General features: G+C 67.0%; 59 protein-coding genes, 1 tRNA gene and 1 pseudogene (1 of these 61 cut by a window edge). 31 read left to right on the forward strand and 30 right to left on the reverse strand.

What is annotated here, in order from left to right; all coding sequences use genetic code 11:
* Window positions 1–321 precede the first annotated feature (321 nt).
* Window positions 322–1,104: a creatininase family protein gene (locus GWG54_RS08505; RefSeq protein WP_167937376.1), complete on the reverse strand. Its 783-nt coding sequence runs from the start codon at window positions 1,102–1,104 to the stop codon at window positions 322–324.
* A 133-nt stretch (window positions 1,105–1,237) separates the two neighbouring features.
* Between GWG54_RS08505 and GWG54_RS08510 the strand changes: the two genes are divergently transcribed.
* The 4 genes from GWG54_RS08510 (at window position 1,238) to GWG54_RS08525 (ending at window position 3,836) form a co-directional block, all read left to right on the forward strand.
* Window positions 1,238–1,675: a CopG family ribbon-helix-helix protein gene (locus tag GWG54_RS08510; RefSeq protein WP_008426249.1), complete on the forward strand. Its 438-nt coding sequence runs from the start codon at window positions 1,238–1,240 to the stop codon at window positions 1,673–1,675.
* A 61-nt stretch (window positions 1,676–1,736) separates the two neighbouring features.
* Window positions 1,737–2,114 carry a cupin domain-containing protein gene (locus tag GWG54_RS08515; protein WP_167937377.1) on the forward strand — a complete coding sequence of 126 codons (378 nt, stop codon included), beginning with the start codon at window positions 1,737–1,739 and terminating at the stop codon, window positions 2,112–2,114.
* Between the two features lie 45 nt (window positions 2,115–2,159).
* Entirely contained in the window at window positions 2,160–2,630 is a 471-nt protein-coding gene (locus GWG54_RS08520; RefSeq protein ID WP_245242769.1) for a hypothetical protein, read from the forward strand.
* A 54-nt stretch (window positions 2,631–2,684) separates the two neighbouring features.
* Complete coding sequence (locus tag GWG54_RS08525) at window positions 2,685–3,836, forward strand: acyl-CoA dehydrogenase family protein (protein ID WP_167937378.1); 1,152 nt, start codon at window positions 2,685–2,687, stop codon at window positions 3,834–3,836.
* Here the strand turns inward: GWG54_RS08525 and GWG54_RS08530 are convergent.
* On the reverse strand, window positions 3,824–4,012 hold the full coding sequence (locus tag GWG54_RS08530) for a HalX domain-containing protein (protein ID WP_167937473.1): 189 nt from the start codon (window positions 4,010–4,012) through the stop codon (window positions 3,824–3,826). The genes GWG54_RS08525 and GWG54_RS08530 overlap by 13 nt on opposite strands.
* 43 nt (window positions 4,013–4,055) lie before the next feature.
* Window positions 4,056–6,032 carry a 3-hydroxyacyl-CoA dehydrogenase/enoyl-CoA hydratase family protein gene (locus GWG54_RS08535; protein WP_167937379.1) on the reverse strand — a complete coding sequence of 659 codons (1,977 nt, stop codon included), beginning with the start codon at window positions 6,030–6,032 and terminating at the stop codon, window positions 4,056–4,058.
* Window positions 6,033–6,147: 115 nt separating this feature from the next.
* On the opposite strand from GWG54_RS08535, the gene GWG54_RS08540 reads away from it, so the two are divergent.
* Together GWG54_RS08540 and GWG54_RS08545 are read left to right on the forward strand one after the other, a co-directional pair.
* Window positions 6,148–7,299 carry an acyl-CoA dehydrogenase family protein gene (locus GWG54_RS08540; protein WP_167937380.1) on the forward strand — a complete coding sequence of 384 codons (1,152 nt, stop codon included), beginning with the start codon at window positions 6,148–6,150 and terminating at the stop codon, window positions 7,297–7,299.
* 87 nt (window positions 7,300–7,386) lie between these two features.
* On the forward strand, window positions 7,387–8,712 hold the full coding sequence (locus GWG54_RS08545; protein ID WP_167937381.1) for a lactate racemase domain-containing protein: 1,326 nt from the start codon (window positions 7,387–7,389) through the stop codon (window positions 8,710–8,712).
* A gap of 39 nt (window positions 8,713–8,751) precedes the next feature.
* On the opposite strand, the gene GWG54_RS08550 is transcribed toward GWG54_RS08545, so the two are convergent.
* Window positions 8,752–9,162: a hypothetical protein gene (locus GWG54_RS08550; RefSeq protein WP_312854264.1), complete on the reverse strand. Its 411-nt coding sequence runs from the start codon at window positions 9,160–9,162 to the stop codon at window positions 8,752–8,754.
* A 148-nt stretch (window positions 9,163–9,310) separates the two neighbouring features.
* Here GWG54_RS08550 and GWG54_RS08555 point away from each other — a divergent pair, with 148 nt between their 5' ends.
* Together GWG54_RS08555 and GWG54_RS08560 are read left to right on the forward strand one after the other, a co-directional pair.
* Window positions 9,311–9,901 carry a DNA-3-methyladenine glycosylase gene (locus GWG54_RS08555; protein ID WP_167937383.1) on the forward strand — a complete coding sequence of 197 codons (591 nt, stop codon included), beginning with the start codon at window positions 9,311–9,313 and terminating at the stop codon, window positions 9,899–9,901.
* A gap of 47 nt (window positions 9,902–9,948) precedes the next feature.
* Window positions 9,949–11,196, forward strand: coding sequence for a hypothetical protein (locus tag GWG54_RS08560; protein ID WP_167937384.1), 1,248 nt, complete (start codon window positions 9,949–9,951; stop codon window positions 11,194–11,196).
* 36 nt (window positions 11,197–11,232) lie between these two features.
* Here GWG54_RS08560 and katG read toward each other — a convergent pair whose 3' ends face one another.
* The 4 genes from katG to GWG54_RS08580 form a co-directional block, all read right to left on the reverse strand.
* The gene (katG, locus tag GWG54_RS08565) at window positions 11,233–13,416 is read right to left on the reverse strand and encodes a catalase/peroxidase HPI (RefSeq protein WP_167937385.1); all 2,184 of its coding nucleotides are present in this window, start codon (window positions 13,414–13,416) and stop codon (window positions 11,233–11,235) included.
* A 222-nt stretch (window positions 13,417–13,638) separates the two neighbouring features.
* A complete protein-coding gene (locus GWG54_RS08570; protein ID WP_167937386.1) occupies window positions 13,639–14,982 on the reverse strand; it encodes a RimK family alpha-L-glutamate ligase in 1,344 nt (447 codons plus the stop codon).
* A gap of 71 nt (window positions 14,983–15,053) precedes the next feature.
* Window positions 15,054–16,523 carry a polysaccharide biosynthesis C-terminal domain-containing protein gene (locus GWG54_RS08575; protein ID WP_167937387.1) on the reverse strand — a complete coding sequence of 490 codons (1,470 nt, stop codon included), beginning with the start codon at window positions 16,521–16,523 and terminating at the stop codon, window positions 15,054–15,056.
* 240 nt (window positions 16,524–16,763) lie between these two features.
* Window positions 16,764–17,516 (reverse strand): GNAT family N-acetyltransferase, encoded by a 753-nt coding sequence (locus GWG54_RS08580; RefSeq protein WP_167937388.1) that lies wholly within the window; start codon window positions 17,514–17,516, stop codon window positions 16,764–16,766.
* Window positions 17,517–17,659: 143 nt separating this feature from the next.
* On the opposite strand from GWG54_RS08580, the gene GWG54_RS08585 reads away from it, so the two are divergent.
* The 7 genes from GWG54_RS08585 to GWG54_RS08615 all read left to right on the forward strand — a co-directional run bounded on the left by GWG54_RS08585 (window position 17,660) and on the right by GWG54_RS08615 (window position 24,016).
* The gene (locus GWG54_RS08585) at window positions 17,660–18,760 is read left to right on the forward strand and encodes a succinylglutamate desuccinylase/aspartoacylase family protein (protein ID WP_167937389.1); all 1,101 of its coding nucleotides are present in this window, start codon (window positions 17,660–17,662) and stop codon (window positions 18,758–18,760) included.
* Between the two features lie 102 nt (window positions 18,761–18,862).
* The gene (sdhC, locus tag GWG54_RS08590) at window positions 18,863–19,291 is read left to right on the forward strand and encodes a succinate dehydrogenase, cytochrome b556 subunit (protein ID WP_008426267.1); all 429 of its coding nucleotides are present in this window, start codon (window positions 18,863–18,865) and stop codon (window positions 19,289–19,291) included.
* Entirely contained in the window at window positions 19,291–19,656 is a 366-nt protein-coding gene (locus GWG54_RS08595; protein WP_008426269.1) for a succinate dehydrogenase subunit D, read from the forward strand. The genes sdhC and GWG54_RS08595 overlap by 1 nt, the downstream gene beginning before the upstream one ends.
* 1 nt (window position 19,657) lies before the next feature.
* A complete protein-coding gene (locus GWG54_RS08600) occupies window positions 19,658–20,545 on the forward strand; it encodes a succinate dehydrogenase/fumarate reductase iron-sulfur subunit (protein ID WP_167937390.1) in 888 nt (295 codons plus the stop codon).
* Between the two features lies 1 nt (window position 20,546).
* On the forward strand, window positions 20,547–22,382 hold the full coding sequence (locus GWG54_RS08605; protein ID WP_167937391.1) for an FAD-binding protein: 1,836 nt from the start codon (window positions 20,547–20,549) through the stop codon (window positions 22,380–22,382).
* A 71-nt stretch (window positions 22,383–22,453) separates the two neighbouring features.
* A complete protein-coding gene (locus GWG54_RS08610; protein ID WP_167937392.1) occupies window positions 22,454–22,642 on the forward strand; it encodes a hypothetical protein in 189 nt (62 codons plus the stop codon).
* 69 nt (window positions 22,643–22,711) lie between these two features.
* The gene (locus GWG54_RS08615) at window positions 22,712–24,016 is read left to right on the forward strand and encodes a 5'-deoxyadenosine deaminase (protein WP_167937393.1); all 1,305 of its coding nucleotides are present in this window, start codon (window positions 22,712–22,714) and stop codon (window positions 24,014–24,016) included.
* Window positions 24,017–24,040: 24 nt separating this feature from the next.
* Here GWG54_RS08615 and GWG54_RS08620 read toward each other — a convergent pair whose 3' ends face one another.
* Entirely contained in the window at window positions 24,041–24,235 is a 195-nt protein-coding gene (locus GWG54_RS08620) for a XapX domain-containing protein (RefSeq protein ID WP_167937394.1), read from the reverse strand.
* A gap of 114 nt (window positions 24,236–24,349) precedes the next feature.
* Here GWG54_RS08620 and GWG54_RS08625 point away from each other — a divergent pair, with 114 nt between their 5' ends.
* Entirely contained in the window at window positions 24,350–24,568 is a 219-nt protein-coding gene (locus GWG54_RS08625; protein ID WP_008426277.1) for a hypothetical protein, read from the forward strand.
* 5 nt (window positions 24,569–24,573) lie between these two features.
* Here the strand turns inward: GWG54_RS08625 and GWG54_RS08630 are convergent, their stop codons facing one another.
* The 3 genes from GWG54_RS08630 to GWG54_RS08640 form a co-directional block, all read right to left on the reverse strand.
* Window positions 24,574–25,389, reverse strand: coding sequence for an HD domain-containing protein (locus tag GWG54_RS08630; protein WP_167937395.1), 816 nt, complete (start codon window positions 25,387–25,389; stop codon window positions 24,574–24,576).
* Between the two features lie 42 nt (window positions 25,390–25,431).
* Window positions 25,432–25,911, reverse strand: a complete 480-nt coding sequence (locus GWG54_RS08635; protein ID WP_167937396.1) for a redoxin domain-containing protein — start codon at window positions 25,909–25,911, stop codon at window positions 25,432–25,434.
* 103 nt (window positions 25,912–26,014) lie between these two features.
* Window positions 26,015–26,230, reverse strand: coding sequence for a hypothetical protein (locus GWG54_RS08640; RefSeq protein ID WP_312854265.1), 216 nt, complete (start codon window positions 26,228–26,230; stop codon window positions 26,015–26,017).
* A gap of 364 nt (window positions 26,231–26,594) precedes the next feature.
* Between GWG54_RS08640 and tatA the strand changes: the two genes are divergently transcribed.
* From tatA to GWG54_RS08680, 8 genes and pseudogenes are all read left to right on the forward strand, one after another.
* Window positions 26,595–26,900 carry a twin-arginine translocase TatA/TatE family subunit gene (gene tatA, locus GWG54_RS08645; protein ID WP_167937398.1) on the forward strand — a complete coding sequence of 102 codons (306 nt, stop codon included), beginning with the start codon at window positions 26,595–26,597 and terminating at the stop codon, window positions 26,898–26,900.
* Window positions 26,901–26,915: 15 nt separating this feature from the next.
* A tRNA-Arg gene (locus tag GWG54_RS08650) sits at window positions 26,916–26,988 on the forward strand.
* Between the two features lie 598 nt (window positions 26,989–27,586).
* Window positions 27,587–29,628: pseudogene (locus tag GWG54_RS08655) on the forward strand (type II/IV secretion system ATPase subunit).
* Complete coding sequence (locus GWG54_RS08660) at window positions 29,625–31,622, forward strand: type II secretion system F family protein (protein WP_167937399.1); 1,998 nt, start codon at window positions 29,625–29,627, stop codon at window positions 31,620–31,622. The pseudogene GWG54_RS08655 and the gene GWG54_RS08660 overlap by 4 nt, the downstream one beginning before the upstream one ends.
* Window position 31,623: 1 nt before the next feature.
* Entirely contained in the window at window positions 31,624–32,088 is a 465-nt protein-coding gene (locus tag GWG54_RS08665; RefSeq protein WP_167937400.1) for a hypothetical protein, read from the forward strand.
* Complete coding sequence (locus GWG54_RS08670; RefSeq protein ID WP_167937401.1) at window positions 32,085–32,726, forward strand: hypothetical protein; 642 nt, start codon at window positions 32,085–32,087, stop codon at window positions 32,724–32,726. The genes GWG54_RS08665 and GWG54_RS08670 overlap by 4 nt, the downstream gene beginning before the upstream one ends.
* A complete protein-coding gene (locus GWG54_RS08675; protein ID WP_167937402.1) occupies window positions 32,720–33,289 on the forward strand; it encodes a hypothetical protein in 570 nt (189 codons plus the stop codon). Before GWG54_RS08670 ends, GWG54_RS08675 begins: the two co-directional genes overlap by 7 nt.
* On the forward strand, window positions 33,286–33,999 hold the full coding sequence (locus GWG54_RS08680) for a hypothetical protein (RefSeq protein ID WP_167937403.1): 714 nt from the start codon (window positions 33,286–33,288) through the stop codon (window positions 33,997–33,999). The genes GWG54_RS08675 and GWG54_RS08680 overlap by 4 nt, the downstream gene beginning before the upstream one ends.
* A 25-nt stretch (window positions 34,000–34,024) precedes the next feature.
* Here GWG54_RS08680 and GWG54_RS08685 read toward each other — a convergent pair whose 3' ends face one another.
* From GWG54_RS08685 to GWG54_RS08700, 4 genes are all read right to left on the reverse strand, one after another.
* Window positions 34,025–34,798: a DUF5803 family protein gene (locus GWG54_RS08685; RefSeq protein WP_167937404.1), complete on the reverse strand. Its 774-nt coding sequence runs from the start codon at window positions 34,796–34,798 to the stop codon at window positions 34,025–34,027.
* Window position 34,799: 1 nt separating this feature from the next.
* The gene (locus GWG54_RS08690) at window positions 34,800–35,471 is read right to left on the reverse strand and encodes a DUF2110 family protein (RefSeq protein ID WP_167937405.1); all 672 of its coding nucleotides are present in this window, start codon (window positions 35,469–35,471) and stop codon (window positions 34,800–34,802) included.
* Entirely contained in the window at window positions 35,471–35,995 is a 525-nt protein-coding gene (locus GWG54_RS08695) for a transcription factor TFIIE subunit alpha (RefSeq protein WP_008426300.1), read from the reverse strand. Before GWG54_RS08695 ends, GWG54_RS08690 begins: the two co-directional genes overlap by 1 nt.
* A 365-nt stretch (window positions 35,996–36,360) precedes the next feature.
* Window positions 36,361–36,909, reverse strand: a complete 549-nt coding sequence (locus GWG54_RS08700) for a tRNA (cytidine(56)-2'-O)-methyltransferase (RefSeq protein ID WP_167937406.1) — start codon at window positions 36,907–36,909, stop codon at window positions 36,361–36,363.
* A 133-nt stretch (window positions 36,910–37,042) separates the two neighbouring features.
* Here GWG54_RS08700 and GWG54_RS08705 point away from each other — a divergent pair, with 133 nt between their 5' ends.
* A complete protein-coding gene (locus GWG54_RS08705) occupies window positions 37,043–37,270 on the forward strand; it encodes a hypothetical protein (RefSeq protein ID WP_167937407.1) in 228 nt (75 codons plus the stop codon).
* A gap of 44 nt (window positions 37,271–37,314) precedes the next feature.
* Here the strand turns inward: GWG54_RS08705 and GWG54_RS08710 are convergent, their stop codons facing one another.
* From GWG54_RS08710 to GWG54_RS08755, 10 genes are all read right to left on the reverse strand, one after another.
* Window positions 37,315–37,539, reverse strand: coding sequence for a hypothetical protein (locus GWG54_RS08710; RefSeq protein ID WP_008426309.1), 225 nt, complete (start codon window positions 37,537–37,539; stop codon window positions 37,315–37,317).
* 83 nt (window positions 37,540–37,622) lie between these two features.
* Window positions 37,623–38,084, reverse strand: coding sequence for a universal stress protein (locus GWG54_RS08715; RefSeq protein WP_167937408.1), 462 nt, complete (start codon window positions 38,082–38,084; stop codon window positions 37,623–37,625).
* Between the two features lie 3 nt (window positions 38,085–38,087).
* Entirely contained in the window at window positions 38,088–39,827 is a 1,740-nt protein-coding gene (locus GWG54_RS08720) for a cation acetate symporter (protein ID WP_167937409.1), read from the reverse strand.
* Window positions 39,824–40,273: a DUF4212 domain-containing protein gene (locus GWG54_RS08725; protein ID WP_167937410.1), complete on the reverse strand. Its 450-nt coding sequence runs from the start codon at window positions 40,271–40,273 to the stop codon at window positions 39,824–39,826. Before GWG54_RS08725 ends, GWG54_RS08720 begins: the two co-directional genes overlap by 4 nt.
* Before the next feature lie 67 nt (window positions 40,274–40,340).
* Window positions 40,341–42,314 (reverse strand): acetate--CoA ligase, encoded by a 1,974-nt coding sequence (gene acs / locus GWG54_RS08730; protein ID WP_167937411.1) that lies wholly within the window; start codon window positions 42,312–42,314, stop codon window positions 40,341–40,343.
* Window positions 42,315–42,570: 256 nt separating this feature from the next.
* Window positions 42,571–44,802 carry a bacterio-opsin activator domain-containing protein gene (locus GWG54_RS08735; protein WP_167937412.1) on the reverse strand — a complete coding sequence of 744 codons (2,232 nt, stop codon included), beginning with the start codon at window positions 44,800–44,802 and terminating at the stop codon, window positions 42,571–42,573.
* A 125-nt stretch (window positions 44,803–44,927) separates the two neighbouring features.
* Complete coding sequence (gene acs, locus GWG54_RS08740) at window positions 44,928–46,901, reverse strand: acetate--CoA ligase (protein ID WP_167937413.1); 1,974 nt, start codon at window positions 46,899–46,901, stop codon at window positions 44,928–44,930.
* A gap of 63 nt (window positions 46,902–46,964) precedes the next feature.
* A complete protein-coding gene (locus GWG54_RS08745; RefSeq protein WP_167937414.1) occupies window positions 46,965–47,453 on the reverse strand; it encodes a universal stress protein in 489 nt (162 codons plus the stop codon).
* 127 nt (window positions 47,454–47,580) lie between these two features.
* On the reverse strand, window positions 47,581–48,042 hold the full coding sequence (locus GWG54_RS08750; protein ID WP_008426322.1) for a MaoC/PaaZ C-terminal domain-containing protein: 462 nt from the start codon (window positions 48,040–48,042) through the stop codon (window positions 47,581–47,583).
* Window positions 48,043–48,108: 66 nt separating this feature from the next.
* Window positions 48,109–48,747 (reverse strand): helix-turn-helix domain-containing protein, encoded by a 639-nt coding sequence (locus tag GWG54_RS08755; RefSeq protein WP_167937415.1) that lies wholly within the window; start codon window positions 48,745–48,747, stop codon window positions 48,109–48,111.
* 95 nt (window positions 48,748–48,842) lie between these two features.
* On the opposite strand from GWG54_RS08755, the gene paaA reads away from it, so the two are divergent.
* The 6 genes from paaA to GWG54_RS08785 all read left to right on the forward strand — a co-directional run bounded on the left by paaA (window position 48,843) and on the right by GWG54_RS08785 (window position 52,117).
* Window positions 48,843–49,784 (forward strand): 1,2-phenylacetyl-CoA epoxidase subunit PaaA, encoded by a 942-nt coding sequence (gene paaA, locus GWG54_RS08760; RefSeq protein WP_167937416.1) that lies wholly within the window; start codon window positions 48,843–48,845, stop codon window positions 49,782–49,784.
* 2 nt (window positions 49,785–49,786) lie between these two features.
* Entirely contained in the window at window positions 49,787–50,107 is a 321-nt protein-coding gene (gene paaB, locus GWG54_RS08765) for a 1,2-phenylacetyl-CoA epoxidase subunit PaaB (RefSeq protein ID WP_167937417.1), read from the forward strand.
* Window positions 50,104–50,958 (forward strand): 1,2-phenylacetyl-CoA epoxidase subunit PaaC, encoded by an 855-nt coding sequence (gene paaC, locus GWG54_RS08770; RefSeq protein ID WP_167937418.1) that lies wholly within the window; start codon window positions 50,104–50,106, stop codon window positions 50,956–50,958. The genes paaB and paaC overlap by 4 nt, the downstream gene beginning before the upstream one ends.
* Window positions 50,955–51,374 carry a 1,2-phenylacetyl-CoA epoxidase subunit PaaD gene (paaD, locus tag GWG54_RS08775; RefSeq protein ID WP_167937419.1) on the forward strand — a complete coding sequence of 140 codons (420 nt, stop codon included), beginning with the start codon at window positions 50,955–50,957 and terminating at the stop codon, window positions 51,372–51,374. The genes paaC and paaD overlap by 4 nt, the downstream gene beginning before the upstream one ends.
* Entirely contained in the window at window positions 51,371–51,541 is a 171-nt protein-coding gene (gene paaE / locus GWG54_RS08780; protein ID WP_167937420.1) for a 1,2-phenylacetyl-CoA epoxidase subunit PaaE, read from the forward strand. Before paaD ends, paaE begins: the two co-directional genes overlap by 4 nt.
* Window positions 51,542–51,733: 192 nt before the next feature.
* Window positions 51,734–52,117: a PaaI family thioesterase gene (locus GWG54_RS08785; RefSeq protein ID WP_167937421.1), complete on the forward strand. Its 384-nt coding sequence runs from the start codon at window positions 51,734–51,736 to the stop codon at window positions 52,115–52,117.
* A 42-nt stretch (window positions 52,118–52,159) separates the two neighbouring features.
* Here GWG54_RS08785 and gfo6 read toward each other — a convergent pair whose 3' ends face one another.
* The 4 genes in view from gfo6 to GWG54_RS08805 are tightly spaced (at most 51 nt apart) and all read right to left on the reverse strand, a layout consistent with a single transcriptional unit that may run on beyond the window.
* Window positions 52,160–53,230: a D-xylose 1-dehydrogenase Gfo6 gene (gene gfo6, locus GWG54_RS08790; RefSeq protein ID WP_167937422.1), complete on the reverse strand. Its 1,071-nt coding sequence runs from the start codon at window positions 53,228–53,230 to the stop codon at window positions 52,160–52,162.
* Window positions 53,231–53,265: 35 nt separating this feature from the next.
* On the reverse strand, window positions 53,266–53,694 hold the full coding sequence (locus tag GWG54_RS08795) for a universal stress protein (protein ID WP_167937423.1): 429 nt from the start codon (window positions 53,692–53,694) through the stop codon (window positions 53,266–53,268).
* Between the two features lie 51 nt (window positions 53,695–53,745).
* Window positions 53,746–54,663, reverse strand: a complete 918-nt coding sequence (locus tag GWG54_RS08800; RefSeq protein WP_167937424.1) for a hypothetical protein — start codon at window positions 54,661–54,663, stop codon at window positions 53,746–53,748.
* 30 nt (window positions 54,664–54,693) lie between these two features.
* A protein-coding gene (locus GWG54_RS08805) for a hypothetical protein (RefSeq protein WP_167937425.1) crosses the window boundary here: on the reverse strand, window positions 54,694–54,985 show its 3' portion. Its footprint extends 500 nt past the window's final position; 292 of the gene's 792 nt are visible here — the last part of the coding sequence; its start codon lies beyond the right edge, outside the window; its stop codon occupies window positions 54,694–54,696.

Consider the following 54,985-nt stretch of genomic DNA (forward strand, 5'->3'; position numbering starts at 1 on the left):
GGGTCCACGTTCGGATCGACCACGATCGCGGACCGATCGGGCGTCACCGAACTACCAAGGCTCACATCAGACCTCATCTTGCGGCGGACCGCAGGGGTGAAGTCCTCATCTTCTGCGTATTATATCAGAGTCCCCGGTTACTACATAAGGCCTTCGAACCCGACCCTCGCCGACAGGCACTCACAAACACGTCGCAGTCGTGCGGTCGTCCTGTGAACTGAGTTGTAGTTTTCCAATGCCCGTCGGATTTAAAATGATCTTCGCGCCTGCACTGACGACGTCCACATCGTCCCTCCACGATCGACGCGAGTCGCGTCTCAACTACGTCGACCGTGGATCGACGTGGGGGGACGCGACGAGGTCCGAAAACGGCTGGTCGTCGAGCCACTCGAGCAGGGCAACGAGTTGTTCGGTCGCGGCCTCGAACAGTCGCTCGCCGATCTCGGGGGTCGCGTCCGTCTGGTCGCCGAAGACGCCGTTCGGACTGTTCTCGATGGCGTCGTAAAAGATCCGGGCGCCGTGAACGAGTTCGGCCTCGTAGTCGAAGATCGCGCCGCCGTCGCGGGCGTCCTCGAGTCGGTCCTCGCGGACGAGTTCCGCAGCGATGTGCATGATCATCGCCGTCTCCTTGGGGCCGCCGTGCGGACCCGGCGTCTCGAAGACCTCCTCGATGAGCCCGGGGATCGATTCGTCCCACATCCACTCGATAGCGAAGGCGGTCTCGTCCTCGTGCAGTCGGCGGCCGACCTCACGAAGGTGCTGGACGTTTCCGCCGTGGGCGTTGACGTAGACGATGCGATCGATCCCGTGGTACGTGAGGTTTCGCGAGAGGCTCTCCACGTAGTCTCGAAAGACCGGCGGGTCGACCCACATGGTACCGTGGAACTGTCGGTGGTGAGAGCTCACGCCGACCGGGATCGGCGGGGTACAGAGGTAGCCCGTCCGATCGGTCGCCGCTCGAGCGAGCGCCTCCGCGATCAGGTAGTCGGTTCCTTCGGGGAGGTGCGGACCGTGCTGTTCGGTCGAGCCCAGCGGGACGACCGCGAGCGACTCGTCGGCGACGTAGTCGGCGAGATCGGGCCAGGACTGGTGAGGAAGGAACATACTGTCCCCTCACGCTGAGCCGTCAAAACGTTGTGTTACTCCGTCCGATCCTGAGGACGGAACGGGTTCGCTTCGCGAACGCGAGGACGAAACGATAGCAAACCTTAATAGTAAATGGGCTTCGGATTAATATATGGCAGTCGTCAGCGTCTCGATGCCGGACGAGCTTCTCGAGCGACTCGACCAGTTCGCGGACGAGCACGGGTACACCGGTCGGAGCGAGGTCGTCAGGGAAGCCTCCCGCAACCTCCTGGGAGAGTTCGAGGATACCCGCCTCGAGGACCGAGAGCTGATGGGGATCGTCACCGTCCTGTTCGACTACGAGACGACGACCGTCGAGGAACGGATGATGCAGCTCAGACACGAACACGAGGGCCTCGTCGCCTCGAACTTCCACAGCCACGTCGGCGATCATTACTGTATGGAGCTGTTCGTTCTCGAGGGGCAACTCGAGGATATCTCGACGTTCGTCGGCAAGATCCGGGCGACGAAGGACGCGCTGACCGTCGACTACTCGGTGACTCCGGTCGACAGCTTCGATCCGATCTCCCAGAACGGACACGGAAAGTGAGACGGGGATCGTCCGGGCGAGGAACGCGTAGTTTTACTGGGATCCCGTTGTACTGGGAGCTATGTCCTATCGGAAGGTGAACTACGAGGACGTCGATCAGGTCTCGAGCGCGATGCACTTTCTCAGCGATCCGCTCGAAACCGAGCAGGTCGGCGTCACGGTCGCGCGCTGCGATCCGGGATGGAAGAGTCGGCCGCACGACCACGCCGACAACGAACACGAGGAGGTGTACGTCCTCATCGAGGGACGAGCGACGGTCGTCGTCGACGACGATCCCGTGGAGATGGAAACCGGCGACGCGCTGTGGATCCCGCCGGAGTCGACCCGCCAGATCCGAAACGGCGACGCTGAGAGCGCGTTCGTTCTCGTCAGCGCGCCCGGAATTGCCGACGAGGACGGCGAGAACGGCGAGTGGTTGCTCTCGGGATTCGCCGGCTAACGGCGAGAGGTTTAGTGGCTCGACGACGTTCTCCGCCGTGGGTGAGTGCCCATCTATTCGATCCACCACGCGATCGTTTCGTTCGTCGTTGCCGGGATCGTCGCCGTCGCCGTCGGACCGGTCGAACTCGCCGGAGCGGTCGTTCCCGCGACCGCGGTCGTCGGCTACGGAACCGTCCTCGGCGTCGCTATCGATCTCGATCACTTCGTCATCGCCCGGTACAGAACCGGAACGTGGGATTCGTTTCGGTTTTGTCTCTCGCATCCACTGGCCGCGTTCGCGGAGCAGGATCGGATCTTCGAAGGGGGCGACGTGGGCGCGCTCTCGCGCCTGTTGAGCCACCTGTTGCTCGCCGGAATCGCAGTTATCGGTCTGGCGCTCGTGGCCGTTCCGCTCGCCGTCGTCACGGCGGCCGTCCTCTACGCCCACGTCGTTGCCGACGTCGCCTGGGACATCCGGCGGTTGGGACGACGAACGGACGTTTCGGTCGACGAAACCATCCCGTCGCGGCGGTGAACCCAGCCTCCACCGGCCGTCGGTTATTTGGGGACACCCACCAAGAACCGTATCGTGAATCTCCTCGATCCCAGCATCGTTCCGGAGCACGCACGCGACATCAAGACCGAAGCTCGCGAGTTCGCCAGCGAGCACATCGAACCCAACGCCCAGGAGTTCTTCCAGTCGGGCGAGTACCCTCACGAGATCCTCGAGGCGGGCCAGGAGGCCGGCCTCGTCGCCCAGGATATTCCGGAGGAGTGGGGCGGACGCGGGCTCGACCTCCCGCAGCTGCTCGCGCTCACCGAGGAGTTCTACCGGGCCGACGCGGGGATCGCGCTGACGCTCCAACTCGCCAGCTTCGGCTGCGAGATCACCTACGAGTACGGCTCCGACGAGCAGTGCGAGGAGTACGTTCGTCCGGTCGCGGAGGGCAACCAGATCTCCGGACTCGCCGTCTCGGAGCCCGAGACCGGGAGCGACCTGGCGGGAATGCAGACGCGAGCCGAAAGGGAGGGTGACGAGTACGTCCTCGACGGCGAGAAGTACTGGATCGGCAACGGCGTCGAGGCCGACTGGGTCACGGTGTACGCACGGACCGGCGACGACGAGGACAACAAGTACGGCAACCACTCGATGTTCATCGTGCCGACCAACGCCGAGGGGTACGAGGCCGAACACATCCCCGAGAAGATGGCGATGCGCGCCTCCAAGCAGGCCCACATCACCTTCGACGACTGCCGGATTCCCGAGGAGAACCTGATCGGCCACGAGGGGGCCGGGTTCATGATGCTCGCCGACTTCTTTAACCACGGCCGCGTGATGGTCGCCGGACACGGTCTCGGGATCGCCGCCGCCGCAATCGAGGAGGCCTGGGAGTTCAGCCACGACCGCGAGGAGTTCGGTCGCACGATCAACGAGTTCCAGGCGGTCCAGCACGGCCTCGCGGACATGCTCATCGGGTTCGAGAGCGCGCGGGCGCTCACCTGGCGCGCGTGCGAGAAGGTCGCGAACAACGACCGCGCGGGCTACTGGGCGGCATTAGCCAAGACCGCGGCGACCGAAACGGCCGTCGACGTCTCCGAGCAGGGGATGCAGTTCCACGGCGGGCGATCGATCCTCGACGAGCGACGGATCGCCCGGGTCTACCGGGACGCTCGAGTCCCGGTCATCTACGAGGGCGCGAACGAGGTCCAGCGGAACCTGATCTACGGTCAGGCGCCGTAACTCGAACCGTTCGGCGAGCGCGCCGTTGCGGGCGGGAACGCGCTGTTTCGTCGGTCTCCCGTCTCCTCGAGGCTCGCCTCGAGTTCGTCGATCCGATCGCGGAGTTCGCGGTATTCGTCGCTGTCCGCGCGCTCGGCTTCGTCCCGTTCCGCCGCCAGAGGCGGCCGGAACTCGATTCGACGACCCGGAGGACGACGAAGACGACGCTCCGGAGTCGTCTCACTTCCCCTCGAACTCCGGCTCGTCGTCGCCCATGAACGCCGTGATCCCCTCCATCAGGTCGTCGGTCGCCATCAGCTGGCCGAACGCCGACGCCTCGTACTCGAGGCCGGCGTCGGTGTCGTCGCGGCCCGCCAGCATCGCTCGCTTGGCGTACCGGTGGGCGATCGGCGGCCCGCCGGCGAGGTCGGCCGCGAGCTCGAGCGCGCGGTCTTCGAGCTCCTCGCCGTCGACGACCTCGTTGACGAACCCGTACGACTCCAGGGTCTCGGCGTCGAAGCGGTCGGCGGTGAGGATAATTTCCTTCGCGCGACCCTCGCCGACGATCGCGGAGAGTCGCTGAGTGCCGCCCCATCCGGGGATGAGTCCGAGGTCGAGTTCGGGCTGTCCGAACTCCGAGCCGGCGCTGGCGACCCGGAGGTCGGCGCACATCGACAGCTCCATCCCGCCGCCGAGACAGTAGCCGTCGATGCCCGCGACGACGGGCATCTCGCAGGCCTCGAGCGTGCCGAATACCTCCTGGCCCCGCTTCGAGAGCTCGGTCGTCTCGATCGGGTCCGCACCGCCGGCGGCCATGCTCTGGATGTCCGCGCCCGCGGAGAACGCCCGGTCGCCCTCGCCGGTGAGGAGGATCGACCGAACCTCGTCGTCGTCCTCGAGGACCTCGATCGCGTCCTCGAGTTCGTCGAGCAGCTCCTCGCTGATGGTGTTCATGCGGTGGGGGCGGTCGAGGACGACGTGGCCGACCATCTCGCCGGGGTACTCGACGCGGATCGCATCGAACGCGATGTCGCCGTCCTCGTCCGACGCTCGGTCGTAGAACCCACCCTCGTTCGCGCGCTCCGCGAGGTAGTCGGCGGGCGCGTAGCGCTCGTGGCCCGTCTCCTCGTAGGCCGCTTCGAGGGCCTCGAGGGCGTTCTCGAGGCCGAACTCGTCGGCCAGCTTGACGGGGCCGTCGGGGAAGCCCGCGCCGAGTTTCGTCGCCTCGTCGATCGACTCGGGCGGGGCGACGTCGCCGCCGATCAGCTTGGCGGCCTCGTTTGCCATCGTGGCGACGAGCCGTTCCTCGACGAGCTCGGAGACCTCGTCGGTCGGGATGTCGACGCCGTCGCCGTCCTCGTAGTCGTAGAAGCCCTTCCCGGTCTTCTTGCCGAGCTCCTCGTTTTCGACCTTGCGCTCGAGCAGCGGGCAGGGCTCGTAGGCCTCGCCGAGGACGTCGTGCATGTACTCCAGCACGTGGTAGCTGACGTCGTTGCCGACCTGATCGCCGAGTTCGAAGCTCCCCATCGGCAGCCCCATCTCGTATTTCGTCGTCGAATCGACCTCGGCGATGGTCGCCTCGCCCTCCTCGACGAGCCAGCAGGCCTCGTTCATCAAGGGAACGAGGATGCGGTTGACGATGAACCCGGGCGAGTCCTTGTGGACGCGCACGGGCGACTTCTCGAAGTCCTCGGCCAGGGCCTCGACGACCTCGAGGGTCTCCTCGTCGCTCTCGGCGCCCGAGATCACTTCGACCAGCGGCATCCGGACCGGGGGATTGAAGAAGTGCATCCCGCAGAACCGCCCCGGACGCTCGGTCACCTCGGCGAGTTCGGTGATCGAGAGGCTGGAGGTGTTCGTCGCGAAGATCGCCCGATCGGGCGCGACCTCCTCGAGCTCCGAGTAGACGTCCTTCTTGATCTCCATCTTCTCGGGGACGGCCTCGATGACGATATCGGCGTTCCCGCAGGCCTCCTCCATGTCGACGAGCGGCGTCACCCGCTCGAGGGCGGCGTCGGCTTCCTCCCGAGAGAGCTGGTCGTTCTCGGCGAGTTTGTTCAGCGACCACTCGATCTGGTCGTAGCCGTTCTGGACGAACTCCTCGTTGATATCGCGCATGGCGACGTCGTAGCCGGCCATCGCGGCGACCTCCGCGATACCGTGTCCCATGTTGCCCGCTCCAAGAACTGCGACGGTGTTGATATCGTCGATCTCCATGGTATCGTATGCAATGCGGACCCGTTTGAACGTTTCCCTCTTTCGTAAATGAAACTACAGTTCCGTTTACTTCCGGTTACAAACATCTTTACCGAATCATAGATAACTATCGTCCATGGAATTCGGACTCTCCGAAGAGCAACAACAGATCCGCGACGAAGTCGCTCGGTTCGCGGAAAACGAGATCGTTCCCGTCGCCGGCGAGTACGACGAGGAAGAGAAGTACCCCCACGACGTCGTCGACCAGGCGGCCGAGATGGGCCTGACCGGGACCTACATCCCGATGGAGTACGGCGGTGCCGGCTACTCCATCCTCGACACCGCGATCATCACCGAGGAGCTGTTCTCGTACGATCCCGGGATCGGGCTCTCGATCGTCTCGACCTCTTTCGGCTGCGAGGCGATCATGAACTTCGGGACCGAGGATCAGAAGGAGCGGTTCTTAGAGCCCGTCGCGCTCGGCGAGAAGATCTCGGGCGCGGCGATCTCCGAGCCCGACACCGGCTCCGACGTCTCCTCGGTTTCGACGCGAGCCGAGAAAGACGGCGACGAGTGGGTGGTAAACGGCAACAAGATGTGGATCACCAACGGCACCGTCGGCGACTTCTTCGTCGTCCTCTGTGAGACCGACCCCGAGGCCGAGGGCCGGTACAACGGCTTCAGCCAGATCATCGTGGAGTCCGACCGCGACGGCTTTTCGGCCGAGAAGATCACCGGCAAGCTCGGCATTCGAGCGTCGGACACCGCCGAACTGGTCTTCGACGACGTTCGGGTCCCCGAGGAGAACCTCGTCGGGACCAGAGACGCCGCCTTCATGCAACAGATGCAGTTCTTCGACGAGACCCGCACCGCCGTCGCCGCCCAGGGCGTCGGCATCGCGAAGGGGGCGACCCGCGCGGCCCTCGAGTACGCCCAGGACCGCGAGCAGTTCGGCAAGTCGATCTCGGAGTTCCAGGCGATCCAGCACAAGCTCGCCGAGATGGCGACCGACACCGAGGCCGCGCGCAACCTGACCTACAAGGCGGCCTGGAAGGTCGATCAGGGCGAGGACATCACCAAACTCGCCTCGATGGCCAAGGAGTACGCCTCCCGGGTCGCCGTCGACGTCGCCGACGAGGCCGTCCAGATCCACGGCGGGGCCGGCTACGTCAACGACTTCCCCGTCGAGCGGTTCTACCGCGACGCCAAGATCACCCAGATCTACGAGGGAACCAGCGAGATCCAGAAGAACGTCATCGCCCGCGAGATGCTCGGCAAGGGCTTCTAACCGCTCCGAGAACGCGGTCGACCTTCCGAGCGCCAGTCGACCCGACCCCTCGGTACGCTTTTCTCCCTCTCCCCGCACTGTTCGTGCATGATCGACGATCTCACGGTGTCGGAGTCGACCGTCCGAACCGCCTGCGGAGACGTCGCGCTCCCGAAGCTGGGCGTCCTCGAGCAGCGCTGGGAAACCGACCCAATCCCGCCGGAATCGGTCGCCGCCGAGGCGGCCGCGGCGGTCGGGGACCTCGAGCTCGAGGACGTCCCCGCGGGCGGCGAGGTCGCCGTCGGCGCCGGCAGCCGCGGCATCGCCAACCTTCCCGAAATCGTCGGCGGGGTCGTCGCCGGATTGCAGGAGCGAGGATACGAGCCGTTCGTCTTCCCGGCGATGGGGAGCCACGGCGGGGCGACCGCGGAAGGGCAACGCGAGAAGCTCGCGACGCTGGGCGTCACCGAGGAGGCGATCGGCTGCGAGATCCGAGCGACGATGGACGTCGTCACGGTCGGCGAGACGCCCGAGCGGGGAGTCCCGGTGTACGCCGACGCACACGCCGTCGAGGCCGACGCCATCGTCCCGGTCAACCGGATCAAACCACACACCGACTTCAGCGGGGACGTCGAGAGCGGACTCTCGAAGATGCTCGTCATCGGGATGGGAAAACAACGCGGCGCAAAGATGGCCCACGACTGGGCCGTCGACTGGAGCCTGCGCAACATGCTCCCCGAGATCACCGGTCAGCTCCTCGAGGCGCTGCCCGTCGCCGGCGGCGTCGCGATCGTCGAGGATCAACTCGACGAGACGACCCACCTCGAGGGCGTGCCGCCGTCGGGCTTTCTCGAGCGCGAAGCGGAGCTACTCGAGGAGGCCTGGGAGCTCATGCCGAAACTCCCCTTCGAGGAGCTGGACGTCCTCGTCGTCGATCGATTGGGCAAGGACGTCAGCGGGCAGGGGATGGACACCAACGTGACGGGGCGGCGCCACTTCACGATCGACGAGCCCGAGCCGGAGACCGCCGACGTAAAGCGGATCTTCGCCCGCGGGTTCACCGAGAAGACGAAGGGCAACGCGATGGGAATGGGCCAGGCCGACTTCACACATCGCGGCGTGCTAGCGGGACTGGACTGGTCGAAGTCGCTGATCAACGCGATCACCGCGAGCACGGTTCGGGGCGTACGGCTCCCGCCGGTGGTCGAGACCGATCGGGCGGGACTGATCGCGAGCCTCGGCACGATCGGCCCCGTCCCGAGCGAGGAGGCCCGCGTCCTCAGGGTGACCGACACGATGCGCCTGAAGCGGTGTTACGCCTCGGCGCCGCTGGTCGAGGCCGCACGGGACCGCGAGGACCTTCGCGTCGTACGCGAGCCGGCGCCGATCGAGTTCGACGAGAACGGGGACTTCGCTGCCTCCTCGCCGGAGTGAATCGAACGACCCCTTCCGAACGCGATCCGCCGGGATCGTTCATCCGTCGCTATCGGTGTCCGTGTCGCCGTCGTCGCTATCGGAGTCCGTATCGCCGTCGTCGCTGTCGGAATCCGTATCGCCGTCGAACGCCGCGGCGCGGCCGTCGGCCCGCCGCTCGTCGACGAGGGCCGGGCCGGTCGATCGCCGATCGGGCTCGCGACCGCGACCAACGGGTCCCGGCGTCTCGAGCGAGTCCGTTCCCGCCTCGGGAGCCGGCGCCGCGTCGTCCGCGCGGACGTAGAGGACCACGGGCGGAAGCACGTAGGAGGCGATCGCGAGGATCGCGAACGCGCCGTCGACGAAGACGAGTATCCCGAAGATCGCCAGCGCCGCGGCCGCGGCCGCGTGGACGCCGGTTTTCGTGTACGCGAGGTAGAACTGCCACAGGCCGCGAAACCACGTAATCACGTCGAGGTCACGACACCACTTACGCGGACGATCGGGAACCATTTTTCGCCCGTAGTCGCACGTCGCCGGCTCCCTCGAGGCGCGGCCCGTCGGGCGCGAAAGCGAGACGCATATGCGTTCCCGGCCCCCTACTCCGTATCCCACCGGTATGATAGAAGAGGCAGCCCCAGTTCTCCGTCAGGATCCCGTGATGGCCGAGCTCGTCGATCGACACGACCCGTACGTCGAACCCGACTGGACCGAGTACGAGCGACTCTGCATCTCGATCATCAACCAGCAGGTCTCGACCGCGAGCGCGGCCGCCATCCGTGGACGGGTGTTCGACGTGCTCGGCGGGGAGGTGACGCCGGAGACCGTTCTGGCCGCCGACGAGGAGGCGCTCTACGAGGCCGGGCTCTCCCGCAGCAAGATCGAGTACGTCCGAAACGCCGCCCGGGCGTTTCGGGACGGCGACTACACGCGGGCGGGACTCGCGGAGTACTCGAACGAGGAGGTGATCGATCGGCTCACCGAGATCAGAGGAGTCGGCGACTGGACCGCGCGGATGTACCTCCTGTTCGTCCTCGAGCGCCCCGACGTGCTCCCGCTTGGCGATCTGGCGGTTCGACGTGGGATCGAGAACCTGTACGGAAACGGCGACGAGCTCACCCGAGCGGAGATGCGCGAGATCGCAGAGGACTGGCGTCCCTACCGCAGCGTCGCGACGCGGTACATCTGGGCGGAGTACGAATCGGAGTAGCAGACGCCGGCGACGGACTGAAGCGTCGGCCGGGCGCCAACGTCGATATGGTAGACGAAACGATCTCCGGCGGGAGCGAGCGACGCCGGATGACGACCGACCCCGACCGGATCCGCGAGTGGGCGGAGTCACGCGACGCCGTCCCGGTATCGACCCACGGAGGCGAGGGACACGGCTACTCGTTCACCCGGCGGGAGGAACTCGACGCGGACGCGGACGCGTCGGACGCCTGGGCCGAGTTCGACGAGCACCTCCGGGACGACGAACTGGTCTTTCTCTACCGCGGCGGGTCGACCGGTGACCCCGGAGAACTCGGGGAGTTCGAGCTTCTCGAGCGCGAGGCGGCCCTCGAGCGGGCCTCGGGGGAGCGGTCCGAACTCGAGGATGCCCTTCGGCGGGGCGAGACGGTAACGACCGAGGTCGTCGAGAGCGACGTCGAGGGCGAGAGCCGGGTCGTCGAACGCGACACGGTCGAAAGCGAAGTCGTCGACCGGGGGATCGTCGACCGCGAGCTGCTCGAGTCCGAACTCCTCGAGCGGACGGTCGTCGGCACCGAGTTCGTCGGCGACGACGTCGTCGCGGTGACGACGGATGAATCCCGCATCGAGACGATCGAGGAGGTCGAACGCTACGCCGTCGAGAGCGAGGGCGTCGGCGTCGACGTCGCCCGCGAGGAGCCACGGGCCGAACCGGACGCGGATGTCGATCCGGAGAGCGTCCGACGATCCGTCCTCGAGGACGTGGCGCGGTCGGACGCCGCCGCCGAGTCGGTCGATCGGGAGCTCCGGAACGAGGCCGTCGACGGAGCGGGCGATCTCGTCCGAAGCGAGCTGTTCGAGCGTCGGACCGTCGAGGAGCGGGTCGAGGAGCGCGTCCGCAGGCGGTTCGCGCTCGAGGACACCGAGGTGCTCGATTCGGAGGTCCTCGACAGCGACGTGCTGGAGGGCGAGCTCGTCGACTCCGAGGAGTGCGGAACGGCCGAGCCGAGAGCAGAGGGCGCCGAGACGACGGCGACCGCCGAACCGATCCCCGGAACCGAGCCGATCGTCCGCGAACTCGAGGACGACGACGCGGGGAAAGCCGTCGTCGACGACGCCGGCGAACGGATCGGGATCGTCACCGCCGTCGAGGGCGATACCGCCTACGTCGACCCGGAGCCCGGGCTGGCGGATCGCATCAAGGCGCGGCTGGGCTGGCTCGAGCGCGACGACGACGATCGTCCCGTCCGGCGGTCGCAGGTCGGCAAGATCACCGACGACGAGCTGGTGCTTCGGCGGGAGCTCGAGGACGGGTAGTCGGCGAAAAATACCGGCGACTCGAGGCCGGAGCGGTTACTCGAGGTCGAAGCGGTCGAGCTGCATGACCTTGCTCCAGGCGTCGACGAAGTCCCGAACGAACTTCTCCTCGCTATCCTCGGACGCGTAGACGTCCGCAACGGCGCGAAGCCGGGAGTTCGACCCGAAGACGAGGTCCGCGCGGGTCGCCGCCCACTCGACCTCGCCCGTCTCGCGGTCGCGCAGGTCGAACACCTCGTCGGTGTCGGACTCCGCGGTCGCCTCCCAGCCCATGATGTCCTGGGAGCCGTCGGACGCTTCCCACTCGTAGTCCATGTCGAGCAGGTTCACGAAGAAGTCGTTGGTCAGCGTCTCCGGACGGTCGGTGAGGACGCCGAGGTCGGTATCCTGGTAGGTGGCGCCCAGCGCGCGCAGGCCGCCGACGAGCACCGCCGTCTCGGGCGCCGTCAGGTTCAGGAGGTCCGCCCTGTCGATCAGCAGCTCCTCCTGGGACTGGTCAGCTTCGTCGCTGTAGTAGTTGCGGAACCCGTCCGCGACGGGTTTGAGCGCCTCGAAGGAGTCGACGTCGGTCTGTTCCTGGGAGGCGTCGGTCCGGCCCGGCTCGAACGGGACCTCGACGTCGTAGCCGGCGTCGGCCGCCGCCTGCTCGACGGCCGCGTTGCCGCCCAGCACGATCAGGTCCGCAAGCGAGACCCGCACGTCGTCGGATCGCGAGCCGTTGAACTCCTCTTTGATCTCCTCGAGGGTCGATAGCACCGTCTCGAGCTGGTCGGGTTCGTTGACCTCCCAGCTGCGCTGGGGCTCGAGGCGGATGCGGGCGCCGTTGGCGCCGCCGCGCTTGTCGCCGTAGCGGTACGTCGAGGCCGACGCCCAGGCGGTCTTGACCAGCTGAGAGACCGACAGGTCCGTCTCGAGGATCTCCGCTTTGAGGTCGGCGGCTTCGTCCTCGCCGATCAGCTCGTAGTCGGCGTCGGGGATCGGGTCCTGCCAGATCAGCTCCTCCTCCGGAACTTCCGGACCGACGTACCGCTCTTTCGGACCCATGTCGCGGTGGATCAGCTTGAACCAAGCCCGCGCGAACGCCTCCCGGAACTCGTTGGGGTTGTCCTGGAAGCGCTCGAGGATCTCCCGGTAGTCGGGGTCGCGCTTGAGCGCGACGTCCGTCGTCAGCATCATCACGTCCTCCTTCTCCGCCGGCTCCTCGGCGCCCGGGGCGGCCTCGTCGAGTTCGCCGTTCTGGGTGGTCCACTGCCAGGCGCCGCCGGGACCTCGCTCGGGCCACCACTTGTACTCGAGGAGGTTCTCGATGTAGCCCATGTCCCACTGGGTCGGCGTGGTGTTCCAGGGACCCTCGATGCCGCTAGTGATCGTGTCGGCGCCCTTCCCGGAGCCGTGGCTGCTCTCCCAGCCCAGCCCCTGCTGGTCGATGGAAGCCGCCTCGGGCTCGGGACCGACGTGCTCGTCGGGGTTCTCGGCGCCGTGAACCTTCCCGAAGGTGTGTCCGCCGGCGATGAGCGCGGCCGTCTCCTCGTCGCTCATCGCCATCTGGCCGAACGACTCCCGGATCCGTTCCGCAGACTTCTCTGGGTCCGGCTCACTGTCGGGCCCCTCGGGGTTCACGTAGATGAGCCCCATCACGGTGGCGGCGAGGTTACCCTCGAGTTCGCCGCCCTCGTCGAAGCGCTCGGACGCTTCCCACTCGTCCTCCGGGCCCCAGTCGACGGCCTCGTCGGGTCGGTACTCGTCCTCGCGCCCGGCGCCGAAGCCGTACGTCTCGAACCCCATCGACTCGAGGGCGACGTTTCCGGCCAGGACGATCAGGTCGCCCCACGAGAGCTTGCGGCCGTACTTCTGCTTGACCGGCCAGAGCAGGCGGCGAGCCTTGTCGAGGTTCGCGTTGTCGGGCCAGCTGTTCAGCGGCGCGAAGCGCTGTCGACCGCCCGAGGCGCCGCCGCGACCGTCGCTGATGCGGTACGTGCCGGCGCTGTGCCAGGCCATCCGGATGAACAGTGGGCCGTAGTGGCCGTAGTCGGCCGGCCACCACTCCTGGGAGTCGGTCATGACGTCCTCGATGTCCGACTTCAGCTCCTCGTAGTCGAGTTCCTCGAACGCCTCGGCGTAGTCGAAGTCCTCGTCCGTCGGCCCGACGTCGCAGGCGTTCTGGTCGAGGATCTCCACGTTCAACCGGTTCGGCCACCAGTCTTGGTTGGACCTCGTCATCGTAGTTCGATTGTGGCTTTCGCGTATTAAGATTGTCTAATCCGATAAGGAACTATTCGCTATCGCCCAATCGATCTTTCTCATTCACGAAGTTTTATCCGTGACGGGACCGCGCCGCTCGCGATGAGGATCTCTGGCGACGGCCCGAATGGGGTCGATCGGACCCGTCGTGGGGGTTGTGGCTGTCCGTCGTCGGACCTCGAGCCCCGCGTTTGCGGCCGATTACTCCTCCTCTTCGGGCCTGTCCTGTGCGTCGCGGTCGATCCGCCGACTGACGTCGACCTGGTAGTTCTCGAGGATATCACGGCCGAGCAAAACGGGGTAGTCCATGTGGCTGCGGTCCTCGACGCTCGCGGTGACGGTGTGTTGGTTGCCGCCGACGCCGACGACGACGTCGACGACGGGGCGGCTCTTCGAGGTCTTGCTGCTGCCGGATTTGACCCGCGTGATCGACTTGATCGGACCGGCGCCAATGTCGGCTGCCAGCGACGTGTCGATGCTCGTCCGGGTCGCGCCGGTGTCGGACTTCGCGAGAACCGTCTTCGAGCCGCTGGTCCCCGAGAGAACGACCTCCTCGGTGTAGCCGATCACCGCCGTCTCCCCGTCGAACGCCGACGCGTCGGACGGCTGGGCCGACGGCCGCGAGTCGTCGAGCACCGCCGATAGCTCCGCGACGCGGTCGTCGTCGACCTCGCCGCCCGCCTGCTCGATCGCGAGCTTGGCGATGTAGGGGGCGGGGCTGATCCGGGTCGCCTCGTACAGCCCCTTGAACCCCGCGGTCGGGTTGACCTCGAGGACGAACCAGCCCTCCTCGCCCTCGACGAGGTCGACGCCGGCGTAGTCGAGCCCGACGGCGTCGCTGGCCCGTCGGGCCATTTCGCGGGCCGTCTCGGGGAGGTCGTCGGTCGCGTCCTCGACGCTCCCGCCGAGCGCGACGTTGGTCCGCCAGTCGTTGTCGGGCGCGTAGCGGTACATCGCCCCGATGATCTCGCCGTCGACGACGTAGACGCGGACGTCGCGGTGGCGCGCGTCCTCGAGGTCGACGAGCTCCTGGAGGAACGCGTACCGGTTGCCGACCTTCGCGTTGATCGGGTCGTCTGGACCGACCTTCCAGGTCCCGCCGCCGTGGGTTCCGATCGCCGTCTTGTAGACGGCCTCCTCGCCGTACCGGGACCGCGCCTCGGCGAGTTTCTGGTTGCCGAGTGCCAGCGTCACGTCGGGAACCCTGACGTCGGCCGCCGCCAGCGCCGTCGCCGTCGACAGCTTATGAATCGCCGTCAGCACCGACTTCGGCTCGTTGAGCATCGGCACCAGTCCCGAGACGGTGTTCGCCAGGCCGAGCTCCTCGCAGGGCTGTTCCGTGTTCGACAGTAGCATCCGGTTGGCGATGACGTCGACGGCGGGCTCGAGGGTGGCGCTCCCGTCGGCGACGCTGACGGCGGTGTTCTCGGCGCGGAGCCACTCGGTGTCGTGGCCCAGCTCTTCGACCGCGTTGAGGATCGCCTTCGTCTCCTTGCTGGTGTGGAGGCTCAGTACGCCGACGGTGACGGAATCGGAAACAGCCATACAGTATAGTGAGCGACGGCATTGATAAGCGTTCGTGAGCGATAGCAAGTGTCGGAAGGCGCGGGGTCGAGTCAGGAGATAACCGACCGAACCTGCTGGGCGTCGATCATCCCCGTCGTCACCGCGAGCACCCCCCAGGTGGCCGCCCCGAGCGCGATCGCGACGAACAACATTACGACGTTCGATATCAGCGGCGTCACGAGCGAGACGGCGACGGCCATCACGCCGGTGATCCCGCAGACGCGGACGACGGTCCGACCGAGCCGCTCGAGCCGCAGCGAGAGCTCACTGTGGACGATGTAGAGGTTGACGGCGACGTAGACGGAGTGGGTCGCGACCGTCGCCGCCGCGGCGCCGACGACGCCGAAGGTCGGAATGAGCGCGAGGTTCAGCCCGAAGTTCGCGACCGACGTCGCGCCCTTCGCGATCGCCCGGGAACGGGCCCGTCCGAGGTAGTCCAGGCTGTCGCTGGTCAGGTTCGTGATCGCCTGCAGGACGATAAACCCTGCGAGGACCTGCAGGACGGGCACCGCGCCCGCGTAGTCGGCGCCGAACACCATCGTGACGAACGGGTCGGCGACGATGACGAGCCCGACCGCCGCGGGGACGTACAGCAGGAGCACGTTCGTCAGCGACGTCTCGTAGATCCGCCGGGCGGACTCGAGCTGTCCGGTCGCCTTCTGCTCGCCGAAGTTCGGCGAGATCGTAAACCCCAGCGCCTCCGCGGGCGCGAGCGCGAAGTCCGTGATCTGTTTGCCCAGCTGGTAGAACGCGACCGCGGCGGGGGTCAGGAAGACCCCCACGAGGACGATGTCGATGCGCTTGTCGATTACGTTCGCGCTCCTGGTCGCGGTGAGGGGGACGCTGTACTCGGCCAGACGCCGCGCGAGCCCGGGTTCGTAGGTCTCGGCGGGCTCGTACCGGGTGTAGTACTCGAGGTACAGGATCGTCAGCCCCACCGCGGCCGAGATCGAGTACCCGACGACGTAGCCGAACAGCGCGCCCAGCGCCCCCGTTCCGAGGACGACGAACGCGACCGCGAACACCAGGCGGCCGGCGCCGCTGATCGCCTGGATCGCCGCGCTGTACCCCAGGCGATTGAACCCCTGCAGCGCGATCTGGGAGGTCGTGCTGAACGAGAAGGCGACGATGTACAGCGTCCCCGCCGCGAGAAACGGCGCGGCGCCGGGATCGCCCAGCGCCGCGGCGAGGTGCTCGTGAAACGCCAGGAGCGCCGTCGTGACGATAGCGAGCAGCGCGAGCTTCAGCGCCAGCGTCGTCCGGATCAGGTGCGGGATCTGGCCCGGGTCTCGCTCACGGTACTCCGAGAAGTACCGCGCGGCGGACTTGCCGAGGCCGAGGTCCGCGACGAGCTGGAGCACCGCCAGGACGCCGATCGCCCAGTACAGCGCGCCGTAGCCGTCCGGGTCGAGGAGAAACCGCGCCAGCACGAGCATCAACAGCGCGCTCGAGACCATGTATATCGCCCGCGAGACCAGCGTCGCCTTGAACCCGCGAACGATGTGATCCTGTCTGTTCATACTGGAGGTGGGGCCGCCGAACGCCGTGCTACGAGGTCGGACGCGAACCGCGACTCGAGGGAGACGACCAGCGGAGACCCAATTGTAATGCGGAGACAACTCCGGGAGGACGGCCGCAGCGACGCGCTCGAAGTCCACGCTGACGGCCCGCGACCGTCGGTATCGACGGGTAGGCGGAGCCTACAGGCGCAACGAGACGAACGTCACGAACGAGGGAGACGTGTCGGGGCTACCGCTTCGCTACAGGTAGGAGGCGTCCCACCGCGTCGCCTTGCGGCGGTTCCCGCAGGCGTTGCACTCGATGCGCCCCATCGTGTCCATCGCGTTGTCGATCGAGTCGCAGTTCCCGCAGAGCCAGCCGTAGCGCTCGGACTGGTCCTCGCTCTCGTAGGCGCCGTAAAACGGCGCCTTCGAGCCCCGATTGGCCTCGCCGTAGCTGACGTAGACGGTCTCCCCGTCGAGCTCGAGTTCGTCGACTGCGGTCCAGTCGTCGCCGCTTTCGATCTCGCTTTCGACGTAGACGTTCTCGGTGAACGTCTCGGACCCGATCTCGACCTCGCGCTGGTCGGCCTGTTCGAAGCCGTGGTCGGCGTAGAACTCGTTGCCGCCCTCGTTGTCCTCGAGGACGAAACACTGGACTTGCTCGGCACCGTCCTCGAGCAGCTTCTCGCGGGTGCGAACGAGCAGCCGAACGCCGATTCCGTCGCCGCGGGCGTCGGGATCGATGTGGAGCCACAGCAGCCGACCGTTGCTGTACTGCTGGCCGACCAGCTCGCTGTGGGAGAATCCGACCAGCTCGCCGTCGCGCTCGACGACCAGGATCAGCGAGTGGTCGTCCGCGATGTCCTCGGCGAACTCCTCGCCGTACCACTGTTCGATGGCGGCCTTGATCGTCTCCGCTCCGAGGAAGTCCGTGTAGGTCGAGGAAAGCGAGCGGTCTGCGATCGAGCGGATCGTCTCGACGTCGGCGTCTGTCGCTTCGCGAATCTCCATGCCTGTACCGTACCGTTCGGGCATACAAAATCTATGCCCTGAATTTCAACTGTCTTACGTACTTTTCTCGCCACGTTTCCGAATCGCGGGCGCGTCGAGACCGTGAACAAAGATTCACGAGGGTGCCGATCCAGTGGGCACCTATGGGCGGTAACGACGCGGCGGACGACGACTCGAGCGAGTCGTCGGGTTCGCCGCCGATCGACGACGACGTCTTTACGTACGACGGCGGCCGGGTCGATCCCGGCGAGTCGGCGAACATTCGGTACGGAATCAGCGAGACGTACCTCGGCGATCCCGTGCGGATCCCGGTTACGATCATCAACGGGACCCACCCCGGTCCGACGGCGTTCCTCTCGGCGGCGGCACACGGCGACGAGCTCAACGGGATCGAGGTCGTGCGCGAGGTCGCCCACGACTGGAATCACGCCGAGCTTCACGGCACGCTCGTCTGTCTGCCGGTGATGAACGTCCCCGGCTTTCTGGCCCAGGAGCGGTACCTGCCGATCTACGATCGGGATCTCAACCGGTCGTTCCCCGGCCGGGAGGGGTCGACCAGCGCCAGGCGGATGGCCCACCGGATCTTCACGAACTTCATCGAGCCCTGCGACCTGGGGATCGACTTCCACACCTCGACGCGAGGACGGACGAACATGCTCCACGCGCGGGCGAACATGGACGATTCCGACGCCGCGCGAGTCGCCTGCGCGTTCAGCTCCCACGTCATCATCGCGGGTCAGGGGCCCTCCGGTACCCTTCGCCGCGAGGCGACCGACGCCGGCATTCCGACCGTCACGATCGAGATGGGCGAGGCACACCGCTTCCAGCGACGGCTGATCGACCGCGCGCTCACCGGTGTCGCCAGCGTGTTCGCGGAGTTCGGGCTCCACCCGGGTGCGGCCGTCCACTGGCCCGGCTGGCGGACCGTCATCGACACCGACGACGAGAAGACCTGGCTCCGGGCCGACGCCGGCGGGATCGTCGACATGAAACACGGACGGGGATCGCTCGTCGAGGAGGGGGACGTGATCTGTACCATCACGAACCCGTTCAAGGAGAAAGACGACATCGTCACCGTCGAGGCACCCTTTACCGGACTGATCGTCGGCGTCCTCGAGAACCCGGTCGTCTACCCGGGGAACCCGCTCTGTCACCTGGTCGGGCTTGAGTCCGACACGCGGACGGCCCTGGAAAACGACCGAACGAAGACGAGAACCGGGTCGCAGTCCCAGCTTCCGATGTGAGCGATCGGCGACGGCGCCTCGGGGACCGACCTTCGGAACCCGGTAAACCGGCCGATAAAGGTAACTTCTATACCTCCCCGGTCAAACCGTCCACATGAGTGTATGAGTCAGTCTTACAATCGCGGTCTCATCGAGGACTTCGGGCGCTGGAAGGAGTTCTCGGCCGGAATGTGGGCGTGGATTTTCCACAAGTTTACCGGGTGGATGCTGATCGGCTACCTGTTTACCCACATCGCCGTGCTGAGTACGGCCATCGGTGCAGCCAGCGGTGACGTGGCACTGATCCAGCAGGAAACGGACGTCTACACCCAGACTATCCAGGGACTCGAGTCGCTGTTTATTATCCGCATACTCGAGGTCGGGCTGCTGGCGGTGGCCGTCTTCCACATCCTGAACGGGATTCGACTGCTGATGGTCGACCTCGGCGTCGGCCTCACCGCACAGGACAAGAGCTTCTACGCCTCGCTGGTGTTGACCGGGATCATCACCGTCGCGAGCGTGCCGACGTTCTTGGACGGGGTGGCGCTCTGATGGCGGAGCGATACTCCTCGTTTACCCGTGGCGGCACCGGCTGGCTGCTCCAGCGGATCACCGCGGCGTTTCTGGTCGTCGTGCTGGCGTTTCACTTCTTCCAGCTGCACTTCGTTAACCACGCCGCAGAAGTTACGTTCGCCGGGACACAAGAGCGGATGAGCACCATCGGGTACTTCGTGACGATGGTGTTGTTCCTGGTCGCCGGCGCGTTCCACGGCGTCAACGGCGTCTACAACGCGCTGGTCAATCAGGGACTCGAGGGAACACCGAAAAAACTCGTGCTCGCCGTGCTCTCGCTGGCTGGAATCGCGCTCGTCGCACAGGGCGTCTGGGTCGCGGTCGCCATGGCGGGGTGGACCTAACATGAGTACGCAACAGGAACAACCGAAAGAACCCGAATCGCAGGAAGCACCGGAAGACCCCGAGATGCGGGGCGCCGAGTCGCCACAGCAGGAGCGACTCAAGCAGAAAGAACAGGGGCTCGCTCAGGACGAGGCCGTCGACGAGTCAGACGTCGAGGGGGAGACGGTACACCTCAAGGTGTTCCGCTACGACCCCGAAGTCGAGGGCAAACAGGAGCCCCGGTTCGACGACTTCTACGTCCCCTTCGAGAAGGGGATGACTGTCCTCGACGCGGTGATGTACGCCCGCGACGAGTTCGACTCCTCGCTCACCTTCCGACACTCCTGTCGGCAGGCCGTCTGTGGCTCCGACGCCTTCTTCGTCAACGGCCGACAGCGCCTGGGTTGTAAGACCCAGATCTCCGAACTCGAGCAGCCGGTCCGGGTCGAGCCGCTGCCCCACCAGGAGGTCGTCAAGGACCTGGTCGTCGACATGGACCACTTCTACGACCAGATGCACGCCGTCGAGCCGTACTTCCAGGACGAGGACACCCCGGCCACGAGCGACCTCGAGGAACAGCGTCAGAGCCCCGAGAACCGCGAGAAGATCAAGATGTCCTCGCGGTGTATCTGGTGTGGCGCCTGCATGTCCAGCTGTAACATCGCGGCCGGCGACAACCAGTACCTGGGGCCGGCGGCGATCAACAAGGCCTACAAGTTCGCGATGGACGACCGCGAGGGCGCGGAGATCAAGGAGCACCGACTCCGCATCTTGGAGCAGGAACACGGCGTCTGGCGGTGCCAGACCCAGTTCTCCTGTACCGAGGTGTGTCCGAAGGACATCCCCCTGACCGAGCACATTCAGGAGCTCAAGCGGGAGGCAGTCAAGAAGAACCTGAAGTTCTGGTAAGATGTACGAACACGACGTTATCGTGGTCGGCGCCGGCGGCGCCGGCCTCCGGGCCGCAATCGCAGCGCACGAGGCGGGCGCCGACACGGCGATCGTCTCGAAACTCCACCCGGTCCGCAGCCACACCGGCGCGGCCGAGGGCGGGATCAACGCCGCCCTCCAGGAGGGCGACGACTGGGAACTCCACGCCTACGACACGATGAAGGGGTCGGACTACCTGGCCGACGCCCCCGCCGTCGAGACCCTGGCCCAGGACGCTCCCGAGGAGACGATCCAGCTCGAGCACTGGGGGATGCCCTTCTCGCGCGAGGAGGACGGACGGGTCTCCCAGCGTCCGTTCGGCGGCCTCTCCTACCCCCGGACGACCTACGCCGGGGCCGAAACCGGCCACCACCTGCTGCATACGATGTACGAGCAGGTCGTCAAACGGGGGATTCAGGTGTACGACGAGTGGTACGTGATGAACCTCGTCACCGACGACGCCGCCGACCCCAACGACCGCTCCTGTCACGGCGTCGTCGCCTACGACGTCCAGTCGGGCAACGTCCAGGGATTCAAGGCCAACAGCGGGGTCGTCCTCGCGACCGGCGGTCCCGGCCAGGCGTTCGATCACACCACGAACGCCGTCTCGTGTACCGGCGACGGCCACGCCATGGCCTACCGCGCCGGCGCGCCGCTCGAGGACATGGAGTTCATCCAGTTCCACCCCACGTCGCTGCCGTCGACGGGCGTTCTGATCTCCGAAGGGGTCCGCGGCGAGGGCGGGATCCTCTATAACGCCAAGGGCGAACGGTTCATGTTCGAGCACGGCTACGCGAACAACTCCGGCGAACTCGCCTCCCGCGACGTCGTCGCCCGCGCCGAGCTCACCGAGGTCGGCGAGGGACGGGGCGTCGACGACGAGTACGTCCACCTCGACATGCGCCACCTCGGCGAGGAGCGTATCCTAGATCGCCTCGAGAACATTCTGCACCTCGCGGAGGACTTCGAGGGCGTCGACGGGCTCGTCGAGCCGATGCCGGTCAAGCCCGGCCAGCACTACGCGATGGGCGGGATCGACGTCGACGAGAACGGTCAGACCAACATCAACGGCCTCTACGCGGCCGGCGAGTGTGCCTGCGTCTCCGTCCACGGCGGCAACCGGCTAGGCGGGAACGCCCTGCCCGAACTGATCGTCTTCGGCAAGCGCGCGGGTCGCCACGCCGCGGGCGAGGACCTGGGCGAGGCCAAGATCCGAACGGGGTACGGCGACGACGTCGAGGACGAGGACGCCGACCTCCCGGTGACGCCCGGGAGCGCCGGCATCGACACCACGAGCGGCGTCGCCGCCGACGGTGGAGTCGCGGCCGAGGCCGACGGCCTCCTCGAGCGCGCCGTCGAGCGCGAGCGGGCCCGCGTCGATCACCTGATGGACAAAGATGACGGCGTCCAGCACGCCCAGATCCGCGCGAAGCTCCAGCAGGCGATGACCGACTACGTCAACGTCTTCCGCACCAGGGACGGAATCGAGAAGGCGCTGCGCGTGATCCGGGAGTGTCGCCAGGAGTACCAGGACGTCTACGTCGACGACCCCTCCCGCACCTTCAACACCGATCTCCAGCAGACCTACGAGACGCGAAACCTGATCGACGTCGCCGAGACGATCGCGCTCGGCGCCCTGGTGCGCAACGAGTTCCGCGGCGCCCACTGGCGCCAGGAAAACCAGGAGCGACGCGACGACGAGTGGCTCAAGCACACGCTGATCTCGTGGGACGACGGCGAGCCGTCGATCTTCTACCGGCCCGTCATCCTCGAGGGCCAGGACAAAACCTACGAGCCCAAAGAGCGCAGCTACTGACCGAACCGTCCGTTTTCGCTTCGAATCGAGACCAGCAGGGCTATACGTTCGCTCGTCCGTTGGTTCAGGTAATGGGACTCGAGCGATTCGTCCGATTGCACCTCGTTCTCGTTCCGGCGCTGGTCCTCGCGGGCTACCTGTTCGCCGACTCCCTGCCGGTAATCGTGGTACCGTTCGGCGTCGCCTACATCACGTTCACCGGGCTGATCTGCTTCGCGTGGGTGTTCTCGAGGGCTTCGATGCGGTTGCGATCCTCCTGAGCGACGAGAGCGCCCGCGCGGCGAAACATCCACAGAGATAAGCCGCTGGATCGGTTACCGAGAGAGGGAATGTTGCTGTCGGGAACCGTCGTCGCCGACGCCGACACCGTTATCGAGGACGGTGCAGTCGTCGTCGAGGACGACGAGATCGTCGACGTCGGGGAACGGGAGCGGTGTCTCGAGACGTATCCGGACCACGAGCGCCACTCGTGTGACGTGCTCATGCCCGGAACGGTCGGCGCCCACGTCCACTCGGTCCAGAGTCTCGGGCGCGGGATCGCCGACGACACCGAGTTGCTGGACTGGCTGTTCGAGTACGTGCTGCCGATGGAGGCCGAACTCTCGGCCGAGGAGATGCGCGCAGCCGCCGAGTTGGGCTACCTCGAGTTGATCGAGAGCGGGACGACGACCTGCATCGATCACCTCTCGGTCGCCCACGCCGACGAAGCGTTCGAGGCCGCCTGCGAACTCGGCGTCCGCGGTCGACTCGGGAAGGTGTTGATGGACAAGGAGGCGCCCGCGGGACTGCTCGAGGACACCGACGACGCCTTAGCCGAAAGCGAACGGCTGATCGACCGGTACCACGGCGCGGCGGACGGACGGCTCCGCTACGCGGTGACGCCCCGCTTCGCCGTGAGCTGTACCGAGGCCTGTCTGCGGGGCAGTCGAGAGCTCGCCGATGCCCACGACGGCGTCCGCATCCACACACACGCCAGCGAGAACCGCGGCGAGATCGAGACCGTCGAGAGAGAAACCGGTCGCCGGAACGTCCACTGGCTCGACGAGGTCGGCCTCACCGGCGAGGACGTCGTGCTGGCCCACTGCGTCTGGACCGACGAGAGCGAGCGGAAGGTACTCGCCGAGACGGGCACGAACGTGACCTACTGCCCGTCCTCGAACATGAAACTCGCCAGCGGCGTCGCTCCGGTGCTCGACTACCTCGACCGGGGGATCAACGTCGCGCTGGGCAACGACGGGCCGCCGTGTAACAACGCGCTCGATCCGTTCACCGAGATGCGCCAGGCCTCGCTCTTACAGAAGGTCGATCGCCTCGAGCCCCAGGCCTTGCCCGCGCGGACGGTCTTCGAGATGGCGACGGTAAACGGCGCCGAGGCCGCCGGCTTCGAGCGCGTCGGGAAGCTCCGCGCGGGGTGGAAGGCCGATATCGTCGGCCTCGAGACCGACCTCACGCGCGCGACGCCGATTCACGACGTCCTCTCGCACCTGACCTTCGCGGCCCACGGCGACGACGTGACCTTCACGATGGTCGACGGCGAGGTCCTCCAGCGCGACGGCGAGGTCGTCATCGCCGACGCCGCGGCGATCCGCGAGCGGGCCCGCGAGTTCGCCGTCGGGCTGGACGTCGCTCCCTGACGATGCCGGATTCGACAGTCGACGTTAGAGCCCGATTGACTCGAGGGCGTCCAGGCTCGCCCCCGACAGTTCGACCAGTCTGTAGCCGAGGTAGATCCCGACGATACCCATCAGCCCTGGGAGTTCGGGCGGCGCGGGGATCGGAACGTCGACGAGCGCGAAGAAGGCTCCGGTGAGCGCACCGGTCAACAGGCCGAGAACGATGAGCTGAATATTCATATCGGCCGAAACGAGCGGTGACGGGAAAAGGATCCTGACTCGCTCGCGGACCGTCTGTAGTTCGACAATCCACGATACTCAGTTTTAATATCGTCGAACTACGGATGGTGAACTATGCGACTCGACTCGCGACCGACGGTTTCGATTCCCGACGACTTCGACTCGGCGCAAGCGAAGCTGATCTACCTCTACCTGCGGGAGTGGCCGAACGCGAGCGCCGACGAGGTCTGTGCGGCGCTCGGCGTCGAGAAAGGAGCCTTCCTCTCGGTCGCGCGGACGCTGCGCGAGCGCGACTACGTCGAGCGGGTCGACGGCCGCTACCGTCTCGCCTGAGACCGCTACAGTTCGATCCGTTCGACCAGCTGTTCGTGGTTCTCGTTGGTGTTGACGGCGACGATCCGGATCTCGTCCTCGAGGCCCGAATCGCGGAGCTTCGCCTTCAGCAGGTTGTCGACCTGGTAGACGCCGGCTGCGTTGGTCATCGCGATTTCGACCATCACCGGGCGGGAGTCGCCCTCGTGCAGGGAGACGCGACTGATCGCCTGGCTCGAGAGGGTGTTGATGCCGCGCCCGCCCTGTTCGTAGGGGATGCGGGAGCGACCCCGCTCCATGTCCAGCGCGTCGGCGACGCGGATGACGCCGGCCTCGGTGGTCAGGGGCGTCTCGGCAGTGTGGTGACAGAGGATCGCGTGCAACACCTCGCCTCTCATCCGAACCGTTTCGGCGACGTCGTAGAACTCCGGCAGCACCCGATCGAGGATGTCCGCGGCCAGGGGAATCGAGTAGTAGGCGTGCTGGTCGCGGTGGACGACGTGGCCGACGTCGTGAAGCGTCGCCGCCAGCGCGACGATCACCGCCTCGTCGGCCTCCTCGAGGCCCTGTTCGCTGGCACCGTTGAACTCGACGTCGCCCGCCTTCAACAGATCGTACAGACAGAGCGCGCGGTTGCGGACGATCTCGATGTGTTTCACGCCGTGGTCGTTGTACCGCATACGGTCGACGGCGTTGACGTTCTGGGCCTCGAGGTAGGTCTGGATCTCCTCGTCCTCATCGATAAACTCGAGGACGCGGTTGAGCTTCTCGTCGGGAAAATGGTGGTCCGCAGTCGGAACGTAGAGACGACCCGTCTGCTCGTCGGTCGAAGAATCGCTCATACCCGCACGAGGCGGTCCGGCTTAAAAAGGACTACGGGTGGGTCAGGCCGCGTCGGCAGCGGCGTCCTCGACTTCGGCGTACTCGGGCTCGACACCGGGGTCGTCGCTGACCCACGCGTAGGTGATCTCGCCGTCGGCGTCGACGACGAACACGGAGCGTTTGGCGACGCCGTAGACGCCCATGTCCGCGAAGTCCATCTCCACGCCGTAGTCGGCGATGATCTTCTTGTTCAGGTCGCTGATGAGGCCGAACTCGAGGTCGTTTTGCTTGCGGAACTCGTTCTGGGCGAACGGCGTGTCGCGGCTGATACCGTACACCGTCGCGTCGACGTCGTCGAACGCCGAGAGCCGGTCCTGGAACGTACACATCTCGTCGGTACAGACGCCCGTGAACGCGCCGGGGAAAAAGGCGAGGACGATCGGCGCCTCGTCCTCGAGGCGCTCGGAGAGCGTAAAGGAGTCGACGTCCCCGTTCGCGAGCGGTGCGGTAAAGTCGGGCGCAGCGTCTCCGGTATCTACCATCGCCCCCGACTTACGCCCAGACCGGAAAGACAGTTTCGCTCCCGGAAGCGGAAGTTCGACGCCGTTTGGGAACCGATCGGTCCACGCGGGAGACGAGTCCCCGCTACGGACCGCGATAGGTCGTTACGCCCGAATCCCCGTCGAAACCCGAACTCTCGAGTTCGACGTGGGTGACGACCTCCCGGTCCACGACTCGCCACCCCTCGTCCCGTCGCTCCTCCTCGGTTCGGGTCCACCCGCCGAGATCCCGCGGTTCGAAGACCAGTCGACGCCGGTACGCGTTCAGCGGCGTCCACTCGAGAACGATCGACTCACCCACGCCGATCACCGTCCCGTTTCCGCGTCCCGGGTCGGTCCTGGTGCGATCGCGAGCCGTCGGCGGTCGTCCTCGTTCCCATCACACTACCTTACTATCAGTAATTCTTACATATATAGGTACCGGCAACCCGGACGGTTGAACTCGAACCCGTACACTGCGGCGAGACGACTGTCGATCCGAGGGTCACTCGGGAGCGACTCGAGAAGGGATATCGACGCGGCTCGAGTGACTGTCTTCGCCGCAGCCGCGTCGAGACCGTATCTCCCCCCAAGACGTGCGTTTCGCCGCTCTGACCGCCAGGAGGACGGATTTACCGTCCGGTCCAAAAAGGTTATAATTGCCAGCCCGTAAGCCACGGATAGAGATGGTAGAAATCGCACCGCTGTTTGCCCCTATTCCAGGGGGTCCGGAACTACTGATCATCCTTTTCATCGCCATCTTGCTCTTCGGGGCGAATAAGATCCCGAAGCTGGCGCGGTCGACCGGTGAGGCGATGGGCGAATTCCAGAAGGGGCGTGAAAAGGTCGAAACGGAACTCGAGGAGATGCGCGAGGGCTACGACGGCGAGAACAACGATCTCGGCGACGACGAGTTCGGCGATACCGACGACGACTTCGTCGACACGGAGCCCGTGACCTCCGAGGACGAGACCGACACGGAACCGAACTAACGCTGTTCTTCGACGGGGCGTGTGGCCTAGCGGAGAGGGCAGGAGGTTCCTAACCTTCTGATCGCGGGTTCGAATCCCGCCACGCCCGTACACCGGCGAACGTCAGTGAGCCGTGTGTACGGGCGAAGGGATTCGAGGTAGACGACGAGCGAACGAAGTGAGCGACGTCGGCGTGGTTCGAATCCCGTCACGCACACGAACACGAGGCGTTCGCTCACTCCCGCCACGCCCGTTCTCGAACCGAGCGCGGCGACGTGTCGTCGACTCGCGAGGACGAACTCGAGACGGGACCCGACGCGATCGCAGTCGCCGCGTCCCGTCACTCCCGCCGCGTGCCGAGCGCGAGTCCGCTTCCGACGACGAAACCGACGTCCCGCATCCGTTTCGAGAAGCGAGTGCGACCGACCGCCGCAGCTCGGTTCGCGGTTCAGCAACACAGCGGAGGTAGTTATGTTCGGTACCAATAGTCCGGTAGGACACACCATCGTTTTCTCCACACTGCCTCTAGGTTTTCGTTGGTAACCCCGTAATCGACGGCGAACGAACTGAACCGACCGCTCGAGGGATCAACGGTTTGACGACCGTACCAGAACCCCGACGGATCGCGGCGACGGTGGCTCTCGGTTCGGCGCGGCGTCGCTCGCGGGCCGCGAGTTTTTGTACTATCGGGCGGCGAGGATCGGGCCATGCACACCGACGGTACCGAACGGATCGGTCAGCGACCGAGCCGCGGACGCGAGGCGCGGTCCGCTCTCGAGGACCGACTCGCGACGGGTGCCCGGAGCGGGCGCGAGCTCGAGGCGCTCGTCGGGGATCGAACCGTCTCCGTCCGGGACGGAGTCGACGAGGCGGCGTTTTTCTCCCGCGACGACGGGACGCCGACGGTCGCGAGCCGGTACGACCTCGAGCGCGCCGTTCCCGACGGGGAGAAACCGCACCTCCGGGAGCTCGAGCGGTACTGGGTGAACGAGCCGTTCGCCTTCGTCGTCGTTTTTCGCTCCGAGCGGGAGAACGAACGGAAGTACTACCTGATCGAACCGTCCCTGACCGCGATCGAGCGCGAGCTTCGGACGTTTCTCGCCGAGCGGCTGCGGACGTCGATCGCCTACGCCGACGGGGAGTCCCCCGAGGGCGACGACGGCGGTCGGCGGTCGGTCGTCGAGTCGGAGCTCCGGCAGCTGCTCGAGCGGTACGGCCTCGTCCGGGAGTCCGCCGACGGCGGTGGACTGCTCGGCAGGGTGGCGAGCGCCCTCGGAGCCGGCGGCCGCGACGGCGACGCCGGGCTCGAGGGCGCCGAGGTCCGTCCCGAACGGGCGATCCTCGAGGCCGATCCGGAGACGTTGAGCGAGTACCAGATCGAGAAGTTACGGTACATCTGACGCGGGATTTCGTCGGCTACGAGCGCATTGACGGGCTCAAACGCGACGCCGCGATCGAGGACGTCTCCTGTGACGGCTACGAGTCGCCGGTGTTCGTCTACCACGCCGAGTACGAACAGCTCGTCACGAACGTTCGACACGGCACCGAGGAGCTCGACGAGTTCGTCGTCTCGCTCGCCCAGCGCTCGGGCGCGGGGATCAGCAAGCGCCGCCCCCAGGTCGACGCGACGCTGCCCGACGGCTCACGCGCCCAGCTCACGCTCGGCCGGGAGGTCTCCGACCACGGCAGCAACTACACGATCCGCCAGTTCACCGACGTGCCGTTCACCCCGGTCGACCTCGTCAACTGGAACACCTTCTCGATCGAGCAGATGGCGCTACTGTGGCTGGCGATCGAGAACCGCAAGAGCCTGCTCTTTGCCGGCGGCACGGCCTCCGGAAAGACGACGAGCCTGAACGCTGTCTCGCTGTTCATCCCCGCGAGCACGAAGGTCGTCTCGATCGAGGACACCCGCGAACTCGAGTTGCCACAGCGCAACTGGATCGCGAGCGTAACCCGCCCCTCCTTCGCCGACGACGGCGCGGACGCGGTCGACGAGTTCGACCTGCTCGAGGCGACGCTCCGACAGCGCCCCGACCACATCGTGATGGGTGAGGTTCGCGGCCGGGAGGGGCGGACGCTGTTTCAGGTGATGTCGACGGGCCACACCACGCACACGACGTTTCACGCCGACTCCGTCGACGAGGTGCTCAAGCGGTTCACGACGGCGCCGATCGACGTCTCGAAGACGATGTTCACCGCGCTGGACCTGGTCGCGGTCCAGACCCAGACCCGCGTCGACGGCACCAAGGTCCGACGGAATCGGTCGCTGACCGAGATCAACAGCTACGATCCGGAGCGCGACGAGATCAACGTCGAGGACGTCTACCGGTGGGAGCCCAACGGCGACGACTTTCGACGGGTCGGCGCCTCGAGCACCCTCGAGGAGATCGCGTTCGACCGCGGCTGGAGCGAGCGCCGCCTCGAGCGGGAACTGTTCGAGCGGACGGTGGTGCTCTCCTACCTCGTCGCGAACGGGATCGACGGCTACGCCGACGTCGCCGCGACCGTCCAGGCGTACATGAACGAGCCCGACACGCTCCTCGCGGCGATCGCCGGCGGCGAACTCGCGGCGCGGCTCCCGGCACTCAGGGAGCTCGAGAGCGTCTCGATCGACGTCGATCCGGCGATCGAGGACCGCGTCTCCCGACCGGAACCGTCGGCGGGAACGGCGCGGACGGCGGCGACGGTGCTCGAGCGGGCCGAGGAGTCGCTGTTCGACCGCTACCGGAGCGGAGTTGCGGAATGAGCCGCGGTTCCGAGTCGCTCCCGAGCGCCGATTCGCTGGGCGATCGGTTCCTCCCGGTGTACGTCCGCGCGTTCGCCGAGGACGGCCGGTTCGTCGCTCGTCTCGAGCGAAAGCTCGCCCAGGCCAGAATCGACGCCACCGTCGAGCGCTACCTCTCGCGGGCGATCGGGATCGGCGTCGTCGCCGGCCTCTGTCTGGCGGTCCTGGGCGGGCTCGTCGGCTACGGACTGTTCGGGACCGGGATCGTCGGCGTTGGCGAGCTCCTCGGCGTTTCGCTGCCGAACCGAACCGCCGTCGCGATCGTCGAGACGCTCAAGGTACCCGCGCTCGTGACGGCGACCGGGCTCGCGTTCGGGACGCTGGGATTTCTCACCGGGTTCGGCTCGCTGGTGGCGATCCCCTACACGCGCGCTGCGGGGCGCAGGCGGGAGATCAACATGCTGCTCCCCGACGCGGTCTCGTTTATGTACGCCCTGTCGGTCGGCGGGCTGAACCGCCTCGAGATCGTCGAGGCGACGGCGCGGGCCGACGACGCCTACGGCGAGGTCGCCCGGGAGTTTCGAACCGTCCACAGGGAGGCGGCCTACGCCGACGGCGACTACCGAACCGCGATCCGTCGACGGGCCCGTGAGACGCCCAGCGACGACCTCGCCCGGTTTCTGACCGATCTGCTCTCGATCCTCGACAGCGGGGGCGACGTCGAGCGGTTCCTCGAGGAGAAACGATCAAAACTCGAGCGAGCCGCGAAGGGCGAACAGGAGCGCACGCTCGAAACCCTCGAGCTGTTCGGCGAGCTGTACATGACCCTTTCGCTGTTCCCGCTGCTGTTGCTCATCGTCACGGTCGTCATGCAGCTGCTTCCGAACGCGGCCGTGCCCAGCGAGGTGTTGTACCTGACCGTCTACGGACTGGTGCCGCTGATCGGGATTGCCTTTCTCGTCCTGATCTCGACGGTTACACACGACGACCCGGGCGAGGGAACGCTCGCCCTCGACGCGGACGGCGAACGGGACGTGTTCGGCCCGAACGCGCCGAACCGGTCCGGGGAGTACGCCGTCTTCGAGCGGATCGCGTTCCGCGAGCGGATCCGTCGAGTCGCGACGGCAGCGCGTCGCCCTCACCTGTTCTTCCGTGACAACCCGTCGTACACGCTCGCGGTCACCGTTCCCGCGTCGCTTGGCGCCGTCGCGCTCGCGGTCGCGAGCGGATCGGCGCCGACGAGCTGGAGCGGGCTGGTCGAGCGTCCCCTCTACGGAACCGCCGTCTACGCCTACCTCCCGTTGTACGTCGTCGGCGCTCCGCTCGCGCTCGCTCACGAGTGGAACGTCCGCCGCCGCGGAGCCGTCCTCGAGACGCTCTCCGAAGAGCTGTGGAAGCTCTCGAGCGCGAACGAGACCGGGCTGACGCTGCTCGAGTCGATCGAGTCGGTCGCCGAGACCGGAACCGGCAGGCTGAGCCGGGAGCTCGAGCGGATACGGTGGAAGGTCGACTACGGAACGAACCTGAAGCGGGCGCTCGTCGAGTTCGCAAACGCCTACCCGACGCCCCGCCTGGCCAGGACGACGCGGCTGATCGCGGAGAGCCAGGCCGCGTCGAACCGGATCGCACCGGTCCTCCGGACCGCCGCCCGGACGAGCGAAATCCACGACGAACTCGAGCGCGAGCGCAGATCCCGAACCCGGATGCAGGTCGTCGTCATCGTCATGACCTTCATGACGGTGTTCGCCGTGATCGCGATCCTCGAGACGCGGTTTCTCGACTCGGTGGCCGGGGCCGGACTCGGCGAGATCGGGGCGTCGAACGCCGGTGCCGCGTCCGGCGGCGCCGTTCGCGCCGACGTCATCGGCCTCCTGTTGTTCCACGCGGTAACGCTGCAGGCGATCGTCTCCGGACTCCTGTGTGGATACGTCCGCACCCTCGAGCCGGTGAGCGGACTCAAGTACGCGCTCGGGCTGTCGACGGTCGCGCTCGTCGGCTGGACGGTGGTGGTCTGACGTGGAGCCCGCGGACGACCGCGCGCAAACGACCCAGGACTTCGCCGTCGGGATCGGCATCTTCCTGCTTTCGGTCGCGCTCGTCTTCGCCGCGCTCCCGACGCTCGCGCCGTCCGACGCCGCCGACGCCGAGCGCGAGCGAGCCGAGCGGATCGCGGATCGGTTCCTCGCCGAGTTCGCGACGCACAACGAACTCGACGGCGCGCGATTCGTCGCCGCGCTCGAGGGCGACGACCCCGGGCGTCCGCCGGGAGTCGGCGACGACGTCGGCGTCCGCCTCGAACGACTCGACGGATCGCTCCTCGAGCACGCGGACGGAGGGGTCCCGCTCGAGGCGGAGCCGACCGCCCCCGACGGCAGACCCGCGGCGAGCGCGGCCCGCATCGTCTCGCTCGACGGATCGATCGAACTCGAGGTCGGGGCAGACGATCCGGCCCACAGACTCGTCGTGGAGGTGTACCCGTGACCGGAGCCGACAGGGGGCAGGCGTACGCCCTCGAGGGTGCGGTCGCCGCGACGATTCTGCTGACGGCGCTGCTGGTCGCAGCGCAGTCGGCGGCGCTTGTGTCCCACGGGACGGACGACCGGACTCCCCGGTCGCAGCTCCAGCAGGAGACCCGGGACGCGCTCGTCGTCGCCGGCGAGAGCGACCTCTCGGCGACGGTTCGAAACTGGCACCCCGACGCGACGGCCTGGAACGGGAGCGCCGAAGCGGGCCGGAGCGCGTTCTACGGTACCGATCGTCCGTCCGCGGACGGCGACGGCGAACGAACCTACGGGGTAGACGCGTTCGCCGACCGATCCGCGCTCGGCGCGATCCTGGAGGCGCGCTTCGCCGACCGCGGGCGGAACTACGACGTCGAACTTGTCACTCACCGCGAAGATGGTCCCGAGACGACGACGCTCGTCGACCAGGGGTCGCCGTCGGCCGAGGCCGTCACCGCGAGCTACGCGGTGACCCTGTTCGAGGGCGACCGCCTGACCGCGGACGGGAACCGCGTCGACCTCGAGACGGCCCGCGAGACGCAGGAATATCCGATCGCGCCGACCGCCGGGAGCGGTGCCGTCTACGCCGTCGTGGAGGTGCGCGTAACCGTATGGTAGGATCGATCGGTCGCGGACCCGGTCGAGCGCCCCGCGACCGGGGGCAGCTCCTGGTGTTCGGAGCGGTCGCACTGGCGGTGATCACGATCGGATTCGTCGCTGCGGCGGGAACGGTCGGAGTCACCTCGTCGCCCGCGAGCCCGGACGCCGGCGAGGAGGCGGTCGTCGAGGCCGAACTCGAGCGGGGGATCGACTGCCTGCTCGAGCGCACGAGCGACCGGTCGGCGTCGACCGCGCCCCACTCGCTCGAGACCGTCGGCCAGGAGCTAGCCGGCGAGATCGAGGCCGCGGATCGGATCGCGGTCGGCGAGAACGAGGCCGTCGCTCGAGTCGGCACGCCCCGAACGGTCGCGGGAAGCGGGTACGACGTCGCCATTCGGATCGAGTGCGATGGGGTCGCGGACGGGACGGGCTGTCTCCGACTGGACGCCCACGGCTTCGACGTCGCGGTCGTCGTCCCGGTTTCGACCGCGGCGGACCTCGAGGCGGGGACCGTCCCGGGCGGACCGCTCGAAGTCGTCGCCGCGGACGGGCGGATCGCGCTCGAGGTGAGCGAGCGGTGATCCGCGCCCGAACGGGAACGGACGGGACGGAATCGGACGAGAGGGCCGTCTCGGAGGTGCTCTCGTTCGTGCTCGTCTTCGGGCTCGTTCTCGGAGCGGTCGGGGTCCTGTCGGTCGCGGGACTCGGGGTCGTCGACGATCACCGGGAGGTCGAGCAGCTCCGCGCGGCCGAACGGGGGATGACGACCCTCGCGGCGGAGCTCGACGACCTCGCGCGATACGGCGGTCTCGAGCGACGCGTCGCCGCCGTGGCGCCCGGCGACGGCGAGTTGACCGTCGCCGACGGCGGGACCGAGGTCGCGGTCGAGGTCGACGGCGACCCCGTCGGCGAACCGATCCGACTGGGGGAACTCGCCTACCGGTCAGCGGCCGGAACGGTCGCCTACGACGGCGGCGCGGTGATCCGAGCCGACGAGCGGGGAAGTCGACTCCGAACGCGACCGACGGTGTCGTGTCGCGGCGGGACCGCGACGGTCTCGCTAGTGCGGGTCCAAGCGGGCGATCGGACGGTCCGTACCGGCGGGCGAACGACGGTGACGGCTCGAGTCGCCGACCGAAGCAGTGAAACGCACAAAATCGAGGAGAACGTCGCCGTGTCGACTCTCGAGACCGACTACCGGCGAGCGTGGAACGGCGTCGAGGACGAGCTGGACGGCTGCAGCGCGGACCGCCTGCGGCTGGCGGTGACGACCGTCTCGCTCGAGACGTGAGTTCGGAGAGACGAGGCGGCGTCGACTACTTCAATCCGGGCGGCGGCCCGTCGTCGGAGTCGTCCTCGAGTTCGACGTCGAGCCCCATCTCCTCGCGTTGTTGCTGGAGCCGCTGGACCTTCCGGTAGTAGTAGAGCATGCCGGCGCCGCCGAGCAGGACGACGGCTCCCACGAGGCCAGCGAACAGCGGCACGTCTCGGGTCTGGTAGTACCGCAGCGAGATCGTACTATCGACCTCGTCCCAGACCAGTCGCTCCCGGTCGTCGACGATCTCACGTTCGTACCCGCCGGGGCTGACGTCGCCGAACAGGAAGTTCGTGGTGCGATACCCCGCGGGAAGCGTCACCTCGTAGGAACCGGAGACGTACGCCGGCAGCTGGAAGGTTCGGCTACCGGTGTCCCCGGAGAAGGCGAGCGTGCCGTTTCCGTCCGGCACCGCGACGTCGGTGCTCGAGCGACCCTGCTCGATCTCGAGTTCCGATCCGGTTACCTCGGTTCCGTTGGGATACCAGTAGCGGACGCTGTGGACATCCAGGGCCTCCTCCCGGTAGAGGCTCGAACGGTACAGCGACAGCTCCTCGGTCTCGTTGAGGTCGTAGACCGCGCGGAACTCGCCGCTGGTGAGGAAGCTACCGCTCTCGACGTCGACGGCGACGTCGGCGTCGCCGTCCCGCAGATCGTCGTACTCCTGGTCGCGGTCGAGCTCCTCGTCGGAGATGCCGCCGAAGATCGCCGAGCAGCCGGCCGTCATCGCGAGCAACGCGACCGCGATCGCCGCGAGAGCGAGCCGCCGATTCATGCTAGGGAACGACGCATCGCAGCTCCGCGGGGAGGTACTCGCCGACGCTCGCCAGCAGGCCCGGCGGATCCGTGCCCTCGGTACAGATCACGCTCTGCTCGAGCAGGCCGAGGCGCTCGACGGTGACGTAGTCCTGCGCGTGGCCCGCGCGGTTGAGCGTCGCCCGGACCTCGGCTCGCGTGGCGCTGTTGACGTTGAGCCGACCGTCGCCGCGGGTCCACTCGTAGAGGCGGTCGCGCTCCTCGTCGGCGAGGCGGGGCGGCTCGTCCTCGCGGTAGAGGAACCGCAGCGGGAGGTGTTGGATCAGCCCGTACCGTTCGCGGATCTGGGTCGGCGAGCCGGGGCCGAGTCCGAGTTCGTCGGCCGGGATCTCGATCGGACGGCCGGCGTCGAGGACGAACCCCTCGTCGTTCCAGGACTCGAGCGTCCCGACGTACGTCTCGCCGGGCTCGAGTTCGGGGACGATCTCGCCGAACTCCTCGCGGAGGACGTTACCCGCGACGACGGCGTCTTCGCCCTCGAGGGCGACCTCGGGGAAGTCGTCGTCCCGGATCGAGAGGTCGAACGCGACGTCGAGTTCGCCGATCTCGTTGCCGATCAGCGAGCGAAGCGAGTCGGTCGCGCGCTCGCGGGCGCTTCCCTCGACGTAGAGCTTGGTTGCGAGTACGACCATCAGGCGTCCGCGTCGATGTTCAGTTCGTCCTCGAGGGCGTCGAGGCGGTCGTCCATCGCGTCGACCAGGCGATCGTTGTCCATCGATTCGACCGGCGAGCCACACTCGGGGCACTCGAACCCGAAGTCCATCGCCTCGCCGAACTCGAAGCGGATCGAGCAGATCTCACAGAGGTAGAACTCGTGGTTGCGCTCGTACTCCCGGCGATCCTCCAGGGCGTCGTGAAGTCGGTACATCTCCTCTTCGAGGTTCTCGGGGATGTTGTCGTACTCGAAGGTCCAGAGGTACGTGAGCCAGCCCGAGTCCTCGTCGCGCAGTCGGCGGTAGCTGGCGAGGTCGTTCTCGTAGAGAATAAACAGCGCGCGCCGGACGTCGTTCAACTCGAGATCCAGCTCCTCGGCGAGCTCCTCGTCGGTCACTTCCCCGTCCGGCGGCGCCGCCGCGACGGGCATCCCCGTGGGACCGACCAGCTCGTGCAAGTACTTCTGGATGACCGGATCCTCGAGCAGGTCCTCAAAAGCCATTGCCTACACGTAGCGCGATCGGCCCATTAAGTCTTTTGAGCGACGACGCGACGGATCGCCAGGTTTCGGCTCGAGCGGGTCGGCACGGGCTACGTCCTCGACGAGTCGGAGACCGGGACGGCGGCAATGATTCGATCGGTCGTCCGCGCGGTCGGCCGTCGACTCCACCGACCGCTGGGACTGTTGGGCCCGCTCGAGCCGTAGCTCGAGAATCGATTTAAATTCACCATATATTGAATAGAGACAAAGCATATGCCGGCTCGGTATCACGCCGATGGTATGGACGACTCGCGGAAGACACTCATCGCCGGACTGCTCGGGATCCTCGTCGCCGTGCTGACGGTCCTCTGGGAGATCGGGCTGCTCTAGGACTCCTCGGCGGGTTCGACGCGCTTGCCCGTCTCCATCGGGATCACCTCGCGGTCGGCGTCGACCCACTCGCGCTCGAGTTCGCGGCCCTCGAACAGCCTGTCGAGAAACACGGCCAGACCCGCCACCTCGGAGTGGGGCTGGTTGGTGACGCCGACGTTCCAGTCGGCGGCCTCGTAGACGTCGAACGGCACCTTCTCTGAGCCGACGACGACCAGCAGAGGCTCCCGGTCGTCCTCCCGGGCCGAACGGATCTCCGCTTCGACGTCTTGAATTCGCTCGCCGTACATCGTGAGGTGGACGACCCGCCCCTCCCAGTCTCGGATTCGGGCCTGGGGCGAGTCGGTCAGTTCGGCCTCGAAGGGACCGCCGAACCGGTCGGTGATGTCGACGACGGTCTCGAGGGACTGGCCGGCGTTGTCGGGGATCCAGACGCGGTCGGCCCCGAGCGCACGCGCCGTCAGCCCGACGTGGGTCGTCATCCGCTCGTCCCGGCCGGGCCGGTGGCCGAGTCGGAGGACGGCGACCTCGCTATCGTTGTGCATGGGTACGAGGAGTTCGGGCGACGGTTAGGGGGTTTCGCTTTCGGCGCAGCCGCCGGTCGACGGTCGCTGCGAACGGGCAGAAAGCCACGGTCGGAACGCGTAGTTATTAGGTAACACACGGCCGACGGTGCGTATGAGCAACGAACCGAACGACGAGGGGTGGACGACGGTCACGGACGGGTTCATCGTTCCGATCGCCGGGTTGCTGGCGCTGCTGTTCGCCGTAATGGCCGGAATGAGCGTCCTCCCCGCCCTGTCCGGATCGCCGCAGGACCTGCTGACGCCGATCATCTTCGGCGGCGCCGCCCTCCTGTGTTTCCGCCTGCGACAGCGGGCGATCGAGGCCAGGGGCGACGACTGAACCGCGGACCCGTTCCGCCGTAGCACCCTTACGGGCGATCTCGCTCAGTCGCGTTGTCGCTTGGCCGTCTCGAGCGAGAAGAAGAACCCGAAGTACGCCGGAATCCCCGCGGCCATGAACATGTAGAAGGCCCACGTGGGCGCGCTCGTGAAGACGAAATCGAACAGGAAGCTCACGAGCGCGACCCAGACGACGGCGAACAGCAGGTCGTACAGCATGCCGGTTCCGTTTTCGGCGACGTGTTCGCGCACGCGATCGACGACGCTCATCGCGTCGGCCCTCCGGCGTGCGTGGATCGTGGCCGTCTCATGTCGAGAGCGTGGGTTCGGTGAAACCTCAGTCTTGCGTCCGCTCAGTCGTCGGGCTCGTAGTCGACGACCAGCACCGGAACGTGCGTCGACCGGAGCACCCGTTCGGTGACGCTCCCGAGCAGCGCCCGGCGGACGCCAGAGCGGCCGTGACTGCCGATCACGATGAGATCGATGTCGTTGTCCTCGGCGTAGTCGGCGATCAGTCGGTGGGGCTGGCCGCCGGCGTGGCGTTCGTAGGCGGTCAGGCCGGCGGCCTCGGCCGCCTCCGTGACGTACCCTGTCGCCTCCTCGGCATCCTCCCGAAGCTCCGTCATCCCCTCGAACTGGCCCTGACGGATCCGATCGACCTGTTCGGTTCCCAGCCCGTACGCGATCGCGTCGGTGTCGGCGACGAATATCGCGTGGACGTCGGCGCCGTAGCGCTCGGCGATATCGATCGCGTGTTCGACCGCTGCCTCAGCGACCTTGCTGCCGTCTGTCGGAACGAGTATGCGTTCGTACATCGGTTAGTCGTCTGCGGGGGTGTTTCCGCTTCCGTTCTTTTCGGCGACGATGTCGGCGGCCGTCTTGTCCCTCGGCATCGGGTCGGGACTGTGACACTGCCGGACCATCTGTTTGGTCTCGAGCGGCGGCTCGGTGGTCACCAGCGAGACGATGATCGTGACCGCGAACACGATCGGCGTGCCGATGAGCGCCGACCCGATGGCCGGCATCCACGTCGCGATAACGTCGATGCCGAGTCCGCCCTCAATGAGGCCGAAGTTCCCCTCGTTGAACATGGGGATGAACCAGACGATAATACCGGTCGTCATGCCGGCGAGCGCACCCGGTCGGTTCGTGTTCTCCCACCAGAGCCCGAGGAAGAACATCGGGAACAGCACGATAGCCGCCAGCGAGAACGCGAATCCGACCAGGGCCGCGATCGGCTGCTGGGGGTTCATCGCGAAGACGATCGTGAGCAGACCGATCAGGATGATGCTCAGACGGCCGACAAGCACCTGCTGGCGCTGGGTCGCGTCCTCGTTGATGATGTTCGCGTAGATGTCGTGGGAGATCGCCGAGGAGGCAGCGATGAACAGCCCGGCCGTCGTCGCGACCGCCGCGGCGATCCCGCCCGCCGCGACGAAGCCGACGAACCAGGAGGGGAGTTCGGCGAGCTGTGCGGCCAGCACGACGAGGACGTCGCCGGCGGCGCCGGTCATGCCGGGATCGCCGTAGACGGCGCCGATCTCCTCACCGTAGAGCGCGGTGCCGATCGCGGCGAAGGCGGGCGCGCTCAGGTACAGCAGCGAGATGAAAAACAGCCCCCAGGTGCACGACCAGCGGGCCACGCGCTCGTTTTTGACCGTGTAGAACCTGACCAGCACGTGGGGCAGTCCGCACGTCCCGAAGACCAGGCTGAAACACGTCGCAATCCAGAGGTAGTAGCTCCCGCCGGCGAACGGCTCCGAGAACTCGGCGGCGAGACCGTCGATCATCATCCCGTACTCGAGCTGGGGGAGGATCGTCGTGTACCCCGCCGACCAGCCGGTGGCGAGAAGTCCGAGCAGGAACGCGACGATGAGGATGACGTACTGCAGGACCATGTTCTTGGTCGCGCCGAGCATTCCCGACAGCGACAGGTAGCCGACGGTGATCACCATGAAGACGATCATCATCGTCTGGTAGGCCGACAGCGCACCGCCGGTGAGCGCCGACCAGTCGCCGAGGATGTACATTCCGACGAGTCCCATCCCGCGGGCCTGTCCGAGCGCGTAGACGAACCCGATCAGGAACGTGGTGATCGCCGCGAGGGCGCGCGCGGTGTCGGAGTTGAAGCGGTCGCCGACGAAGTCCGGGGCAGTGTACTTTCCGAACCGCCGCATCTGGGCGGCCATGAAGATCAGCAGGATGAAATACCCCGTCGTCCAGCCGACGACGTACGCCAGCCCATAGACGCCGGAGATGGCGACGGTGGCTGCCACGCCGAGGTACGTCGCCGCAGACATCCAGTTGGCCCCGATGGCCATCCCGTTCTCGATGTTCCCGATCGAACGGCCGGCGACCCACATGTCGTCGGTGTCGGCGACCTTGAACATGAAGCCGGCGACGATGAACAGGAGCATCATCCCCATGACGATGACCGACGGGACGGGTTTGAACGAGACGTTGAGTCCCTCCGGGAGCAGCCCTTCGTCAGTCTGCAGCACGATCCCGTCCGTCGCGCCGGCCGCGAGATCCGCCAGCAACGGAGCGCCGTCGATCATTCCTCGACACCTCCGTCAGTTGCCGCCGCGTCGTCCGGGACGGAATCGGTCGTCTCCGGCTCGACGACGCCCTGTTCGATACCGTACTTGTCGTCGATCTGATCCCGCTTGCGCGCGTACCAGACCGAGAGGACGAGCGCCGCCCCCGGCCCGACGATCGCGAGCAGGAAGTAGTGTAATGGGAATCCGATCAACGGCATCTGGCTGGTCATGAGATCGGGCGCGAGACGCGTCGCCGTAATCGGCGCGAACGTCGTCAACACCCAGATGGCGAAGCCGGTCCAGATGATCCGAAGGTGATCCCGCATGAAGGGAGTCGCCGGCTTCAGAAGGTTGATCTCGACGTCCATGTAGTCGATCTGCTGTTCTCGTTCGACATCGCTCAGTCCGCCGTCGGTTGCAATGTCGCGGGAGTCGTCCGTGTCGTGGTTGGTTTTCTCTGGCATAGTCGCGCGTGTCGCGTGTCGACCACGTGTTTTCGGTGTTCGAAGAATTCCCCTCGGAGGGAACTCGTCAGTTCGATTCGACCTGCTGCTGGATGTCGTCGACGACTTCCGGGTTCCGGAGCGTCGACGTGTTACCGAGTTCGTTGCCGCTGGCGATGTCCTCGAGCAGGCGACGCATGATCTTGCCCGAGCGGGTCTTGGGGAGTTCGGGCGTGAACACGACCTCCTCGGGTTTCGCGATCGGGCCGATGGCGTCGACGACGCCCTCGACGATCTGTTCGGAGAGGTCGTCGTCGCCCTCGTAGCCGTCCTCGGTGATGACGTAGGCGTAGACGGCCTCGCCTTTCACCTCGTGGTCGCCGCCGACGACGGCGGCCTCGGCGACGCCCTCGACGCCGACGATGGCGCTCTCGATCTCCATCGTTCCCAGCCGGTGGCCGGAGACGTTGATCACGTCGTCGACCCGGCCGAGGACGGTGATGTAGTCGTCGTCGTCGATCTTCGCGCCGTCCTCGGGGAAGTACACCCACTCGTCGGCGTCGGGGTCGGAGTACTCCTCCCAGTACTCCTCGATGAAGCGGTCGTCGTTCCGGTAGAGCGTGCGCAACATTCCGGGCCAGGGCTTCTGGACGGTGAGGTAGCCGGCCTCGCCGGCGTCGACCTCTTCGCCCTGCGCGTCGACGATCCGCGCGTCGACGCCGGGCAGGCCGGGTCCGGCGGAGCCGGGTTTCATCTCGTTGACTCCCGGCAGCGTGGTGATCATGTGGCCGCCGGTTTCGGTCTGCCACCAGGTGTCGACGATGGGACAGTCCTCGTTGCCGATGTGCTTGTAGTACCACTTCCAGGCACGGGGGTTGATCGGTTCGCCGACGGTCCCGAGCAGGCGCAGCGAGGACAGGTCGTGTTTCTCGGGGTACTCCTTGCCCCACTTCATGAACGCCCGGATCGCGGTCGGCGCGGTGTAGAAGACGTCGACCTCGTTCTTCTCGACGATCTCCCAGAATCGGTCCTTCTCCGGGTAGTCGGGGGTGCCCTCGTACATCACCGTCGTCGTGCCCAGCGCCAGCGGCCCGTAGACGATGTAGGAGTGGCCCGTGATCCAGCCAATGTCGGCCGAACACCAGTAGGTGTCGCCGGGCTCGAGGTCGAGCACCGCCTGAGAGGTCCAGGCCGTGTAGGCGAGATAGCCCGCGGTCGTGTGCTTGACCCCCTTGGGCTGGCCCGTCGTCCCCGAGGTGTACATCAGAAAGAGCATATCCTCGGCGTCCCGCGTGACGGGCTCGACCGTCTCGCCGCGGTTGTCGTCGACCAGCTCCTCGTAGTCGTGCTGGCCGTCCTCGAGCGAGTGGTCGAGGTCGTCGCCGAGGCGGTCGACGACGACCGTCGTCGTCTCGTGGTCGACGTCCTCGAGGCCCTCGTTGGTCTTCGAGATGTGATCGAGCGCGTCGCCGCGGCGGTAGTAGCCGTCGGCGGTGAGCAGGTACTCGCTGTCGGCGGAGTTCATCCGGGTCGCGAGCGCGTCGGCGGAGAAGCCGGCGAACACCACCGAGTGGGGCGCGCCGATACGGGCGCAAGCCAGCATCGCGATCGTCAGCTCCGGGATCATCGGCATGTACAGCGTGACGACGTCGTCCTCCTCGACGCCGAGGTCCCGGAGCGTCGCGGCGACGGCCTGGACCTCCTCGAGCAGCTCCTCGTAGGTGTACGAGCGGGTCTCGCCGAGTTCGCCCTCCCACTCGACGGCGGTTCGGTCGCCGTCGCCCGACTCGACGTGTCTGTCGATGCAGTTGTAAGAGGCGTTGAGCTTTCCGCCCGAGAACCACTCGTAGAAGGGGGCCTCGCCCTCGTCGAGAACAGTGTCGTACTCCCGCTCCCAGGAGAGCAGGTCGGCTGCCCCCTCCCAACACTCCGGCCAGTTCTCCTCGAACTCCTCGTAGATCCCCTCGTCCGTTACGTTCGCCTGCTCGACGAACGACTCGGGCGGCTCGAAGGTGTCCTGCTCCTCGAGCCGCGCCTCGAGACTAACGTCGTCCTGTGACATGGTACAACCACTCAGTGAACAACAGCCATAGTAAAGCCTGCCTCTAGTTGTACAAAACGATCCCTCCAGACGCCACGGAACGCGGCGACGACAGTTCTATTTTCAACAAATATCGTGTGGAAGGAGCGTCGATCGGTGGTTCGACCCGGACGACCGACGACGCGGCGGTCGCGACCGCGCGGCGGGATCGGCGGACTGCGAGGGGACGCTAAAGATCTAGGTTCTCGTCGTCGATCCGTTCGTCGATCGTCGACGGCTACTCGTCGGCGGGATCGTCGAAGAAGGTCCGCAACAGCTCGCGTTGGCCCTTGCGGAGGTGGCTGTGCAGCGTCGGCGAGGAGACGCCCATTGCGTCGGCGATCTCCTCGGCCGTGCTCTCGCGGGGCCAGTCGTAGTACCCGCCGGAGTAGGCCGCCCGCAGGGCGGCCTCCTGGCGGTCGGTCAGTCGCTCCTCGAGCCCCTCCCGGAACTCCCGACCCGTCTGGACCGGGCGTTCGGTCTCGCGTTTGCCGGCCAGCTCCGAGTCGGGAAACGCCGACCGGAGTCCGGCGACGATCGTCCGGATGTCGGCGTCGGCCGCGCACTCGGCGACGATCGTTCCGGCCCCCTCCTCGAAGCGCGCCTCGCGGACGGTGACGCCGTACTCGGTCAGCGTCAGCGTCGGCGAGGCCCCCTCGACGACGAACTCGAGGCGGCAGGCGTCCTCGTAGGTCTCGATGAGCCGACAGTCGTCGATCCCCGGAACCGCCTCCGCGCGCTCGAAGACGTCGGCCGGGGACACTCCCTCGAGGCGGACGTAGTACAGCTGTGTCGAATCCGAGAGCGGTACCAGCGAGTCGAGTTCGACGCGACAGTCGAACCGCCGACTCGTCTCGACGAAAAAGGAGTCCTCGTCCCGGCAGACGAACTCGAGTTCGACCACGCGATCCGACAGCAGCAGGTTGCGCCGCCGGATCGCGGCGACGGCGTATCCGACCTGTCGGCCGATCGTCTCGAGCCAGGCTCGCTCCGTCTCGTCGAACGCCGCCGCGCGCTCGGTCGCGACCGTCAACCGCCCGTAGACGGTGTCGCCGTACCACACCGGGACGGCCGCGACGCGACCCGCGAAGGAGCCGTCCGCAACCGTCGCTTCGATCCCCGTCGCGACCGCGACCGCCCCGGTTCCGGTCGCCTCGGCGATCCCGGTTCCCGGGTCGTCGCTCTCCGAAACGTCCGTTCCGTTCGGATGCCGGTTCCGAGCCGAGGATCGCGGTTCGCCCCACTCGTCGGGAACGAGGCGATCGACCTCGTCGGCGTCGAGCCCGCCGGCCGTCCGCCACTCGCCGCGGCGGTCCGAGTGGGTCGTCCGGTCGATCCAGGCGGCGTCGTAGGTTCGGCCGTCGGCGAGGACGGTACAGGTCGCGGTCTCGACTTCCTCGTGACTCGTCGCCTCGAGCAGCGCGTCCGTCAGCGCCCGGTAGCGCGCGGCGACGTCGGACGTCCGTTCGAGGTCCTCGCGATCCGATCGAACCTCTTCGAGGCGCTCGTGGTGCTGCGAGACGTCACAGACAAGCAGGGCGAACCCCCGGGAGCGGTGTCGGTCGTCGCGCAGCGGCGTGACGACCGCGACCGCGCGAAACCGACTCCCGTCCTCGCGAACGAACCAGTCGTCGTCCTCGTAGCTTGCTTCCTCGAGGGCGCGGGTGAGCGCCCGGCCGGGCAGACCCCGCTCGATCGCCTCGTCGGCGTACAGCGCCGAGACGTGGGTGCCGACGATATCGCCGGCGGAGTACCCGAACGTCGACTCGGCGCTGCGGTTCCACCGATCGACGTAGCCGTCGGAGTCGAGCCTGACCAGCGCGCAGCGGTCGCTCGCGGTCAGCAGCGACCGCACGACGCTCCCGTCGCTCGCCGTCCGTTCGCCGCCCGAGTCGCGGTTCGGGTTCGCCTCCGCGGCGGCGAACTCCTCGACGATCTCGTCGTCGGTCGCGCTCGAGAGGTAGGGTTCGAGGGCCTCGAAGCTGCTCCAGCCGCCGACCCGCTTGACGACCAGCGGGTTGATTCCGTGGTCGGTCAGCGCGGTCTCGAGGAAGTACCGCCGGAGGTCCTCCGTCGAGACCGACGCGAGGGTCGGCTCGTCGAACCGCTCGCCGGCGCGTTCGGCGACCTCGGCGACGAGCATCTGGAGCCGTCGGGCCGAGACCGAAAAGACGGGCTCGTCGCTCGAGATCCCGTTACTCCGGACGTACCGCCGCAGCTCTCGCTCGAGGGACGTCGGGAGATACGCGACCCGCGAGTCGGAGAGTCGGAGCAGGTATCGGGGCGGGTCGGTCCGCACCCGGTCGATCGCTCCCGGAGTCACGTCCGCGAGTTCGGCCGGGCGGAGCCCGACCTCGCCACAACAGCGGACGACGAGCGCCTCCCGGTAGGTTTCGGCGGCGTCGAGAAGCGACTCGTACCCCTCGCGTGAGAGCGCGGCGGACTCGGGTTCGGGCTCCTCGAGACTCACGTTTCGAGTATTTTGAACGCGCGAAAATAACTGTATCGGCATCGGTCGAGTAAGCGACTGATACTCCGCTTTCCCCTCGAACTGTGGCCACGTCTGCCGTTCGCGATCGTCGTGTACGCGAACGTTTACTCGGTCCAGACCGAGGACTGGATTTCGCCGACGATCTCGGGGTTTCGCAGCGCGCTCGTATCGCCCAGCTGGTTGTCGTTCGCGACGTCCTCGAGCAGGCGACGCATGATCTTGCCCGAGCGGGTCTTCGGCAGCTCGGGGGTGAACACCACGGAGGCGGGGGTGGCGATGGGACCGATCGAGGACTCGACGCTCTCGACGATCCGCTCGCGGAGGGTTCCGTCGGGATCGCAGCCGGCCTCCGTACTAACGTAGGCGTAGATCTCGGTGTCGCCGTCGCTCGAGCGCCCGACGACTGCGGCCTCGACGACGCCGTCGACGCCGGTGATCGCGCCCTCGATCTCCATCGTGCTCAGCCGGCGCCCGGAGACGTTGATCACGTCGTCGACCCGGCCGAGGACGGTGATATAGCCGTCGTCGTCGATCGTCGCCGCGTCGCCGCTGAAGTACCACCAGCGGTCGTCGTCGGGATCGGAGAACTGGCTCCAGTACTCCGACCGGAAGCGGTCGTCGCCGTCGTAGAGGGTGCGGGCCATCCCGGGCCACGGTCGGGCGATCGTGAGATACCCCGTCTCGCCGGGGTCGACCTCCTCGCCCTCGGCGTCGACGACTCGAGCGTCGATCCCCGGCAGGGCGGGGCCGGCGGAGCCGGGTTTCATCCCGTCGACGCCCGGCAGCGTCGAGACCGTGATCGCGCCCGTCTCGGTCTGCCACCAGGTGTCGACGATCGGCGCCTCCCCGCCGCCGATGTGCTCGCGGTACCAGCGCCACGGGCGGGCGCTGATCGCCTCGCCGACGGTCCCGAGCAGGCGCAGCGAGGACAGGTCGTGTTTCTCGGGGTACTCCTCGCCCCACTTCATGAAGGCTCGAATGGCCGTCGGCGCGGTGTAGAAGACGTCGACGGCGTTCTTCTCGACGATCTCCCAGAGCCGATCCCGGTCGGGGTAGTCGGGGGTGCCCTCGTACATCACCGTCGTCGTGCCCAGCGCCAGCGGCCCGTAGACGATATAAGAGTGGCCCGTGATCCAGCCGATGTCGGCCGCACACCAGTAGGTGTCCGCAGGTTTGACGTCGAGCACCGCCCGCGAGGTCCAGGCGACGTGTGCGAGGTACCCGCCCGTGGTGTGGACGACGCCCTTGGGCTCGCCCGTCGTCCCCGAGGTGTACATCAGAAAGAGCATATCCTCGGCGTCCCGCGTGACGGGCTCGACCGTCTCGCCGGCGTGAGCCGCGACCAGCTCGTCGTAGTCGTACTCCCGCTCGCCGAGCACGTGAGGGAGGTCCTCGCCGAGTCGATCGACGACGACGGTCTCGACGTCCTGCTCGAGCGAGATCAGGGCGTTGTCGACCTTGCTCTTCTGGTTGAACGCGTCGCCCCGGCGGTAGTAGCCGTCGCAGGTCACCAGGTACTCGCTGTCGGCGGCGTCCATCCGGGTCGCGAGCGCGTCCGCGGACAGCCCCGCGAACACCACCGAGTGGGGCGCGCCGATGCGTGCACAAGCGAGCATCGCGATCGGCAGCTCCGGAATCATCGGCAGGTACAGCGTGACGATATCGTCCTCCTCGACGCCGAGATCCAGCAGCGTCGCCGCGAACTCGTTAACCGCCGTCGCCAGATCCTGGTAGGTGTAGGTCTCGCGCTCGCCGCGCTTTCCCTCCCACCGGATCGCCGCGTGGGTCTTCCGGCCCGCCTCGAGGTGTCGGTCCAGACAGTTGTACGAAGCGTTGAGCTTCCCCCCGGAGAACCACTCGTAGAAGGGGGCCTCGCCCTCGTCGAGGACGGTATCGTACTCGCGGTCCCAGGAGAGCAGGTCGGCCGCCCGCTTCCAGCAGTCGGGCCACTCCCGCTCGAACGCCTCGTGGATGGCCTCGTCGGTCACGTTCGCCTGCTCGACGAACGACGCGGGCGGGTCGTGGGACGGACCGGTAGGCACCGACGGATCGGCGTCCCACCCGTTGCGGTCGACCATGTCTTAGTTGACCCGAGGTTGCTCAGTCGAATAAACGTTCCTCCGGCCGCCCCGTCGGGAGCGCTACGACCGGACGGAGTCGACGTCCTCGATGTCGTCGGCCTCGGACTCGGAGTGACGAACGACGTAGACGTCGTAGCGGTGGTCGTTCGCGACGGGGCTGCCGACGCTCGACTGCGGCGAGATCACCGATCCCGCGTTCTCCGAGCCGATGAAGACGACGCTGGCGCCGAGCTCGCCGGCGATCCGTTTGATCTCGCGGACGACGTTCGTCGTCGCGGTCGCGGTCGGCTCGTCGGAGTTGACGCGCTCGACCCGGAACGTCGCCTCCGGCGCGACGTCCTCGACCCGGCGTTGCATCCCCGAAGCGATCGCTTCGGCGTCGAACGGCTCTCCCTCGCCGATCCAGCCCCGATCGCGAGCGTACCCCTCGTCGTCGGGGATCACGGTCAGGGCGACGACCTCCTCCTCGAGGAGGTCGCCGAACGTCGAGGCGCGCTCGAGGGCCTTGCGAGCGAGCACCGAACCGTCGAACGGAACGAGCAGTGACATTACGGCTACCCACACTGAGGGCGGAAGTAAATGTTCGGTCTGGAGCAATCAGTCCGAGGCGGAACGATGCCCGCCCGGATCGACGGGCGAGCCGAAATCGGGGAGCGGCTCCGACTCCGGTCGCCTGTCACTCCGCGGTCTTGATGAGGAACTTCATGTCGCCCTGAAAGACGACCGTACCGTCCTGATTGGTCATCTCGGTGTCCAGTACGACCAGCCCGGCGTCGTCGCGGCTCCCGGCGTCTTTGGTCTCGGTGACTTCGATATCGAGCGAGAGCGTGTCGCCGATGTAGACCGGGTTCGGCAGATCCATGTAGTTCATCCCGAGGAACGCGAACGCGGTCCGCTCGACGATTCCGGTTCGGTAGACGAACCCGGTCGCCTGGACGAAGGTCATCGGGCCGTGGGCGATACGCTCGCCGAACGCGCTGTCCTCGGCGTACTCCGCGTTGGTGTGCAGTTCCGTCCAATCCCCGGCTAACGCGGAGTGCATGACGAAATCGGCCTCGGTTACCGTCCGCCCGACGCTCTCGAAGGTCTGGCCCTCCTCGAAGTCCTCGAAGTAGTGGGGCTCGTAGCTGTAGGCCATGCGACACTCATCAAAACCTCAGTATAAATAATTTACTTCGAGAATCGCCCGCCGAGGCCGGGACGGCTAGCCGAATATCCCGTCGAACAGCGTCGCCTCCGCCCGCCGGAGCCGTTCGAGAAACGCCGACTTGCTGATCCCCAGCTCCGCCGCGACGTCCTCGGAGCTGGCCTCGCGCGGAATCTCGAAGTAGCCCGCCTCGAGGGCGGCCCGGAGACACGCCTTCTGCGCCGGCGTCAGCTCCCACCGGCGGGCCGGAGACTCGACCGTCTCGGCCTCAAGGGGGTAGACGCGCTCGAGGGTGACGCCGACGGTCTCCCCGGCCGCCTCCATCACCCCCTTGAGAACGTCGCGGCCGACGACGGCCCCGCCGATCCGCGCCGCGCCGTCGCGGTAGCGCAGCGTCTCGACGATGAGCCCGCCGTCGATCAGCCGGCGGACGACGCAGGGGTGTTTCGACAGACAGCGGTACCGAGAGCGGCCCTCTGTCCGCGAGACGTAGAGGTAGGAGATCCGCTCGTCGTCCTCGAGGACCCGCGCGAGCCGATCCGACGCCGACGCCTCGAACTGGAGGAGGTCGTGCCCGTCGCTGCGTCGCTGCGGGGGACGCGCGTCGATTTCGGCGCCCGTCGCCGCGGTCGCCTCCGCGAGCGGACAGTCGTCGTGTCGGACCTCGAACTCCACCGCGAGACAGTCCTCGATCACGGCGAATCGGTTCGGTTCTTCCCGCCGTTCGGACTTAAAGCCACGTCATGTGGCGGTCAAGTGCTAAGGGCGGGTCTATCCCGGTTTATAATGACATGGACCTGGACGCAATCGAGGAGCGCGCGGGGCCCAGGGCCTTCAGCCCCGCCGACGAGCTACCGCGGGAGTACCGGGAGGCTGCGACCCGGATGATCGAGTTCCACGCCAACAGTGAGATCATGGGGGCGTACCTCGAGCGGCCGTTCATCCGGCAGGCGCCGAGCATCGACCGGAAGCTGGCTTTCTCCGCGAAGACGCAAGACGAGATCGGCCACGCTCAGTTGCTGTACCGCGCCGCGGAGACGCTCGGGGTCAAAAGCCGCGAGGAGATGCTCGACGACCTCGCGAACGGCGACGGGAAGTTCCTGAACTGCTTTCACTACCCCCTCGAGAGCTGGGTCGAGGTGCCGATGATCTCGTTTTTCGTCGACGGCGCGGCGATGCGCCGGCAGGCGACGCTGCGGCGAACCAGCTGGGAGCCCTACGCCCACGCGATGGACAAGGTCTGCTTCGAGGAGGGCTTTCACGTCAAACACGGCGAGGACATCCTCACGGCGTTGATGACGGGATCGCGCAAGGAGCGGCGACTGACCCAGGCGGCCTTCGAGGAGTGGTGGCCCCGCATCATCCAGTTCTTCGGACCGACCGACGACGACAGCACCCACCACGACTTCGCGGCCGCGGTGGGGCTCAAACAGCAGTCCAACGACGAACTCCGCGACGCCTTCCTCGACCAGTACATCCCCAAAGCTCGCAAGCACGGCCTCGAGATCCCCGACGAGCCGCGCATTCGCGAGCGCGACGACGGCACCTACGCGGTCGAGGAGGACGACCTGGACTGGGACGAGTTCTTCACGATCGCGAAAAACGAGTACGAGCCCGGGGTCGGTCAGATCGACGAGCGCAGGCGCGCCCGGGAGGCCGTCGGCTGGGTTCGCGACGCGCTCGAGGACGACGCGGTAGCCGCCGACAGAACGGCGCCGCAGGCGGCCGACTGACCATGATCTGGGAAGTGTTCCGCCAGGAGAAGGCGGGAGGGTACCACGCCCACTGCGGGAACGTCCACGCGCCCGACCGCGAGATGGCCAGGCAGTTCGCCGCGATTCAACACGGCCGACGCAAGCCGACGAACAGCCTCTGGGTCGTCCCGCGGGAGGAAATCGGCGAGATCGGCGCCGACGAGGTCGCCTTCGGCGGGGCGACCGACAGGAGCTACCGGTGGGCGACGGCGTACAACACGACCGCCGGGGATGCGAGCGAGGTCGTCGAGTCCGAGGACGAACAGGCGACCGCCGAGCGACGGAGGGGTGACGACCGATGAGCTTCGAGGATCCGGACGACCTCGAGGAACGCGAGCGAGCGGCCCTCGAGGCTCTGCTGAAGCGCCTGGGCGACGACGAGTTCGTGCTGGCCGAACGCTACACCGAGTGGCAGGTCCGGGCGCCGACCCTCGAGTCGGATCTCGCGCTGGCGAACGTCGCCCAGGACGAACTCGGCCACGCGCGTCTCTGGTACGACGTGCTCGGCGACCTCGACCTCGAGGAGCGTGACCTCGTCTACGAGCGCGACCCCGGCGACTTCCGGCACAGCACGCTCGTCGAACTGCCCTTCCCCGAGGGCGACTGGGCCGACGCCGTCCTCCGGTCGTACCTCTACGATTCGGCCGAGGAGCTCCGGCTCGAGGCGCTCGTGGACTCGTCCCACCCGAAAATCGCCGACCGCGTCGGGAAGATTCGCCAGGAGGAGACCTACCACCTCGAACACGCTCGGAACTGGCTCGAACGGCTCGCTGCGGACGAGGACGGACGCCGACGGCTGCAGGATGCCCTCGATCGGCTGTTCCCGCACGCGCTGACGCTGTTCGAACCGGTCGACGAGGAGACCGAAGCCGCGGTCGTCGACCTCGGACTCCGGGACGCGACCCTCGAGGAACTCGGCGAGGCGTGGCTCTCGACGGTGGTGCCGTCCCTCGAGTCGCTTGGGCTCGAACCCCCGGTCGGCGCGCGGGTCGACGACGATACGTTCGAGATCACCGCGGAGGCGCTCCCCGTGGAGCGCGGCCGGGACGGCACCCACACCGACGCGTGGTTCGACCTCCACGCCGAGCTTACCCACACGTATCGAGAGCTCGGGCGTAGCGAGACCACCACAATCATGGAGAGTCCGGAATGAACAGCGAGACTCCGGAGCCGGACGCGGACCCGACGCCGTGTGCGTACACCGACTACCGCGAGGGCGACGCGCTCGCGGACCTCCCCGCGACCGGTGCGGAGGCCACGGGACTCGAAGCCGGCGTCTGGGACGCCCTCTACGCGGTCGAGGACCCCGAGATGCCGATCAGCGTCGTCGACCTCGGGCTGGTCTACGGGCTCGAGGTCGAGGAGGGAGTCGCGACCCTCGAGGTGACGCTGACGTACTCGGGCTGTCCCGCTCGCGAGATGCTGACGGACGAAATCGAGGCGGCGGTAGCGTCCGTCGAGGGGATCGAGGACGTGCACCTCGAACTCGTCTGGAGCCCCCCCTGGTCCGTCGAACTGGTGACGGAACGGGGAAAGGACGACCTGCAGGAGTTCGGACTGAGCGTATGAGACGGCGCCGAGACCCGAGCGTCACGACCGATGGCGAGGACGCGGGCGCAGAGTGTCCGTACTGCGAATCGACGAACACCGTCCGCGAACACCCGAAGGGGCCGTCGCTCTGTCGGTCGATGCACTACTGTAACGGCTGCGAGCAGCCCTTCGAGAAGTTCGAGTAACGCAGAGAGCGGAGACCTCACCCCCACCGAACTCCAGCCCGACAGCGTGACGGTCGGGGCGCCGGTCGACGGTAGGGACGAGGGACGGTGAGCACTCGAGCGCGTCGCGGTAGCGATCCAACGACGGGAAGTCGATCGCGGGACACTCGCCGAGTAACCACGCTTATTACGACTGATATGCTATCTCATGGCATGGACGCCGAGGCCTTCTTCGAGGGGATGCCGTTCGCCGACCTGCTGGGGATCGACGTCACCGAGTGTGCGGACGGCCACGCAGAGGGGACCCTCGAGGTGACCGAGGACCTCTCCTGGAACGCGGACGAGCTGCTGGCCCACGGCGGAGTCACCTTCACGCTCGCGGACACCGTCGGCGGCGCGGCGCTGGTCTCGCTGGTCGACCAGCCCGTGCCGACGGTCGACATGCGCATCGACTACCTCGCGGCGGGCGCCGGCGACCTCTCCGCCGAGGCCGACGTCGTCCGGTGCGGGAACGACGTCGGCGTCGTCGACGTGGCCGTCTCCGCCGACGACGGGACTCGCGTGGCGGACGCTCGAGGCGTCTACAAGACCGGGTAGCTCCGGTCCGTTGCCGCCCCGGCAAACGCCGTCCCCTCGGTGCTAGAATTCGATCGGGGCGCCCTCGTCAGCGGCCCGGTGGATCGCCTCGACGATCCGCATATCGACGAGGCCGTGGCGACCGTCGGGGTAGATCTCGGCACCGGTCAGCACGCGGTCCGCGAAGTAGTCGAACACCTCCCGGACCTCCGTCTGTGCGTCGAACCCGCCGTGTTCGACCTCGACGGAGACGTTGCCGCGGGAGCATTTCAGGGTCGCCTCGCCGTGGAACGCCGGGTCGAGCTCGATCGTCCCCTCGGTTCCGGTCAGTTTCAGGTGGGTGTCCTCGTGGGTGCGCTGGCTTGAGGTCGTAATCATGTGAACGTCGTCCTCGAGCAGCAGCGACGAGGACGCGCGCTCGTCGGGGACGTCGGCGAACGCCTCGTGGTGTGAGGACATCCGCGAGGCGACGCTTACGGGCTCCCGCCGGAGCAGGTACCGGGTAGTGTTGATCGAGTAGATCCCCAGATCCATCACCGAGGTGCCGTACCCCGTGAGGTCGGGATCGAGGCGCCACTGGTCGGGATCGGGGTTCATCTCGAGCAGCGGCTGGCCGTTCGCCCCGTAGACCGAGACGGGCTCGCCGAGAAAGCCCGACTCGACGAGCGCTCGAGCCCGTCGGACCGCAGGCTCGGTCTGCATCCGGTAGGCGATCATCAGCGGAACGTCGCCGTCCTCGCAGGCCTCGACCATCCGTTCGGCCCGCTCGACGGTCGCCTCCATCGGCTTCTCGCAGAGGACGGCCTTGCCGAGCTCGGCGGCCGTCTCGGCGTACTCGAGGTGGAAGGCGTTCGGGGTGCCGACGTAGACGGCGTCGTAGGCGTCACTCGCCGCCCCGTCGTGGTACTGGTCGTAGCTGATCCCGCGCTCGACGCCGTTCTCCTCGGCGAGCCGTTCGGCCTTCTCGGTCGAGCTGCTGACCAGCACCGATACCTCGCCGAGATCGGAGTCCTCGATCGCCGGGATCGCGACGTCGACGGTCCACCAGCCGAGTCCGATCAGCGCGTAGCGGACGGTACCCTCCTCGGTGGTCTGCCAGTCCCGCTCGTCGTAGCTGTCGATCCAGTCGTGCATTCGCAAAACGGTACTCGAAGGAGGAATAAAACTCCTCACCCGTCGCCGACGACCAGCACCGGTCGGGTCGCGAGCCTGACGACGGCGTCGACGGTGCTGCCGAGCAGGGCGCCCTTGAACGACGATCGGCCGCGAGCGCCGATAACGATCGCGTCGGCGTCACAGTCGTCGGCGTAGGTAACGATCTCTTCGTGGGGGACCCCGACCCGCACCGCTGTCTCGACCGGGACCTCGGCCCCGGCGGCCCGCTCCTCGAGGGTCGTCAGCGACGCCGCGGCTCGCTCGCGGAGGTGGCTCTCGACCTCGTCGGGATCGACGATGGCGTTGTCGTACTCGGTTCGGGTCTCGACGACGGCGACGCCGTACAGCGTCGCGCCGAGTCGGTCCGCGAGTTCGATCGCGTGTTCGACCGCCACCGAGGCCGCCTCGCTCCCGTCGGTCGCGACGAGGATCGACTCGTACATATCCGGGTCTAAGGGGGCGAGTGCCAAAGAGATACGGTCCGTCGGCGATCGCTACCGGTTGCGTTTCGGCATCGTCGAGTGGCGCTTGACCGCGTTCATGTCCGCCCGCTTGTTGGGCGGCGGCGCCATCGTCGAGTACCGGGAGGAATCGCTCGAGCCGAGACCGTCGTCGGAGCCCAGCAGGCCGTCATCATCGTCGTCATCGTCATCGTCTTCCTCATCGTCGTCGCCCTCGTCTCCGTCGCCGTCCTCGGAATCCAGCAGATCCCCGGCGGAGTCGAGAAGTCCGTCCTCCTCGTCGCCCTCGTCCGAACCGTCGTCGGCACCCGCGGCCGCAGCCAGCTGGTCCCGCACCGACTCGAGGTCGGCGCCGAACTCCTCGAACGACGAGCCCACGGCGTCCCGGAGGCGCTCCTCGAGCTCGTCGGCCGCGTCCGTCGACTCCCCGTCGGGCGCCCCGTCCCCGTCTTCATCGTTGTCCGTCGACTCCTCGTCGGCCGTCTCGTCCGCGTTTTCGTCGCCGTCCGTCGACTCCTCGTCCTCGGAGCCTTCGTCACCGTCTGCCTCCGCATCCTCCTCGTCCGCTTCGGAATCGGCGTCGTCCTCGTCGCCGGTCGCCTCGCGGAGCCCGTCGATCACGTCGCCGAGCTCTCCACCCTCCGATCGGTCGGCGAGTTTCGCGAGTCGGACCAGCCGCCGGAGCTCCTCGACGCGGTCGGGCTGGCCCTTGGTGATCGCCTCGGGGACGGTCTCGGGCTCGGTGCCGTCCTCGAGGGTTCCCAGCCCGACGGCCTCGAGCAGCGTCCGAGGGTCGGTCTCCTCGAGGATGTCGGCCGCCTCCTCGGCCAGCTCGAGCAGGTCGTCGTCGGCGCCGTCACCGTCGCCGTCCTCGGGAACGGCGAGGGCGCCGCTTTCCGTGCTGGCGTCGTCGAGGGTCGCCGTAATCCGGTCGTAGAGGTCGTCAGTCATGGTCGGGGTAGGGGAACGGATGGAGCTGCGTTAGCCGTCGTCCTCGTCGTCCGAATCGTCGTTGCTGCCGGCGTCGTCTCCGTCGCCGTCGGAATCGGCGTCCTCGTCCGCGACGGCCTCGATGATCTTCTCGCTCATCTCCTCGCGGCTGAGGTTGGCCTTGACGCCGACGTCCTTGGCGACCGACTGCAGGTCCTGATAGGACATCACGCCGAGGAAGTCCTCGAGGGTCTCCCGGCGCAGATCCTCGAGCTCTTCGACCGACGGCTCCTCGGGTTCCTCCGCTTCGCCTTCGTCGTCGTCGGGCTTATCGCTTTCGTCG

This window comes from Natronococcus sp. JC468, from assembly GCF_012163165.1.
GTDB lineage: Archaea > Halobacteriota > Halobacteria > Halobacteriales > Natrialbaceae > Natronococcus > Natronococcus jeotgali.

Bases quoted from the DNA above. Each gene is read 5' to 3' on its own strand.
- GWG54_RS08505 (WP_167937376.1), bottom strand. From the start codon at position 1,104: ATGTTCCTTCCTCACCAGTCCTGGCCCGATCTCGCCGACTACGTCGCC.
- GWG54_RS08510 (WP_008426249.1), top strand. From the start codon at position 1,238: ATGGCAGTCGTCAGCGTCTCGATGCCGGACGAGCTTCTCGAGCGACTC.
- GWG54_RS08515 (WP_167937377.1), top strand. From the start codon at position 1,737: ATGTCCTATCGGAAGGTGAACTACGAGGACGTCGATCAGGTCTCGAGC.
- GWG54_RS08535 (WP_167937379.1), bottom strand. From the start codon at position 6,032: ATGGAGATCGACGATATCAACACCGTCGCAGTTCTTGGAGCGGGCAAC.
- GWG54_RS08540 (WP_167937380.1), top strand. From the start codon at position 6,148: ATGGAATTCGGACTCTCCGAAGAGCAACAACAGATCCGCGACGAAGTC.
- GWG54_RS08545 (WP_167937381.1), top strand. From the start codon at position 7,387: ATGATCGACGATCTCACGGTGTCGGAGTCGACCGTCCGAACCGCCTGC.
- GWG54_RS08555 (WP_167937383.1), top strand. From the start codon at position 9,311: ATGATAGAAGAGGCAGCCCCAGTTCTCCGTCAGGATCCCGTGATGGCC.
- GWG54_RS08560 (WP_167937384.1), top strand. From the start codon at position 9,949: ATGGTAGACGAAACGATCTCCGGCGGGAGCGAGCGACGCCGGATGACG.
- katG (WP_167937385.1), bottom strand. From the start codon at position 13,416: ATGACGAGGTCCAACCAAGACTGGTGGCCGAACCGGTTGAACGTGGAG.
- GWG54_RS08570 (WP_167937386.1), bottom strand. From the start codon at position 14,982: ATGGCTGTTTCCGATTCCGTCACCGTCGGCGTACTGAGCCTCCACACC.
- GWG54_RS08575 (WP_167937387.1), bottom strand. From the start codon at position 16,523: ATGAACAGACAGGATCACATCGTTCGCGGGTTCAAGGCGACGCTGGTC.
- GWG54_RS08580 (WP_167937388.1), bottom strand. From the start codon at position 17,516: ATGGAGATTCGCGAAGCGACAGACGCCGACGTCGAGACGATCCGCTCG.
- GWG54_RS08585 (WP_167937389.1), top strand. From the start codon at position 17,660: ATGGGCGGTAACGACGCGGCGGACGACGACTCGAGCGAGTCGTCGGGT.
- sdhC (WP_008426267.1), top strand. From the start codon at position 18,863: ATGAGTCAGTCTTACAATCGCGGTCTCATCGAGGACTTCGGGCGCTGG.
- GWG54_RS08595 (WP_008426269.1), top strand. From the start codon at position 19,291: ATGGCGGAGCGATACTCCTCGTTTACCCGTGGCGGCACCGGCTGGCTG.
- GWG54_RS08600 (WP_167937390.1), top strand. From the start codon at position 19,658: ATGAGTACGCAACAGGAACAACCGAAAGAACCCGAATCGCAGGAAGCA.
- GWG54_RS08605 (WP_167937391.1), top strand. From the start codon at position 20,547: ATGTACGAACACGACGTTATCGTGGTCGGCGCCGGCGGCGCCGGCCTC.
- GWG54_RS08610 (WP_167937392.1), top strand. From the start codon at position 22,454: ATGGGACTCGAGCGATTCGTCCGATTGCACCTCGTTCTCGTTCCGGCG.
- GWG54_RS08615 (WP_167937393.1), top strand. From the start codon at position 22,712: ATGTTGCTGTCGGGAACCGTCGTCGCCGACGCCGACACCGTTATCGAG.
- GWG54_RS08620 (WP_167937394.1), bottom strand. From the start codon at position 24,235: ATGAATATTCAGCTCATCGTTCTCGGCCTGTTGACCGGTGCGCTCACC.
- GWG54_RS08625 (WP_008426277.1), top strand. From the start codon at position 24,350: ATGCGACTCGACTCGCGACCGACGGTTTCGATTCCCGACGACTTCGAC.
- GWG54_RS08630 (WP_167937395.1), bottom strand. From the start codon at position 25,389: ATGAGCGATTCTTCGACCGACGAGCAGACGGGTCGTCTCTACGTTCCG.
- GWG54_RS08635 (WP_167937396.1), bottom strand. From the start codon at position 25,911: ATGGTAGATACCGGAGACGCTGCGCCCGACTTTACCGCACCGCTCGCG.
- tatA (WP_167937398.1), top strand. From the start codon at position 26,595: ATGGTAGAAATCGCACCGCTGTTTGCCCCTATTCCAGGGGGTCCGGAA.
- GWG54_RS08660 (WP_167937399.1), top strand. From the start codon at position 29,625: ATGAGCCGCGGTTCCGAGTCGCTCCCGAGCGCCGATTCGCTGGGCGAT.
- GWG54_RS08675 (WP_167937402.1), top strand. From the start codon at position 32,720: ATGGTAGGATCGATCGGTCGCGGACCCGGTCGAGCGCCCCGCGACCGG.
- GWG54_RS08685 (WP_167937404.1), bottom strand. From the start codon at position 34,798: ATGAATCGGCGGCTCGCTCTCGCGGCGATCGCGGTCGCGTTGCTCGCG.
- GWG54_RS08690 (WP_167937405.1), bottom strand. From the start codon at position 35,471: ATGGTCGTACTCGCAACCAAGCTCTACGTCGAGGGAAGCGCCCGCGAG.
- GWG54_RS08695 (WP_008426300.1), bottom strand. From the start codon at position 35,995: ATGGCTTTTGAGGACCTGCTCGAGGATCCGGTCATCCAGAAGTACTTG.
- GWG54_RS08700 (WP_167937406.1), bottom strand. From the start codon at position 36,909: ATGCACAACGATAGCGAGGTCGCCGTCCTCCGACTCGGCCACCGGCCC.
- GWG54_RS08705 (WP_167937407.1), top strand. From the start codon at position 37,043: ATGAGCAACGAACCGAACGACGAGGGGTGGACGACGGTCACGGACGGG.
- GWG54_RS08710 (WP_008426309.1), bottom strand. From the start codon at position 37,539: ATGAGCGTCGTCGATCGCGTGCGCGAACACGTCGCCGAAAACGGAACC.
- GWG54_RS08715 (WP_167937408.1), bottom strand. From the start codon at position 38,084: ATGTACGAACGCATACTCGTTCCGACAGACGGCAGCAAGGTCGCTGAG.
- GWG54_RS08720 (WP_167937409.1), bottom strand. From the start codon at position 39,827: ATGATCGACGGCGCTCCGTTGCTGGCGGATCTCGCGGCCGGCGCGACG.
- GWG54_RS08725 (WP_167937410.1), bottom strand. From the start codon at position 40,273: ATGCCAGAGAAAACCAACCACGACACGGACGACTCCCGCGACATTGCA.
- acs (WP_167937411.1), bottom strand. From the start codon at position 42,314: ATGTCACAGGACGACGTTAGTCTCGAGGCGCGGCTCGAGGAGCAGGAC.
- acs (WP_167937413.1), bottom strand. From the start codon at position 46,901: ATGGTCGACCGCAACGGGTGGGACGCCGATCCGTCGGTGCCTACCGGT.
- GWG54_RS08745 (WP_167937414.1), bottom strand. From the start codon at position 47,453: ATGTCACTGCTCGTTCCGTTCGACGGTTCGGTGCTCGCTCGCAAGGCC.
- GWG54_RS08750 (WP_008426322.1), bottom strand. From the start codon at position 48,042: ATGGCCTACAGCTACGAGCCCCACTACTTCGAGGACTTCGAGGAGGGC.
- paaA (WP_167937416.1), top strand. From the start codon at position 48,843: ATGGACCTGGACGCAATCGAGGAGCGCGCGGGGCCCAGGGCCTTCAGC.
- paaB (WP_167937417.1), top strand. From the start codon at position 49,787: ATGATCTGGGAAGTGTTCCGCCAGGAGAAGGCGGGAGGGTACCACGCC.
- paaC (WP_167937418.1), top strand. From the start codon at position 50,104: ATGAGCTTCGAGGATCCGGACGACCTCGAGGAACGCGAGCGAGCGGCC.
- paaD (WP_167937419.1), top strand. From the start codon at position 50,955: ATGAACAGCGAGACTCCGGAGCCGGACGCGGACCCGACGCCGTGTGCG.
- paaE (WP_167937420.1), top strand. From the start codon at position 51,371: ATGAGACGGCGCCGAGACCCGAGCGTCACGACCGATGGCGAGGACGCG.
- GWG54_RS08785 (WP_167937421.1), top strand. From the start codon at position 51,734: ATGGACGCCGAGGCCTTCTTCGAGGGGATGCCGTTCGCCGACCTGCTG.
- gfo6 (WP_167937422.1), bottom strand. From the start codon at position 53,230: ATGCACGACTGGATCGACAGCTACGACGAGCGGGACTGGCAGACCACC.
- GWG54_RS08795 (WP_167937423.1), bottom strand. From the start codon at position 53,694: ATGTACGAGTCGATCCTCGTCGCGACCGACGGGAGCGAGGCGGCCTCG.
- GWG54_RS08800 (WP_167937424.1), bottom strand. From the start codon at position 54,663: ATGACTGACGACCTCTACGACCGGATTACGGCGACCCTCGACGACGCC.